The organism is Micromonospora chalcea (assembly GCF_002926165.1).
GTDB classification, from domain to species: Bacteria; Actinomycetota; Actinomycetes; order Mycobacteriales; family Micromonosporaceae; genus Micromonospora; species Micromonospora chalcea.
This window is the reverse complement of the sequence record NZ_MAGP01000176.1, coordinates 57,672-113,777: the sequence shown is the minus strand read 5'-3', so window position 1 is coordinate 113,777 and position 56,106 is coordinate 57,672. Positions and strand designations below refer to the sequence as shown.

Sequence of the window (56,106 nt, the reverse complement as noted above, 5' to 3'; positions counted from 1 at the left end):
GTTCGGCGCGGCGATGGCGGCGGTCCCGCCGGAGGCGTCGGAGTGGGACTTCGACGACCGGGACGCGTTCGACCAGTTCATGCGCAAGCTCGGCGCGGAGATCAACTCGCTGGCCGAGGCGTTCGCCGCCAACCGGGACACGCTCACCGCGGCCCGGGACGCGTACAACGACGCGGTGTCCGGCCTGGCGCAGGCGCTCATGCCGATCCTGGTCGCGGTGATCGCCTCGATCGCGCTCCAGTTCTTCCCCGCGACCACCGCGCTGGCCCAGGCCATCGGCATCGCCGGCCTGGCCGCCACCGCCGCGATCCTGGTCCTGGTCTTCGGCGAGATCAGCGCGTTGCTGCACGCACTGATGGCCGCGTTCCACACGGACAGCCGGTTCACGTTCACCGCGGACTCCCGGCCCGGCTGGGCGCCCGCCGGCTCCGACCCGGACATCAAGGACATCAAGATCGACTGGGTTCGGGACTCCGCGTTCTACAGGTGACGGGAGCGGGGCATGGACACTCTGATCTTCGTACTGTTCCTGTACGTCCTGCTGACCATTCCGGTCTTCGTGCTCCTGATGCTGTTCGCCGTGCTGACCCGCTCGGCGCGGCTGCGGCGGGCCGCCGAGGTGGTCTCGCTGAGCGCCTGCGCGGCGCTGCTGGTGCTGACGTTCGAGCGCGCGTTCGAGAAGCCGCTGCTGTGGATCGTGGTGGTGCTGCTGGTCGCGGTGCTGGCCTTCGGTGTGTCGACGATCGTCAAAGCCGCACGTGAGCGGCCCTGACCTCGGGACGGACCGTCCAACTCGTACGGACAGCGCCGGATCGCCTTGCCGATTCCGGGCTGTCGGAGTACGTCGATGGGCCGGCAGGGCTGCGCGGGTTGGACATCGTCCGCTACGGTTCGGATGAAGTGTCCGTCGGTGGGGTGTGTTCGCCTTGCCGCGGGGGAGGGCGCGGCGGAACCGCCGCCACAAAAGACGGAAGGGTGTGAAGCATGGCGTTCGAGGTCAGTGCAGCGACTCTGCACACCGCCGCGAGTGACGTGCGGTCCACGCGCAGCGAGGTTGACGGTGAGCTCAAGAAGCTGTGGAACGTGGTCGACGACCTCGCGATGGCCTGGAAGGGCCAGGCGTCCACGGGCTTCCAGAGCCTGATGACTCGCTGGACCGAGGACACGAACAAGCTGCTGACCGCGATGGACAACATCGCGGACCTGCTCGACAAGTCGGGCACCACGCACCAGGTCAACGACGAAGAGCAGCAGCAGATGCTGGACAAGTTCCACGCTGCTCTCAACCCGTGATCCGCGAAGACAGGCAGAGGAGGAATCGATGAGCATCAAGGTTGACTACGCTGTTCTGGAGAGCAGCAACCAGCAGATGCAGGCCATCTCGCGGATCATCGACGAGAAGCTGGACACGCTGCGGGCGATGCTGACCAAGCTCGAGTGGGAGGGCCAGGACCGGGCCGCCTACCAGCAGCACCAGGCCCAGTGGGACGCCGCCGTGCGGGACATCAACAAGGTCCTGAACGAGATCGGCGGCGCGGTGGGCATCGCGCGCGAGAACTACATGACCACGGAGATGAGCAACTCCAAGGTCTGGGGCAGCTGACCCCCGACCGGTCCACGACGGCTCCGCTCCGGCTCGTGCCGGGCGGAGCCGTCGTGTATTCCGGCCCTGTCTCGTGTATTTCCGGCCCGGCCGTGCGGCGCGAGGCGGTCGGTCAGGCGTCCTGCGGGACGTCCCGCCGGCCGGGGCGCCATCCGCGTCGCCGGCCGCGGGTCAGGATCGGCCGCAGCGTCAGCAGGACCCCGGCGAGCAGGCCGCCGACGACGGCGACCCAGATCGCGACGGTGCGCTGCCAGGCCAGCGGATCGGTGGGCGGCGCCGGCGGCGGCATGGCGCCCAGCGGCGGGTCCGTGCGGGTGCCGAGCAGGCTGGTCACCGCCCGGTAGGGGTTGACCATCCCGTAGCCGACGTCGGCGTTGTGCCCGTCGGGCGGGTTGTCGGCGGTGCGGGTCAGCCGGTAGGCGACCTCGTCGGCGCTGATGTCGGGGTGCGCGGCCCGCACCAGCGCGGCGACACCGGAGACGTACGCGGTGGCGAAGCTCGTGCCGCCCTGCGGCTCGGCCCGGTAGCCGGACCCCTGTGGCGCGGGCCCGAGGATGTTCAGCCCGGGGCCGGCGATGTCCACATAGTCCCCGCTGACCGAGCTGCCGACGTGGCCGCCCTGCTCGTCCACACCGGCGACGGCGATGACCCCCGGGTACGCGGCCGGATAGGCCGGCCGGTCCTCCCGGTTCTCCTGCCGGTTGCCGGCGGAGGCGACGACCACCACGTCCTTGCCGAGCGCGTACTGCACCGCCGATTTCAGCTGCGGGTCGTCGAGCGTGACCAGGGACAGGTTGATCACGTCGGCGTCGTTGTCGACCGCCCAGCGGATCGCCTTGCCGATCTCGCCCGGCACGTCCGGGTCGAAGTTCTCCTTGTTCTCGGCCAGCACGCGCAGCGGCAGGATGCGGGCCTCCGGCGCGATGCCGGTGTACGGCGAGCCGGTGCCCTCCCGCCCGGCGATGATGCCGGCCACCATGGTGCCGTGCCCGACCAGGTCACACTGGCCCTGAAGCCGGACGAGCTGGTTGAAGTCCTCGCCGGGGAGCACCCGCCCGCGCAGCAGGGGATGCGACGGTGAGACCCCGGAGTCGATCACGGCGACGGTGATCCCCGCGCCCTTGCCGACCCGCCACGCGGAGGCCGGGTCGAGGCGGCTCAGCGCCCACGGCGTCTCGGTGGGCGCGGGGCCGCCGGTCGGCCCGCACTTCGGGGCGGCCACGGCGGGCGCGGGCACCGCCAGCGCGCCGCCGAGCAGAGCGGCTGCCGCCGCTGCCGAGAGGACGGTCCGGATCGGGTGTCCGGCCCGGGCGCGCCCTTTTGTCGCGCCCGGCCGCAAGCTGTCGCGCACGCGGTGAGATTACCGTCGCGCCGGCCCGCGCGGGCGCACGTGGTCGCGGGAACCGGTCACCGGTCGGCGGTGACGTCCCCGGCCGGCTCGGCGGCGAAGAGGGCCAGCAGGGCGCCGACCTGCTGGTCGGCCTCCGCCGGGTGCCGGAAGCGTCCCTTCGGGTTGATCGTGTACTCGTTGCGCCGCCCCACGCGGGTGCGCCGCAGGTATCCCCCGGCTTCCAGGTCGGCGACGATGGCCTGGGCCGCGTGCTCGGTGACGCCCACCTCGTCGGCCACGTCCCGCAGCCGCGCCGTGGGGTTGCGCGCGATCGCCAGCAGCACATGTCCGTGATTGGTGAGGAAGGTCCAGTTGCGGCGGCTCCCGTCCTCACCTGGTGTCGTCGCCATGGTGGCCATGCTATGGCCATCGACGCTGCCGACCCGAATCGGACGCGGGCAGGCACGGGAAAGTATGAAATGCGTATCACGAATCTTGACGTGCCCCTGACGCCGTGTGACCGTGAAGTCGCGAGGCCGTCCGGCCTGGTCGTTCCGCAGGTAGACGAGGTGAGGCAGATGACGCCGAGAAGCCCGGAGCAGGCGCTCGCGTAGCTGCGTGCCGGCAACCACCGGTTCGTCACCGGTGTGCCGCAGCATCCGAATCAGGACGCCGGGCACCGGGCGGCGGTGGCCGACGGCCAGCACCCCTTCGCGGTGATCGTCGGCTGCTCCGACTCGCGGCTCGCCGCGGAGATCATCTTCGATCGGGGTCTCGGTGACCTCTTCGTGGTGCGTACCGCCGGGCACACCGCCGGGCCCGAGGTGCTCGGCAGCGTCGAGTACGCGGTCACCGTGCTGGGCACGCCGCTCGTGGTGGTGCTCGGGCACGACTCCTGCGGCGCGGTCCAGGCCGCCCGGGAGGGGGTCCGGACCGGCGCCGCTCCGGCCGGGCACCTGGGAGCGGTGGTGGACGCGGTCTCGCCCAGCCTGCTGCGCGCCGCCCGGCAGGGCATCGACGACCTCGACGGCATCATCGACGTCCACATCGCGCAGACCGTGGAGACGCTGCTGGCCCGGTCCTCCGTGCTGGCCGAGCGGGTCGCGGCGGGCCGGTGCACGGTGGCGGGGATGTCGTACCGGCTCTCCGGCGGCGAGGTGCGGACCGTGGCGCAGGTCCCGGCGTCACTGCCCGCTCCCTCGTCGCCGGCGGACGCGGACGCGGCGCTGGCCGGCTGACCGGAGCGCCGGACGACGAAGGGGCCGCCCACGGGGGCGGCCCCTTCTTGCTGCGTCCAGGTCAGAGCATCGACATGTGGACGTGGTCGGTGTGGTTCGACGGCCCGCTGTACGACCTCCAGCCGGTGGCCGGGAACCAGATCTGCCGGTTCCAGATCACGTAGTAGATGCCCAGCCGGTCGGCGTTGCGGATGAGGAAGGCGGCCACGTCGTTGCCGTACTTGCGGGTGTCGTTGTTGTGCCAGGGTGAGAAGCCGCTGTTCTGCAGCGACCAGTCGCACGCCTTGCCCTTGGGGTGCTCCCACGGCCCGCCCGGCCGGTAACAGCCCACGAAGCGCGTGTAGCCGGCGCGCCGGACCTCCTTGTAGGCGTGCAGTGTCCGCGGCGTGATGCAGCCCGAGGTGGTCGGGTCGTTCTCGCTGCACGACTCGGCCTTCCAGCCGCCGTCGGCGGTGCGGCCGGGGCCGATCTTGGCGACCGGTGAGGTGGCGTCGACCAGGCCGCCGGTGAAGCCGAGGCCGCCGACGAGCTTGAGGGCGCGTTCGGCCTGCACCTTCTCGCGCTCCATCGCGTTCTTCTGCTTCTCCTGCTCGCGCACCTCGGCGTCGAGCGCGATCTTGGCCGTCTCGGCGCGGTTCTTGACCGCGTTGATGGCGGCCAGGCGCTGCGCGTTGAGGAGGTTCAGCTCGTCCAGGGCGTTGACGCGGCGGACGAACGAGTCGGGCGAGTTGCTCTCCAGCAGCATCGCCATCGCGCCCATCCGGCCGGTCCGGTAGGACTGGGCGGCGAGCTGGTTGACCTGCGGGCTGAGCGCCTCGAGTTCGGCCTGTGCCGCCTGTACCTCGGCGGCCAGCCGCCGCTGGCGGTCCTGCGACTTGGCCAGCTTCGCCTTCGCCTGGAGGAAGTTCCGGTTGGCGCTGTCGATCGCCTCGGTGATGAGCGGTGGTTCGCCGTCCTCCTCGTGCCCGGACGGCTTCGGGGCCGCCGCGGCGGGGGCCGCCGTCGCCGAGTTCGGCCCGGCCAGCACTGCCAGCGAGGCCAGCACGGCCACCAGGGGTGTCAGCCAGCGGCGCAGGGGTGGCGTCACAGTGTTCCCTTCCGTCGGCCGCCGACCGGGTTAGCTGACGGGTTCGGGACGGAAGTGGCCCCTACCGCTCGCGCGGATTCACCCCATGTACCTGGTTCCCCGGCTCGCCCGCAGGCGATTGGGCGGCGGCACCGCTGGCGCCGGTGCGCGCCTTCGGCGGTGACCGGCAGCGAGGTTACCCGACAGCACTCCTGCGGATCTACGTCCGGAAGCCGACCAATAGCGAGATTTCGCCGTGGCGCACCGTGACCAGCGTCGCGTTTGAAATCGATGGTCACCGTGCGGAGTGTCACCATGTCGCCTCCGTACTCTTTCCGCCGCCGAGCGCCTCCAGCGCGTCGTCGCGTCCGGCTGGCGGACGGGGCGGCGGGGGTACGGGCGACGCCGGCTCCGGACCGGGCGCGCGCCGTCCGGCGGTGGTCACGATCGCGGCCAGTGCGGTCGTCAGCGGTACGGCGGCGATCAGGCCGAGCGTGGCCACCGCGCTGCGGACGATCTCCTGGGCGAGGAACTCGCTGGTGAGGATCTGGCTCACCGGGCGGGAGTCGGCGACCAGCAGGAGCAGCAGTGGCAGCGACGCGCCCGCGTACGCCAGCACGATGGTGTTGACGGTGGACGCGATGTGGGCCCGGCCGACGCGGGTCGCCGCCCGGTAGAGCTGCCGCCGGGACAGCCCCGGGTTGGCGTGCGCGAGTTCGGTGACGGTGGCCGCCTGGGTGACGGTGACGTCGTCCAGCACGCCCAGCGAGCCGATGATGATGCCCGCCAGCAGCAGTCCGTGCAGGTCCACGTCGCCCTGGAACATGGACAGCGTGGTGGCGTCCTCGCTGCCGAAGCCGGTCAGGTGGGTGGCGGACGTGGCGAGCAGGCCGAGCCCGCCGGTGATCACCAGGCTGCCGAGCGTGCCGAGCACCGCCACCGACGTCTGCGCGGTGATCCCGTGCGTCAGGTAGAGCACCACGAACATGATCAACGCGGCGCCCACGATCGCCACCAGCAGCGGCGGCTGGCCGCCACCGATGCCGGGCAGCACGAAGCCGAGCAGGATGGCGAAGCTGGCCGCCAGGCCGCCGAGCGCGGCGAGCCCGCGCCAGCGGCCGAACGCCACGATCGCGGCGGCGAAGAGCACCAGCAGCCAGATCAGCGGTGTGCCGCGCTGGTGCTCGGCGATGTTGTAGGACTTCACCGAAGGGTCGGCCGGGTCGATCAGCTCGACCAGGACGATCTTGTCGCCGACCTCGACCCGGGGCGCGCCCGGTCCGGCCGGGAGCGGCGTCTCGACCTGCCGTCCCGCGTCCGGGCCCTGCTCGGCGGCGACGGTCGCGGTGCCGCAGGGGCCGCCCGCGCCCTCCGGGGCCTCCGGCGTCGGCGGGCAGGGTTCGGTGACCACCCGGGTCACGGTGCCGTGGTAGCGGGGGACGTCCGCGCCGCCGACCGGCTCCCGGTCCTGCCGGGGCCAGAGCACCAGCGCGGCGATCACGGTGAGCGCGAACAGCGGCACCACCACGGCGACGAGCAGCCGCCGTACGCCCGGTGGCGTGGGCGGTGCGGGGCGGGTGTGGTCGGCACCCAAGGCGTCTCTCCCAACGGTCGCGGCGACGCCTGGTCCGCCGGACCGGTCTGGTCACCGGGCCGGCGCGGACGTGTCGACCACGTCCGGGTCGTCGCCCCGACATGGTAGGCAGCCCGGCTGGGTGCTCCCGGACACCGTGACCGGTGACGCGCGCCCCGCGCGGGTCAGGCCAGTCCGGCCCGGCGTCGCCGGTACTCGTCCTCGTCGATCTCGCCGCGGGCGTACCGCTCGTCGAGGATGCGCCGGGCCGCCGTCGGCCCGGACCGCTGCGGGCCGGTCCACTGCACGGCCAGCCAGAGGAGCCCTGCCAGCACCGCCAGCACCGCCAGGGACCAGATCCACATCCAGCCCATCATCGGGCTCTGCCACATCATCGGGCCGCCCTCCGTCCGTCACCGCGGGTCCGCCGGGGCCGGCCTGCCCGCCACTTCGACGGTACGGCCGCACGGGCGCGTCGGCGCGGGTCGATGTGCCCTGCTCGGAGGGGCGGAGGTCCCGTTCAGCCGCGCTTCATCAGGCGGCCGACGGCGGCCATCATCTCGGTCGCCATCTCGTCGGCCCGGCCCTCGGCGGCGCCCTCGTGCATGCAGTGCCGCGCGTGCCCGTCGAGCAGGCCGAGGCCGACCTTGTCCAGCGCCGCCTGGATGGCCGAGATCTGGGTCAGCACGTCGATGCAGTAACGGTCGTCCTCGACCATCTTCTCGATGCCACGGACCTGACCCTCGATCCGGCGGAGCCGGGCGAGGAGCTGGTCCTTGCTGGCGGTGTAGCCCCGGGTCGGGCTGGACGGAGCGGTCATGAGAACGAGGATAGCGTACCCCTCGGGGGTATGCTAACGTTCCGGCTGTACCCCCAGGGGGTATGAGATCGGAGGGCGACATGGAGAGCACCTACCAGGTGAGCGGCATGACCTGCGGCCACTGCGTCAACTCGGTGAGCACCGAGCTGAGCGCGCTTCCGGGCGTCACCGGCGTCCAGGTCGACCTGGCCACCGGCCGGGTCACCGTCACCAGTCAGAACCCGCTGGACACGGACGCCGTCCGCGCGGCGGTCGACGAGGCCGGCTACGACCTCGTCGGTGCGTGACGGGTCCACGGGACCCGCAGAACCGAGGAGAAACCATGAACACGGCGACGAAGCTCAGCGGCTTCGCGCTCGGCCTCGTGGCGGTCTTCGGCGCGGCGTACGGGATCGGCAACCTGGCCGATCCCGTCGCCCCGGCCGCCGAGACCCGCCACGACGACAGCGGCAGCGACCACGGGACCGGCGACACCGGTCACGGTGACCAGAACGGCGCCGACGCGATCCTGCCCGGCGGGCTGCTCGTCTCCGAAGGCGGCTACACGCTCCAGCCCGCCACCGCGCCGGCCGGGCAGTTCGCCTTCCGGATCACCGGCCCGGACGGCACGCCGGTCACCCGCTTCGAGGTGGCCCACGACAAGCGCATGCACCTGATCGTCGCGCGCCGGGACCTGTCCGGCTTCCGGCACGTCCACCCGGAGATGGCCGGCGACGGCACCTGGCGGGTCGCCTCCCCGCTCGACGGCCCCGGGGTGTGGCGGGCGTTCGCCGACTTCACGCCCGAAGGCGGCGAGCCGCTGACCCTCGGCCTGGACGTCACGGTCCCCGGCGAACTGGCCGCCCGGCCGCTGCCGGCGCCGGTGACCAGCACCACCGTCGACGGCTACACAGTCATGCTGACCGGCACGCCGGAGCCGGGCCGGACCAGCCGGCTCACGCTCTCCGTCAGCCGCGACGGGCGACCGGTCACCGACCTTCAGCCCTACCTCGGCGCGTACGGGCACCTGGTGGCGCTGCGGCAGGGCGACCTGGCGTACCTGCACGTGCACCCGGAGGGCACACCCGGCGACGGGCGCACCCCCGCCGGTCCGGCGATCACGTTCGCCGCCGAGGTGCCCTCGGCCGGGGCGTACCGTCTCTACCTGGACTTCCGGCACGGCGACGCGGTGCACACCGCCGAATTCACCGTCCTGGCCGGCGACCCGACCGCGCCGGTATCCACCACCGCACCGACCCCGGACGCCGGACACGGCACGCCGGGGCACGGGCACAGTTGAGCGCCGGAGGTGCCGCGATGACTGCCACGGGAAAGACGCTGCCCACCGCGCCGAACCTGATCGAACTGGCGATCGGCGGGATGACCTGCGCGTCCTGTGCCGCCCGGATCGAGAAGAAGCTCAACCGGATGGACGGCGTCGAGGCGACAGTGAACTACGCCACCGAGAAGGCCAGCGTCCGGTACGCCGACGACATCGCGCCGGCCGACCTGATCGCCACCGTCGAGAAGACCGGTTACACCGCCGTGGTGCCGCCCCCGCCCGAGCAGGCGGCCGCAGCGGCCGGGGAGCCGGGCCAGGAGCTGCGCGTCGCGCGTACCCGGCTCTGGGTCTCCGCCGTGCTCACGCTGCCGGTGATCGTGCTCGCCATGGTCCCGGCCTGGCAGTTCGACTACTGGCAGTGGGCCTCGCTCACGCTGGCCGCCCCCGTGGTGGTCTGGGGCGGGCTGCCGTTCCACCGCGCCGCGCTGGTCAACCTGCGGCACGGCGCGGCGACCATGGACACGCTCGTCTCGCTGGGCACGCTCGCCGCGTTCGGCTGGTCGCTCTGGGCGCTGTTCCTCGGCGACGCCGGCATGCCCGGGATGAAGCACCCGTTCAGCCTCGACATCACCCGGGGCGACGGCGCCGGCAACATCTACCTGGAGGCCGCCGCCGGGGTGACGGTGTTCATCCTGGCCGGGCGGTACTTCGAGGCCCGCTCCAAGCGCACCGCCGGGGCGGCGCTGCGCGCCCTGCTCGAACTCGGGGCCAAGGACGTCGCGGTGCTGCGCGGCGGCCAGGAGGTCCGGGTCCCGGTCGACCGGCTCGCGGTCGGCGACCGGTTCGTGGTCCGGCCCGGCGAGAAGATCGCCACCGACGGCGTGGTCGAGGAGGGCACCTCGGCCGTCGACGCCAGCATGCTCACCGGCGAGTCGGTGCCGGTCGAGGTGGGGACGGGCGACACCGTGACCGGCGCGACCGTGAACGCCGGTGGCCGGCTGGTCGTCCGGGCCACCCGGGTCGGCGGCGACACCCAGCTCGCCCAGATGGCACGGCTCGTGGAGCAGGCGCAGACCGGCAAGGCGGCCGTGCAGCGGCTCGCCGACCGGATCTCCGGCGTCTTCGTGCCGATCGTGATCGCGCTGGCCGCCGGCACGCTCGGCTGGTGGCTCGGCACCGGCTCCGGTACGACCGCCGCGTTCACCGCCGCGGTGGCCGTGCTGATCATCGCCTGCCCGTGCGCGCTCGGCCTGGCCACGCCGACCGCGCTGCTCGTCGGCACCGGACGCGGCGCGCAGCTCGGGGTGCTGATCAAGGGGCCGGAGATGCTGGAGTCCACCCGCCGGGTCGACACCGTGGTGCTGGACAAGACCGGCACCGTCACCACCGGCCGGATGGCGCTGGCCGAGGTGCTGCCCGCCGACGGCGAGGACGCCGACGAACTGCTCCGGGTGGCCGGCGCGCTGGAGGCCGCCTCCGAGCACCCGATCGCGCGGGCCGTCGCCGAGGCCGCGGCCGAAGCCGGACCGCTGCCGCCGGTCGGCGGGTTCGCCAACGCCGAAGGGCTGGGCGTGACCGGCACCGTGGACGGCCGGACCGTGGTGGTCGGCCGGGCACGGCTGCTGCGCGAGCGGGGTCTCGACGTACCCGAGGAGATCGCGCGGGCCGCGACCGGCGCGGAGGCCGCCGGCCGGACGGCGATCCTGGCCGGCTGGGACGGGCGGGCCCGGGGCGTGCTCGCGGTGGCCGACGCGGTGAAGCCGACCAGCCGGACGGCCGTCGCGCGGCTGCGCGAACTGGGGCTCACCCCGGTGCTGCTCACCGGCGACAACGCCACGGTGGCGAAGGCGGTGGCCGCCGAGGTCGGCATCGACGAGGTGATCGCGGAGGTGCTGCCCGCCGAGAAGGTCGCGGTGATCGAGCGGCTGCAGGGCGAGGGCCGGGTGGTCGCGATGGTCGGCGACGGGGTCAACGACGCCGCCGCGCTGGCCCGGGCCGACCTCGGGCTGGCCATGGGCACCGGCACCGACGCGGCCATCGAGGCCGCCGACCTGACGCTGGTCCGGGGTGACCTGACCGCCGCCGCGGACGCCATCCGGCTCTCCCGGCGCACGCTGGCGATCATCAAGGGAAACCTGTTCTGGGCGTTCGCCTACAACGTCGCGGCGTTGCCGCTGGCGGCCGCCGGGCTGCTCAACCCGATGCTCGCCGGGGCGGCGATGGCCTTCTCGTCGGTCTTCGTGGTGGGCAACAGCCTGCGGCTGCGGCGCTTCCGCCCGATCGGGTGAGGGGATTGGGCGGGCGGTCGACGGGGTAACCAGTTGTCGTCAGGCAATCGCATCAGTGGAGGTCATCATGGGTCTCGACGACAAGATCGACAACACGTCGCAGGACGTCTCCGGCAAGGTCAAGGAGGGCGTCGGCCGCGCCACGGACAACGAGCGCCTGGAGGCCGAGGGCCGCAACGACCAGGCCGGCGCCAAGCTCAAGCAGGCCGCCGAGAAGATCAAGGACGCCTTCAAGAGCTGACGTACGCGACGCACACCCACCGGGTCGGCCCACGGGCCGGCCCGGCGTGCTGTCCGGGCGCGGATCAGCGCGGCCCGTCACCGGCCAGGCGGGCGGCGCGGGCCTGCAGGTACCGCCGTTCCGGCAGGCTCGTGGTGGCCCGGGCGGCGGCCAGGTACGCGGCCCGCGCGTCCGCCCGGTCCCCGGCCAGGTCGAGCAGATGCGCGCGGACAGCGGTGAGCCGGTGGTGGCCGGCGGTCCGGCCGTCGGCGTCGAGCGGCTCCAGCAGCGCGAGCCCGGCGCGCGGTCCGTCCACCATGGCCACCGCGACCGCCTGGTTCAGCGTGACCATCGGGTTCGGCGCGAGGTGGGCCAGCACCCGGTAGAGCGAGACGATCTGCGGCCAGTCGGTGGTCCCGGCGGTGGGCGCCTCCGCGTGCACCGCCGCGATGGCCGCCTGCACCTGGTACGGGCCCGGCGACGACCAGGTCAGCGCCTCGGTCACCAGCGCCACCCCCTCCTCGATCGCAGCCCGGTCCCATCGGCTGCGGTCCTGCTCGGCCAGCGGCACCAGCTCGCCGTCCGGCCCGGTACGCGCCGCCCGGTGCGCGTCGGTGAGCAGCATCAGCGCCAGCAGCCCGGCCACCTCGCCGTCGTCCGGGAGCAGCCGGCGCAGCTCGCGGGCCAGCCGGATCGCCTCGGCGGTCAGCTCCGCCCGGTGCAGCGCCTCGCCGCTCGACGCCGCGTACCCCTCGTTGAAGACCAGGTAGAGCACGCGCAGCACCGCGCCCAGCCGCTCGTCCCGGTCGGCCGGCGAGGGCAGCGTGAAACGCGCGCCGGCCGCCTCGATCCGCTGCTTCGCGCGCCGGATCCGCTGGCTCATGGTCGCCTCCGGCACCAGGTACGCGCGGGCGATCTCAGCGGTGCTCAACCCGCCCACCGCACGCAGCGTGAGCGCCACCTGCGCGCTGACCGGCAGCGCCGGATGACAGCAGAGGAACAGCAGCCTCAGCGTGTCGTCCCCGCCGGGCGGCTCCTCGTCGGCGGGCGGCGCGACAGTCGCGTACGCGGGCTGCCGGACCGCCACCGCGACCTCGCGTGCCCGGCGGGCGTGCTCACCGCGCCACTCGTCGGTGAGCCGGCGGGTGGCGACGGTGACCAGCCACGCTCGGGGATGGTCCGGCAGGCCCTGCTCCGGCCACTGGACGGCGGCAGCCAGCAGCGCCTCCTGGACCGCGTCCTCGCAGGCGTAGAACTGGCCGTGCCGGCGCACGAGCACGCCGAGGACCTGCGGCGCGAGCGTGCGCAGCAGGTCCTCGACCGCAGGTGAGGTCACATCTCCGTCCCGGCCTGCTCCATCACCGCGCGCACCTCCAGCACGCCGAAACCGTGCCGCACGTCCGGCCAGCGCGCGGCGATCTCGGCAGCCCGCTCCGGGGTCTCGCAGTCGACGGTCAGGTAACCCGCGAACTGCTCCTTGCTCTCCACGAACGGCCCGTCGGTGATCTCGGTGCCGCCACCGGCGGCCGGACGGGCCGTACGGGCCTGCGACGGGTGCGCCAGCGCCTCACCGCCGACCAGCTCACCGGACTCGGACAGCTCCTTCATGATCTCGTCGACCTCGCCGAAGATCGCGTTGCGTTCCGCCTCGGACAGCTCCTCCACGAAGCCGGGCCGGTTCCAGATCAGCAGCATGTACTTCACCGTGCACTCCTCGGGTTCGGGCCACCGTCGGTGGCGCCTCGCAGACGGGTCGGAGCCGGTCCGCCCGAACCGACATCATCGGCCAGGAAGTCAGCGAGAACCGCGCACCGGGCGGCGTGCCGGGCGGCCCGGATCGAGCGAGGCGCGGTCGGCCGCGCTGGTGCCGGAGACCCAGCCCTGTTCGTCGCGCACCTGGAGCCGGTGCCGCGTGGTGCCGGGAAAGAGCTGGTCGACCCGCTCCCGGACGGCGTCCGAGCGGGCCGCGAGCACCGGCAGCAGGCGGTCGTCGTCGCTCTGTCCGGCCGCCGCCGCGCTGGCCTCCCGCAGCCGGTCGCCGATCCGCAGCGCGAACGCGTTGAGGAACGACTCGTCGTAGCCCTTGGTGCGCCGCCCGCCTGCCTTTCCGCGCTCGCGCCGGCCGCGCAGCATCGCGGCGGTGGCCTGCACCAGCAGCGAGGTGTGCAGCAACTCCACCGCCGCCAGGTCGGCCGGGAAGCCGAGCACGGTGGCGAAGCCCAGGTCGTCGGACCAGACCGACTCGCACCGGTTCGCCGCCGCCACCTCCTGGACCAGCAGCGCCTTCGCCGCCGCGTACGGGGCGTCGACCCCGATCCGGACGCCGCCCGGACCGCCGGAGCGCTCGGCGGCGGCGTCGAGCAGCGCCGCGTCGATGCTGTGCCGGGCCATCAACTCCTGCGCCTTGGCGGTGAACGCCTCCGCCTCGGCCGGGTAGGCGGTCGACTCGGCCTTGGCGAGCAGCGCGCGTACCCGGTCGAGCATCCGGGAGCCGCTCGGCGTCGCGGCGGCGGGTGCGGTGCCCGCCGAGCCGGGCGGCGGCCGCAGCGCCGCGATCGGCGGCAGCCCCGCCACCAGGACGAGCGCGTCGACCGCGTCGCGCAACGTGGTGATCCGGTCGCCGTCGGCGCGCCGGTCCAGCCAGCCCGCGTCGCCGTCCCAGGTCGCGCCCAGGTCGGTGAGCTGTGCGTCGAACCACTCCGGGACCGGCGCGGGCAGCGTGCGCCGCTGCGCGGCCATGGCGTCGCGCAGCAGCCGGGCACCGCGCGGGGTCAGCCGCCGGATGGCGAGCCGGTCCAGGTCGGCGGGCTGCCAGCCGCGTGGCCAGAGCCGGCCCACGTCCCGCGTGAGCCGGGCGAGCAGCGCCGCGTCCACCGCCGCGCCGTCGGCCACCACCAGCCCGTCGAGGGCCCGCTCGGCGGCGCGTACGTCGGTGCCGCGCGCCGTCGCGACGGCGTCGTCGAGCAGTCGGTCGGCTGGTGACACGGGTGGCTCTCCCTGAACTCCGGCAGGCGGCCTCTCGCTCACCCCGGCACCGACGGTACCCGGCCGGTCCGTTCAACCGTCCGGGGCTGCCGTCCGTACTCCTGCCCGAGCGCGTGGGGGCGACGGACGGAGATCGACGTGGGCGGGTACGACCGAGGGCTGCACCGGCGACGGCGGAGGCCGCGATCACTGCGCATCCTGGCGGTGGTACTGGTCGGGGCCGCGCTCGCCGCCGGCGGGTACGCCGCCCGGCACCCGGACCTGCTGGACCGCGTGGACGTGCGGCGGACCGTGCAGGCGGCGGCACCGACCCCGCCGGACGCGCGTCCCGCGCCGACGACGGTGCCGACGCCGGTTCCGGCGGCCGGGCGGGTGGTACCCGGCATCGTCTACCCGACCCGGGGCGGCGGCACCTTCCGCACCGCCGACACGGTCGGCGCGGTGGCCGGGCGCTCCGGCGAACTGCTGCGCTACCGGGTCGCCGTCGAGGACGGCATCCGCAACGTGGACGTGGAACGCTTCGCCAGTGAGGTGGCGGCGACGCTCGCCGACCGGCGGGGCTGGACCGGCGACGGCCGGTGGCGGCTGCAACGGGTGGGCCGCGACGACCGGGCCGACTTCACCGTGCTGCTCACCACGCCGGTGACCCGGGGACGGCTCTGCGGCGACCCGAGCGACACCTACACGTCCTGCCGCAACGGCGACCGGGTGGTGATCAACGTGGCCCGCTGGGTGTACGGGGTGCCGCACGTGGCCGACCTCTCCCGCTACCGGGAGTACCTGCTCAACCACGAGGTCGGCCACCGGCTGGGCCGGGGACACGAGCTGTGCCCCCGGGCCGGCGGTCCGGCGCCGGTGATGGTGCAGCAGACGCTCGGGCTGCACGGGTGCACGCCGAACCCGTGGCCGATCGTGGGCGCCGAACCGCTCACCGGACCGCCCGGCCAGTACGACGACCCCGTCCCGGCCGGCGCCCGCTGAACCGGCGGCGGGCCGTCAGCGGGAGAACGCGGCCCAGATGTTCTTGGTGGCGTCGGTGGCGTACCAGCCGACGTCGAGCGAGACCGACTGGGCCAGGAACAGTCCGCGCCCGCCCGAGTCGGTCGGGCTGATGTCGGTCAGCTCCGGCACCGAGCTGACGTCGTGGTCGGCGACGTCCAGCAGGAACCGGTCGTCGGTGGCGAGCAGCGTGACGATGGTCGGCGGCCGTCCGTGCCGCAGCGCGTTGCTGGCCAGCTCGGTGGCGACCAGCACGACCAGGTGCGGGACCTCGTCCAGGTCCTCGCCCTGCACCAGCCCGTGCCGGTTCAGCGCGTCCCGCAGCGAGGCGCGCAGACCGCGCAGATCCTCGGGACTGTCCAGCACCCATTGCTCCAGCTCAGTGGCCTCCGGCGGCGGAGGCGAGGTGCGCAACTGTCCCATGATCTGTCTTTACCCTGCGTAGCCGTTCGTTAAGCAGCTCACCGGCGCAGCAGCGCGAACACTCCCCACCCCAGGTACTCGCGCTGGAAACGGACGTATCGCAGCGGGTCCTCGGTCAGCTCCCGGCGCAGCTCCGGGGCCAGCTCGTCGTCCGGATTGGCGTCCAGCCAGCGACGCAGGTTCAGCCAGTGCGCCGCGGCGTACCGGTCCCAGCTGTCCTGGTCGGCGAGGACCATCTCGACCAGGTCCCAGCCGCACTCGCCGAAGACCCGGACCAGACCGGGCAGATCCTGAAACTCGTCCCGGGACCGGGCGTGCGACCCGGTGACGGCCTCCTCGTCCGGCGGGTCACGCCGCCAGTAGGGCTCCCCGACGAGCGCCATGCCGCCCGGCCGCAGCGCCCGGCCGAGCAGCTCCAGCGTGCCCGGCACCCCGTCGCCGATCCAGGTGGCGCCGACGCAGGCGGCCACGTCGACCGGCCGCTCCGGCGAGTACGCAGCCGCGTCGCCGTGCACGAAACGTACCCGGTCGGTGACGCCGAGTCCGGCGGCGCGTTCCCGGGCGGCGGCGGTGAAGGCGCTGCTGATGTCGACGCCGGTGCCGGTGATCCCGTGGTCGCGGGCCCAGGTGCAGAGCAGCTCGCCCTTGCCGCTGCACAGATCGAGCAGCTCGTCACCGGGACGCAGCCGGATCGCGCGGCCCAGCGTGGCCAGCTTGACGTCGTCGAACGGGTTGAGGATCCGCAGGTCGCCCTCGCGGATGGTGAACTGGCGCGGCAGGTCCGGTGCTGTCATCCGGGGAGCGTCCCGCCGTACGGCCGGCGGTGGCAACCAATTTGCGTCTGTGCTGCTCCGGGTCTCCTGCGGTACGGTCACGGCATGGTGGTCGAGGAACACTGGTGGAACGGCGTCAGCAACCCTCGCGGACGGCGCGACGTCTACATCCGCACCGACGGAAGCCAGTGGCAGGTCCAGGCGCAGATCGGTGGGGCCAGCGGCCGGTCCCGCATCCAGCAGTGCCCGAGCCGCGGCTCGGCGAGCATCCTCGCCGGGGCGTGGCGGGCGAGCGGCTCCGGCTGGCGGGCGATGCCCCGCTGACCGCGCGCTCAGTCACGAGGCCCGTGCACCGCGCGATCGACGGGTGGCCCGGCGGCGTGAAACCGTCGTGAAACCGCGCTGATCCCGCCGGCCGCGACGGTTGCGGGCATGACGACGACGAATTTTCCCGGCGCGATGGTCGAGGTGTCCGGGCTGCGCAAGGCGTACCGGAGACAGGTCGTGCTCGACGGTGTCGACCTGCGCGTACCCGAGGCCACCGTGTTCGCCCTGCTCGGCCCGAACGGCGCCGGCAAGACCACCACCGTGCAGATCCTCTCCACACTGATCCGCGCCGACGCCGGCACCGTCCGGGTCGCCGGCCACGACGTGACCGCCGAACCGGATCGGGTACGCGCCGCGATCGGCGTGACCGGCCAGTTCTCCGCCGTCGACGCGCTGCTCACCGGCGCGGAGAACCTGCGGCTGATGACCGACCTGCGGCACCTCGGCCGGGTCGAGGGACGGCGGGTGGTGGACGACCTGCTGGCCCGCTTCGACCTGACCGAGGCGGCGGGCAAGCCGGTGGCGGCGTACTCGGGCGGGATGAAGCGCCGGCTGGACCTGGCGATGACGCTCGTCGGCCGCCCCCGGCTGATCTTCCTGGACGAGCCGACGGCCGGCCTGGACCCGCGTAGCCGCCGGGCCATGTGGCAGATCGTCCGGGAACTGGTGGCCGAGGGCGCCACCGTCTTCCTCACCACCCAGTACCTGGAGGAGGCCGACCACCTGGCCGACCGGGTCGCGCTGCTCGACGGCGGTCGCCTGGTCGCCGAGGGCAGCCCGGCCGAGCTGAAGCGGCTGGTGCCCGGCGGCCACGTACGCCTGCACTTCACCGACGCGGCGCACCTGGCCGCGGCGGCCGGGCTGTTCCCGGCGGCCGCCCGGCACGACGACGACCTCACCCTGCGGGTGCCGGGCGACGGGAGCGTCAGCGGGGTACGGGCGCTGCTCGACCGGCTCGACGCCGCCGGTGTCGCTGTCGATTCGCTGAGCCTGCACACCCCCGATCTGGACGACGTCTTCCTGGCCCTCACCGGTCACCCCACCGAGGAGAAGGTGACCGCATGAGCACGCTCGCCCACACTGTTGGGGACTCGGCGACCATGCTGCGCCGCAACCTCAAGCACGCGGTGCGCTACCCATCCTTGACCGTCATGGTGATCGCCCTTCCGGTGATCTTTCTGCTGCTGTTCGTCTACGTCTTCGGCGGCACGCTCGGCAACGGACTCGGTGGTGTGGCCGGGGGCCGGTCCGCGTACGCCGACTACGTGACCCCCGGCATCCTGCTGCTCGCCATGGCCGGTGCGGCACAGGGCACCGCGATCGCCGTGGCCATGGACATGACCGAGGGCATCGTGGCCCGGTTCCGCACCATGTCCATCGCCCGCGCGGCGGTCCTCACCGGCCACGTCGTCGGCGCGGTGGCGCAGACGCTGCTCGGGCTGGCGGTGGTGGTCGGTGTGGCGCTGCTGGTCGGCTTCCGGCCGGACGCCGGTCCGGCGCAGTGGCTCGCCGCAGTCGGGCTGCTCACCCTCACCGCGTTCGCGATCACCTGGCTGTCGGTGGCGCTGGGCATGGTGCCCAAGAGCGTGGAAAGCGCCAGCAACCTGCCCATGCCGTTGCTGCTGCTGCCGTTCCTGGGCAGTGGGTTCGTACCGACCGACTCGATGCCCGCGTGGCTCGGCTGGTTCGCCGAGCACCAGCCGTTCACCCCGATCATGGAGACGTTGCGCGGCCTGCTCCTGGCCGGCCAGGTCGACGGCGGCGACGCGGTCGCGGCGGTGGCCTGGTGCGCCGGGATCAGCCTGCTCGGCTACCTGTGGGCGCGCCGGCTGTACGACCGGGATCCGTCCCGCTGAGTTCCGCCACGGCGGCGAGCCGCAGCTCGTCGTGGTCGAGGGCGGCGTACGACGTGCGGGCCGCGTCGTACGCCGCCGCGTCCGCGTCGCGCGCCGCCCGGCGGGCCGCCGCCGAGGACATGGTGGGCTGGAGGTTGCGCAGGTAGCCGAAGCGTTCGGCGAGCGCGACCAGCCGGCCGCCGGCCGCCCGGTCGCCGCCCGACCGGCCCAGTTCCACCAGGCCGAGGGCCAGCAGCAGTGACCCGTGAATCGGCAGCTGCACGAGAAAGCCGGGCGGTTCGGCGATCGGGTCGGCCAGCAGCGCCACGCTCCGGCGGCGCAGCGAGTCGGCGAGCCCCGGCACCAGGTCCAGCCGGCCGTGCCGGGCGTGTGCGGCCAGGGCCGCCGCCCGGATCTCCAGGTGCCACGGCGCGTCGCCGGGCGGGCCGGACCAGATGAGCGGGTTCGACGGCCGCCGCAACCCGTCCAGCGCCTCCCGCCAACCGGCCAGCCCGGCCTCGACATCGCCCCGGGCCAGCGCGAACTCGGCCCTGATGCCGCGCTCGTACGCCCGCATGCCGTACTGGTCGTCCGGCACCGGCGGTGCGTCGTACCGGCTGTCGCAGGCGTCGGTGGTGGCCAGCCGCAGCCAGCGTTCCGCCTCGTCGACCTCGCCCAGCGCCAGGTTGACCAGCACCAGGCTCCAGCGGATCTGGAGGCGGTCCCACCACGGGCCGGAGTCGGCCAGCAGGTCCAGCGCGGCGGTGAGGTGATCCCGGGCCTCCGCCGAGCGTTCGGCCTGCATGCAGAGTTCACCGACCCGGGAGTGGGCGAGCACCAGCAGCCACCGCAGCGGCCGGTGCGCCAGCGTGTCGAGCATCCGCCGAGCGGCGTCGAGCGCGTCGTCAGGCCGCCCGGCCTGCTCCAGCAGATAGCTGGCCAGGGCGTTCGCCATCGCGGCGACAAGCGGTTCGCGGTGCGCACGCAGCGCGGTGAGCACGGCCGGGTCGGCGTCGATCTCGGGGAGCGCGCCCAGCACCACCGCCATCGCATCGGCGACCGTGTCCGGTGGGGGCGGCGGAAGGCGGCGCAGCACGACCAGCGAGCGGGTCGAGCGGCGCCCGGCGATCATCAGGGTGTGCGCCACGGCGAGCACGGCAACGGTGCGGACCGGTGCCACGAACTCCGGCGGCGGACGGTAGTGGGACAGCAGGAAGTCGGTGTCGGCTACCAGCGCGAGCATCCGGGTGTAGCTGGTGTCGAGCGTCCACACGGCGGCCAGCGCGGCGGCGACACCCGCTACTGTCGGTGCGTCGGACCGGGCCACTGCCAGGCGCAGCGCGGCGACCAGGTTGTCCTGCTCGGCGCGGACCGTCACGACGGCGGTGAACGGTTCGGCGCCGAGCAGCGCCTCGTGGTGCCCGAGGCCGAACTCGCGGGCCCAGGCGAGGTACGCCGCCAGCACCCGCTCGTCCTCGCCGGCCTCGGCGCGGCGGGCGGCGCCGAACTCCCGCACCGTCTCCAGCATCCGGAACCGGATCGCGTCCGCCGTCTCCTCCACCCGCAGCAGTGACTGGTCGACCAGGTGTTCCAGCACCGGCAGCGCGTCCCCGCCGAGTACCCGGTCCGCCGCAGCGGCGCTGAACCCGGCCGGGAACACCGACAGCGCCCGCAACGCCGCCCGGCCCTCCGGCCGCAGCAGGTTCCAGCTCCAGTCGACCACCGCGTGCAGCGTGTGGTGGCGCGCCGGCGCGTCCCGTGGGCCGCCGCGCAGCAGCCCGAACCGGTCGTCGAGCCGGCGGGCCAGCTCCGGCACGCTCATCGCCCGCACCCGGGCGGCGGCCAGCTCGATCGCCAGCGGCATCCCGTCCAGGTGCCGGCACACCTCGGCCACCTGGTCGGCGGGCAGCACCACGCCCGGCCGGGCGGCGCGGGCCCGCTGCGTGAACAGCTGCACCGCCGTGTCCAGCGGCAGTTCGGGCAGCGCGTGCACCGCCTCCGAGGTCAACCCCAGCGGGGTGCGGCTGGTCGTCAGCACCCGCAGCTCCCGGGTCGCCGCCAGCAGCGCCGCCACCAGCTCGGCGACGCCCCGGACCACCTGCTCGCAGTTGTCCAGCACCAGCAGCACCGACCCCGGTCCGAGCGCCGCCACGATCGCGGCGACCGGGTCGGCGGGCACCGGCAGTGCGCCGACCGGCCCGGCGACCGGCTCGCCGACCCCCAGCGCCGCCGCGAGGGCCTCGGGCACGTCGCCGTCGGTGGTGACCGCGCCGAGCGCCACCAGGCGTACGCTGCGCTGCGGCGCGCGCCGGGCCACCGCGTACGCGAGCCGGGTCTTGCCCAGCCCGCCCGGTCCGACGACGGAGACCACACGGGAGCCGGCGAGCAGGGACTCCACCGAGGCCAGGTCGCCGTCGCGGCCCAGCAGTGGGTTCGGCTCGTACGGGATGCCGGGCCGGGCCACCCGGCTCTCGCCGTCGAGCAGTTCCCGGTGCAGCTCGCGCAGCGCGGCTCCCGGCTCGGCGCCCAGCTCGTCGCGGAGCGAGCGGCGGTAGTCCTCGTACCGCGTCAGCGCCGCCGACCGGCTCGTCACCGCTGCCTCGCACCGGAGCAGTTCGGCCAGCACCTCCTCGTCCTGCGGACCTCCGGCGGCCAGCGCGTCGAGACCGGCCAGTGCCTCCGCGGGCCGTCCGAGCCGGGACAACGCGAGCGCCCGCGCCCGGGACAGTTCCCGGTACGTGGCGGCCCGGTCCGCGCGCAACGCGGTGAGCGGATCGTGCTCGCCCGGGTCATCGCCGGGCGGACCGGCCCAGTACGCGAGTCCCGCCTCCGCCTCGGCGAGTGCGGGGGCGTGCGCACCCGCGCGGGCGTGCCGGGCCGCCGCCGCCGCGTGCCGCAGCACCGCCGCCGCGTCCACCTGCGCGTCGGTGAGCGCCAGCCGGTAACCGGTGGCGGTCCGGACGATCAGGTCGGCGCCCAGCTCGGCGCGGGCCCGGGAGACCAGGATCTGCAACGCCTTCACCGGATGCCGGGGCGGATCGTCCGGCCAGAGCGCGTCGACGAGCGCGCCGGTGCCGCAGCCGGACCCGAGCCGGCCGGCCAGCAGGGCCAGCAGCGCGCGCAGCCGGGCGCCGCCCACCGGCACACCTCGGCAGACCACGTCCGACAGCATGGTCAGTTCGGTGGTCACCGGGCCAGCGTAGGCGGCGGACCGGCCCGTCACGGTCCCCGCGCCGGGCGGTCCGTGAAGGCGGCGTGAAAAGTCCCGGCCCGCCCGTACCGGATCCGTCAAAGCCGTCGACCGTGCCCACCCGGCCCGGCTGGTATGGCCCGCGAGGGACGTACCGACGCGGGAGGCGGACATGGGACGAGAACGGGCGGACGGGTGCACCGGATTCCGGGTGGCCGCCGGCGCCGTCGTGGTGGTCGGCGCGGCGCTGGTGGCGGCCGGGGTGTTCACACCCGACGAGCGGCCCGGGCGGGTCCTGGTGATGGCGGGCGTCGTCGGGGCGTACGCCGCTGTGGTGGCCGATCTGCGCGCGGTCGCGGCGGTGGCCGCGCTGGGTGCGGCGGTCTTCGTCGGGTTCCTCGCCCACCGCTACGGCGAGCTGACCGGCCCGGGTGACGCCTGGTCCCAGGCCGTGCCGATCGGGTTCGCCGCGGTGCTCGGCACCGGCTACCGGCACCTCCGGTCGATCGGGGCCGAGGCCCGTCCGGTGACCCGGATCACCGCCCACGGAGGCGGCGTGAAAAGCGCGTCAAGAAACCGCCGTCGCACGTGATGGTCGCGTCAAGACCCCTGTCGGTCCGGCGGATACGGCGTTGTGATTGCCCGGCGCGGCCGGGAGGCGGTCGCGAGGACATCTTCCGCTAGGAGAGATCAGCCGTGTCTGACGTGCTGTTCGTGTTGCTGACGGTGGGGCTGTTCGCGGCTCTCGCCCTCGTGGTGAGGGGCGTGGAGAAGCTGTGAGCGCCGTCAACGCCGTCGGCCTGGTGCTGGCGATCGGGTTGGGCGTGTTCCTGGTCGTCGCCCTGCTGTTCCCGGAGCGCTTCTGATGAGCATGACCACAGCCGGCGTGCTCTTCGTCCTGTCGCTGGTGGTGGCGCTGGTCGCCGTGCACCGGCCGTTCGGCGACCACATGTACCGCGTGGTGGCCGGAACCCGGTCGTCCCGCGTCGAGCGGGGGATCTACCGCCTGGTCGGGGTCGACCCGGCCGCCGAGCAGACCTGGGGCGTGTACGCCCGCTCGGTGCTGGCCTTCTCGGCCGTCTCCCTGCTGTTCCTGTACGCGTTCCAGCGGCTGCAGAACCACCTGTGGCTCTCGCTGGGCTTCGACCCGGTGGTGCCGCACGGCGCCTGGAACACCGCTGTGTCGTTCGTGACCAACACGAACTGGCAGTGGTACTCGGGTGAGTCGACGATGGGCCACCTGGTCCAGATGGCCGGGCTGGCGGTGCAGAACTTCGTCTCGGCCGCCGTCGGCATCGCCGTGGCGGTGGCGCTGGTCCGGGGCTTCGCCCGTAGCCGCACCGGCGAGCTGGGCAACTTCTGGGTCGACCTGACCCGGGTCACGCTGCGGATCCTGCTGCCGATCGCGGTGCTCGGCGCGCTCGCGCTGATGCTCGGCGGCGTGGTGCAGAACCTCTCCGGCGGCACCGACGTGACCACGCTGACCGGCGGCGCCCAGACGATCACCGGCGGACCGGTGGCGAGCCAGGAGGTCATCAAGGAGCTGGGCACCAACGGCGGCGGCTTCTACAACGTCAACAGCGCCCACCCGTTCGAGAACCCGACCGCGTGGACGAACTGGCTGGAGATCTTCCTGATCCTGGTGATCCCGTTCAGCCTGCCCCGGGTCTTCGGCCGGATGGTGGGGCAGAAGCGGCAGGGCTACGCGATCGTCGCCGTCATGGCGATCCTGGCGCTCGCCAGCATCACCCTCACCAACGTCTTCGAGCTGACCGGCGACGGCACGGTGCCGCAGGCGGTCGGTGCGGCGCTGGAGGGCAAGGAGGTGCGCTTCGACGTGTCGAACTCGGCCACGTTCGCGGCGGCCACCACGCTCACGTCGACCGGCGCCGTCAACTCGTTCCACGACTCGTACACCGCCCTGGGCGGCATGATGACGCTGGGCAACATGATGCTCGGCGAGGTCGCCCCCGGCGGCGTCGGCGCCGGCCTGTACGGGCTGCTGATCCTCGCGGTGATCACGGTTTTCGTGGCCGGCCTGATGGTCGGGCGCACCCCGGAGTACGTGGGCAAGAAGATCGGCTCGCGCGAGATCAAGTTCGCCTCGATGTACTTCCTGATCACCCCGGCGCTGGTGCTCACCGGCACCGCCGCAGCGTTCGCCACCGGCAACGCCTCGACAGCGCTGAACGTCGGGCCGCACGGGCTGTCCGAAGTGCTCTACGCGTTCACGTCGGCCAGCAACAACAACGGCTCCGCGTTCGCCGGCATCACCGTGAACACGCCGTGGTGGAACACCGCGCTCGGGCTCTGCATGCTGCTCGGCCGGTTCCTGCCGATCATCTTCGTGCTCGCGCTGGCCGGCTCACTGGCCCGCCAGCAACCCACACCCGCCTCCGAGGGCACCCTGCCGACCCACCGGCCGCTGTTCGTCGGCATGGTCGTCGGCGTCACGGTGGTCCTCGTCGCGCTCACCTTCCTTCCCGCGCTCGCGCTCGGCCCGCTGGCCGAAGGGCTGTGACCACCATGAGAGACAAGGACATGACAGCACCTGTGCAGACCGCCGAAGCGCCGGTGGCCGGTACGCCGGGGCGCCGCGACGACCGGGTCGGCGGCGGGCTGCTCGACCCTCGCCAGCTGATCGCGTCGCTGCCGGACGCGCTGCGCAAGCTCGACCCACGCACGCTTTGGCGCAACCCGGTGATGCTGATCGTGGAGATCGGCGCGCTGTTCACCACTGTGCTCGCGGTGACCGACCCGTCGGTGTTCGCCGTGGCGATCACGGTCTGGCTCTGGCTCACGGTGATCTTCGCGAACCTGGCCGAGGCGGTCGCCGAGGGGCGTGGCAAGGCGCAGGCCGACACGCTGCGCCGGGCCAAGCAGGACACCGTCGCCACCCGCCTGGTCGGCTGGACACCGGGCGCCGCCGCGAACGCGTACCGGGACGAGGCGGTGCCCGCGCCGCAACTGCGCCAGGGTGACGTCGTCCTGGTCGAGGCCGGGCAGGTCATTCCCGGTGACGGCGACGTGGTGGAGGGCATCGCCAGCGTCGACGAGTCGGCGATCACCGGCGAGTCCGCCCCGGTGATCCGGGAGTCCGGCGGCGACCGCAGCGCGGTCACCGGCGGCACCCGGGTGCTCTCCGACCGGATCGTCGTGCGGATCACCCAGAAGCCGGGCGAGAGCTTCATCGACCGGATGATCGCGCTGGTCGAGGGCGCCAACCGGCAGAAGACGCCGAACGAGATCGCGCTGAACATCCTGCTGGCCGCGCTGACGATCGTCTTCCTGCTCGCCGTCGTCACGCTCCAGCCCATGGCGATCTTCGCGAAGGGCTACCAGGCCGCCGCGCCGGACACCGCGGCGATCACCGACTCCGGCGTCACCGGCGTCGTACTCGTGTCGCTGCTGGTCTGTCTCATTCCGACCACCATCGGCGCGCTGCTGTCCGCTATCGGCATCGCCGGCATGGACCGGCTCGTGCAGCGCAACGTGCTGGCGATGAGCGGCCGGGCGGTCGAGGCGGCGGGCGACGTCAACACGCTGCTGCTGGACAAGACCGGCACGATCACGCTCGGCAACCGGCAGGCCGCCGAGTTCCTGCCGGTGACCGGGGTCGACGCGGCCACGCTCGCCGACGCGGCGCAGCTGTCCAGCCTGGCCGACGAGACCCCCGAGGGCCGCTCGGTGGTGGTGCTCGCGAAGAACGAGTACGGGCTGCGCGAGCGCGAGCCCGGCCTCATCCCGCACGCCACGTTCGTGCCGTTCACCGCGCAGACCCGGATGAGCGGCGTCGACCTCGACGCCGGCGGCGGCGTCCGGCACGTCCGCAAGGGCGCCGCCGCCGCGGTGATGAAGTGGGTACGCGACAACGGCGGCCACCCGACCGAACAGGTCGGTGAACTGGTCGACGCGATCAGCGGCACCGGCGGTACGCCGCTGGTGGTGGCCGAGCACGTGACGGGCGAACCGGCCCGGGCGCTCGGCGTCATCCACCTCAAGGACGTGGTGAAGGCCGGCATGCGGGAGCGCTTCGACGAGATGCGCCGGATGGGCATCCGCACCGTGATGATCACCGGCGACAACCCGCGTACCGCGAAGGCGATCGCCGACGAGGCGGGCGTGGACGACTTCCTCGCCGAGGCCACGCCGGAGGACAAGCTCGCCCTGATCAAGAAGGAGCAGGAGGGCGGCCGGCTCGTCGCCATGACCGGCGACGGCACGAACGACGCGCCCGCGCTGGCCCAGGCGGACGTCGGCGTCGCCATGAACACCGGCACGTCGGCCGCGAAGGAGGCCGGCAACATGGTCGACCTCGACTCCGACCCGACCAAGCTGATCGAGATCGTGGAGATCGGCAAGCAGTTGCTGATCACCCGGGGCGCGCTGACGACGTTCAGCATCGCCAACGACATCGCGAAGTACTTCGCGATCATCCCGGCCATGTTCGCCGGCATCTACCCGTCGCTGGACCGGCTGAACATCATGCGCCTGGCCGGCCCCGAGTCGGCGATCCTCTCCGCCGTCATCTTCAACGCGATAGTCATCGTGGCGCTGATCCCGCTGGCCCTGCGCGGTGTGCGGTACCGCCCGGCCAGCGCGTCCGCGCTGCTGCGCCGCAACCTGTGGCTCTACGGCCTCGGCGGCATCGTGGTGCCGTTCGTCGGCATCAAGCTCATCGACCTGCTCGTCCAGTTCGTCCCGAGGATCTCGTGATGCGCCTTCCCAGTTGGCTCTCCCAGCACCTGGCCGCCCTGCGCGCGGTGCTCGTCTTCACCGTGCTGCTCGGCCTGCTCTACCCGCTCGCCCTGGTCGCCGCCGGCCGGCTCCCAGGCCTCGACGGCAGGGCCGACGGGTCACTGCTCACCGTCGACGGCCGTACCGTCGGCAGCTCGCTGATCGGCCAGTCGTTCACCGACGCGGACGGCAACCCGGTCCCGCGCTACTTCCAGTCCCGCCCGTCGGCCGCCGGGGACGGCTACGACCCGACCGCCACCGCGGCCGGCAACCTCGGCCCGGAGAGCGTGGTGGACACGCTCTCCGCCGACCCCGCCGACTCCACGTCGAGCCTGCTCACCCAGGTCTGCGCCCGCAGCAAGGCGGTCGGCGAACTGGACGGCGTGGACGGGCGGCGCCCGTACTGCACGCCGGACGGGGTGGGCGCGGTGCTCGCCGTGTTCCGCGCCGACGGGCTCACCGGCCGGATCACCCGCGTGGTGAGCGTCAACCAGGCTGCGCCCGCGACGCCGTTCGTCACCACCTGGCAGGGCGTACCGGTGGAGGCGGCGCGGCCCGGCGACGACTACGTGGCCGAGGGCGGCATCGTCACCCCGGTCCGCGGGGACGCCCCGGCCCGGCCCGCCGTACCGGCCGACGCGGTCACCGCCAGCGGCAGCGGCCTCGACCCGCACATCTCCCCGGCGTACGCCCGGATCCAGGTGGCCCGGGTGGCGCGGGAGCGCGGTGCGGACCCGGCGGCGGTACGGCGGCTGGTCGCCGAGCACACCACCGGCCGGGCGCTGGGCTTCATGGGCGAGCCGGGGGTGAACGTGCTGGAACTCAACCTCGCGCTGGACGAGGCGTTCCCGGCGCGCTGACGGAAGTGTTAAGAAGGGCCCCCTTCACCTCGCGAGGCGTTAACAGGGGGCCCTTCCTTGCACTCAGGGAGGATGGACGCTGTGGGCAGGGGTGAACTGCGGATCTATCTCGGGGCCGCCCCGGGCGTCGGCAAGACGTACGCGATGCTGGAGGAGGCCCAGCGCCGGGCCGAGCGCGGCACCGACGTGGTGATCGGCCTGGTCGAGACGCACGGGCGCCGGCACACCGCCGAGATGATCGGCGACCTGGAGGTGGTGCCGCGCCGCCCGATGACGTACCGGGGCGTCGAGTTCACCGAGATGGACCTGGACGCCGTGCTGGCCCGGCGGCCCGAGGTCGTCGTGGTGGACGAGTTGGCCCACACCAACGTGCCCGGCTCCCGGCACGAGAAGCGCTGGCAGGACGTGCAGGAGCTGCTCGACGCCGGCATCAGCGTGCTGTCCACGGTCAACGTGCAGCACCTGGAGTCGCTCAACGACGTGGTCGCGCAGATCACCGGCACCACCCAGCGGGAGACCGTGCCGGACCAGGTGGTCCGCGCCGCCGAGCAGGTCGAGCTGGTGGACATGACGCCGGAGGCGCTGCGCCGCCGGATGGCGCACGGCAACATCTACCGGCCCGACAAGATCGACGCCGCGCTCGGCAACTACTTCCGGGTCGGCAACCTCACCGCGCTGCGCGAACTGGCGCTGCTCTGGCTGGCCGGCAAGGTCGACGAGCAGCTCGACGCGTACCGGGCCCAGCAGGGCATCTCCGACACCTGGGAGGCGCGGGAACGGGTGGTCGTCGCGCTGACCGGCGGCCCGGAGGGTGAGACGCTGATCCGCCGGGCCGCCCGGATCGCCGCCCGCAGCAAGGGCGCCGACCTGCTCGCCGTGCACGTCGCCCGCAGCGACGGGCTGGCCGGCGCCGACCCGGCCCAGCTGGCCCGGCAGCGGGTGCTGGTGGAGAGCCTCGGCGGCACGTACCACCAGGTGCTCGGCACCGACATCCCGGCGTCACTGCTGGACTTCGCCCGGGGCGTCAACGCCACCCAGCTCGTGCTCGGCGCGAGCCGCCGGGGCCGGTTCGCGCAGGTGTTCGCCCGGGGCGTCGGGGTGACCACCACCGCGCTGTCCGGCCCGATCGACGTGCACCTGGTCACCCACCCCGAGGCGGGCCGCGGGCGCCGGGGCACGTCGGTGCCCGCCGCGCTGTCGCGACGCCGGCGACTGATCGGGTACGCGCTCGCCGTGCTCGGCATGCCCCTGCTCACGCTGCTGCTGCGGACGCTGCCCGACCTCACCCTCACAAACGACATCCTGCTGTTCCTCGCCGGTGTGGTGGGCGTGGCGCTGGTCGGCGGGCTCTGGCCGGCGCTGGTCGCCGCGCTCGGCGGCTCGCTGTTGCTCAACTGGTTCTTCACCCCGCCGTACCGGACGCTGACCATCGCCGAGGCGGACAACCTGCTCGCCCTCGGCGTGTTCGTCGGTGTCGCCATCGCGGTGAGCTGGGTGGTCGACGTGGCGGCCCGGCGTACCCGGGAGGCGGCCCGGGCCTCCGCCGACGCGCAGACCCTGGCCACCGTCGCGGGCAGCGTGCTGCGCGGCGAGCGGCCGCTGCCCGCCCTGCTGGACCGGCTGCGGGAGACGTTCGGGTTGCGCGCGGTGAGCGTGCTGGAGCTGACCGACGAGGCCGGCGGACGCCCGGCGCGCGCCCGGGACGCGGACGCCTGGCGGGTGGTGGCGAGCGTCGGCGAGCGGCCGCCCGGTAGCCCGGGCGCGGGCGAGACGGTGGTGCCGGTCGACGACCGGCTCAGCGTGGTGCTCGCCGGCCGGCGGCTGGAGGCGGCCGACCGCCGGGTGGTGGAGGCGTTCGCCGCGCAGGCCGCCGTCGCGCTGCGCCAGGAACGGCTGGCCGAGGAGGCCGCCACCGCCCGCCCGCTGGCCGCCGCCGACCGGATGCGCACCGCGCTGCTCGCGGCGGTCAGCCACGACCTGCGTACGCCGCTGGCGTCGGCCAAGGCCGCGGTGAGCAGCCTGCGCAGCCACGACGTCGAGTTCGACCCGGACGACCGGGAGGAACTGCTGGCCACCGCCGACGAGTCGCTGGACCGGCTGGGCCGGCTGGTGGCGAACCTGCTCGACATGAGCCGCCTGCAGGCCGGCGCGCTGGGCGTCACCACCACCGCGATCGGGCTGGAGGATGCCGTACCCCGGGCCCTCGACGAACTGGGCCCGGCGGCGGCCGAGGTGACCACGGACATCCCGGCCGACCTGCCGGCGGCGCTGGCCGACCCGGGCCTGCTGGAGCGCGTGCTGGTAAACGTGGTGTCGAACGCGCTGCGGCACAGCCCGCCCGGCCGCCCGCCGACGATCACCGGCAGCGCGCACGCCGGGCAGGTCGAGCTGCGGGTGATCGACACCGGGCCGGGCATCCCGGAGGACCAGTGGGAGCACGTCTTCCTGCCGTTCCAGCGCCTCGGCGACCGGGACAACCAGACCGGCGTCGGCCTCGGGCTGGCGCTGTCCCGGGGCCTCGCCGAGGCGATGGGTGGCAGCATCACCCCGGAGACCACGCCCGGCGGCGGACTCACCATGGTGTTGCGGCTGCCGGCCGCCCCGCACGCGGAAGGGCCGCAGGAATGACCCGGATCCTGGTCGTCGACGACGAGCCGCAGATCCTGCGCGCCCTGCGGATCAACCTGCGCGCCCGGGGCTACGACGTGGAGGTAGCAGGCAGCGGCGCCGCCGCGCTCAAGGCCGCCGCCGGGCACCCGCCGGACCTGGTGGTGCTCGACCTGGGCCTGCCGGATCTGGACGGCACCGAGGTGATCCGGGGCCTGCGCGGCTGGACCGCCGTGCCGATCATCGTGCTCTCCGGCCGGGCCGGCAGCGAGGACAAGGTGGCCGCGCTCGACGCGGGCGCCGACGACTACGTCACCAAGCCGTTCGGGGTGGACGAGCTGCTCGCCCGCATCCGGGCGGTGACCCGGCGGCTCGCCCCGGCCACGCCCGCCGTGCCAGCGCTGCGGATCGGCCGCAACACGGTCGACCTGGCCGACCGGACCGTCACCCGGGACGACGGCGTCGAGGTCAAGCTGACCCCCACCCAGTGGGCGATGCTGGAGAAGCTGCTGCGCAACCCGGGCAAGCTGGTCAGCCAGCGCCAGCTGCTGCACGACGTGTGGGGGCCGGAGTACCACCAGGAGACGAACTACCTGCGGCAGTACATGGCCCAGTTGCGGCGCAAGTTGGAGGACGACCCGGCCCGGCCCCGGCACCTGATCACCGAGCCGGGGATGGGCTACCGCTACCGCCCCTGACGTTTGCGACCGCCTCGGCGGGGGACTCGGCGAGCCGGTCGGGCTGCGGGGGAGGGGCATGGCGGGCAACCGGTCCTCGGAGGGGTTCGGCCGGCAACTGGACGAACACGCCATCGACGCCGGCGCGGCGCTGCCGGAGCGCCCCGACGGGCTGGTCGACAGCGGCGTCTACGTCGGCGGGGTACGGCGGGCGTCGCCGGTCAGCCTCGCCGACACGTACCGCTGCCTGCAGCAGCTCGACGACGCGATGGCCTGGATCGGGCTGCTCCGGCCGGGCCGCGAGCAGATCGCCTCGCTCGCCGCCGAGTTCCAGCTCCCCGACCTGGCCGTCGAGGACGCGATCAACGCCCATCAGCGCCCCAAGCTGGAACGCTACGGCGACACCCTGTTCGTGGTGCTGCGCGCCGCCCGCTACCTGGACGAGCGGGACGCGGTCGAGTTCGCCGAGCTGCACCTGTTCCTCGGGCCCGGATTCGTGATCACCGTGCGGCACGGTGGCACGCCCGACCTGGCCGGCGTACGACGGCGGCTGGAGGCCGAGCCGAACGTGCTCGCGCTCGGCCCGGAAGCGGTGCTCTACGCCGTGCTCGACCGGGTGGTGGACGGCTACGCGCCGGTGGTGGCCGGGCTGGAGAACGACATCGACGAGGTCGAGACCGAGGTGTTCGGCGGCGACCCGAACGCCAGCCGCCGCATCTACGAGCTGAGCCGCGAGGTGATCCAGTTCCAGCGGGCCGCCCGCCCGCTGCTGAAGGTGGTGGACGAGCTGGCACACGGGTTCGACAAGTACGGCACGGACGAGGAGCTGCGCCGTCGGCTGCGCGACGTGGCCGACCACCTCACCCAGGTGGTGGAGCGGGTGGACGGGTTCCGGCACCTGCTCCAGAACATCCTCACCGTCAACGCCACGCTGGTCTCGCAGGCGCAGAACGAGGAGATGCGCAGCCTGACCGCCGCCAGCTTCGAGCAGAACGAGGAGATCAAGCGGGTCTCCGCCTGGGCCGCCATCCTGTTCGCGCCGACCCTGATCGGCACCGTGTACGGGATGAACTTCGGGCACATGCCGGAGCTGGGCTGGCGGTACGGCTATCTGTTCGCGCTCGCCCTGATGCTCGCCGTCTGCGGCGCGCTCTATCTGCTGTTCAAGCGCCGCGGCTGGCTGTGAGCCGGGCCGGCCGGGCCTCGGCCGTGACCGCGCGCCGTCGGTGATCCACTAAAGTGTCCGGGTGACTACCCCCCGTCGTCCGTACGTTGCCCGGACCTCGTGTCGTGGAGGTAGGCGCTGATCGGGGACACGGTGCCGACCCCGCGCGGCGGTCGCCGGACGAGCACGGGGAGGCGAGGGCTGGCGGGCCACTGTGCCCGGCTCGTCGCGTCCCGGCCGTTCGAGGTGGCCATCGTGGTGCTCATCATGGCCAACGGAGTGGTGCTGGGTATCGAGACGTACCCGAACCTGGGCGCCGCCGGGCCGGTGCTGCGGTGGACGGAGCTGATGTTCCGGGCCGCCTTCGTCGTGGAGATCACCATCCGGATCCTCGCGTACGGCCGCCGTCCGCAGGACTTCTTCCGGCACGGCTGGAACGTCTTCGACCTGCTGGTCACCGCGGCCATCTTCATCCCGGGACTGCACGGCGACTCGGGCGTGCTGCGGTTCATCCGGGTCGCCCGGGTGCTGCGGCTGGTCCGCTTCTCGCCCGGCCTGCGGACCATCGTCACGGCGCTGTGGCGCAGCCTGCCCGGCGTCGCCGGGTTCCTCGCGCTCGCCGCCGTCACGCTCTACGTGTACGGCATGGCCGGCTGGCTGATCTTCGGCGACCGTTACCCCGAGCAGTACGGCGACATCGGCCGTTCCCTCGTCACGCTGTTCGTGCTGCTGTCCCTGGAGACGCTGCCGGACCTGCTGGAACAGGGCCTTGAGGTGTCACCGTGGACGCTTCTCTACTACGTCAGCTTCGTGATGATCGCGGTCAACCTGCTGCTGAACATCCTCATCGCGGTCATCGTCAACTCGATGGAGGAGGCGCGCCGGCTGGAGATGACCGAGGGGCTGGCGCCGGACTACGACGAAGACGGCGACGGGATACCGGACGAGGTGGACCGGATCGCGATCAGTCAGCGCCTGGACGACCTGCGCATGGTCATCGCCGAGTTGGAGCGGGAACTGCGCATCGACCGGGACGAGCCGCCCGGCGCGCCGCGCCGCCGCCAGCACTCGGAGCACTGACCGGCCCGGTCATGACAGTTCTGTGACGAAATCGGACCGTACGTTTGGCCGGACGGTTGATCGGGGCAACCAGCGAGGCGCCAACACATCCGAGGGAAGGGACGCCTCTCGTGGAGATCACGGGCTTCTTCACCGCGCTCATCATCGGCCTGGTCATCGGTGCGCTCGGGCGCCTGGTGGTGCCGGGCAAGCAGAACATCCCGATCTGGCTGACCCTGCTCATCGGTGTGGTCGCCGCGCTCGTCGGCACCCTGGTGGCCGGCGCGTTCGGCGTCGCCGACACTCCCGGCATCGACTGGATCGAGCTGGCGCTCCAGGTCGGCTTCGCGGCCATCGGCGTCGCGATCTTCGCCGGCCTGTACGGTCGTCGCCGCGTCTGACCGGAGCGAAGGAAGGGCCCCTTCTTAACGCATTCTGCATAAGAAGGGGCCCTTCCTAACGCCTGCGGCTACTCCCGCCAGCCGGTCAGCTCGACGCCCTTGGCCAGCTCCACCCGGAAGCCCAGCGCGATCTCGCCGCTCTCGCCCGGCGCGAGCGACAGCCGCCAGGTCAGCTCGCCCAGCTCCGTACGCTCGGCGGGCGGCGGCGTCAGCGTCGTCTCGCGTACCACCACGGACTCGTCCCGGGAAACCGGCAACTGGTCGCGCACCTCGACAGTGGCCGGGCGGGGCGTGTGGTTCGCGACAGTGATCCGGTACTCCATCTCCCGCCGCCGCGTCGACCCGAGCGTCGCCCTGCTCTCGGTACGCCGGTGCAGCTTCCGCTCCACCCGTACCCGGTCGTCGACCCCCAGCGCCAGCTCGGTCTCCTCGCCCGGCGCCCACATGGTCAACCGCGTCGCCGCGACGAAGTCCGCGCCGTGGAACACCGACGCCGGGCCGGGCAGCAGCGTGTGGTCGGACGTGTTGCGTACCGTAGCCCGCAGGTGCGCCTCGGCGGCACGTACCGGCACGCTGACGTGGTCCAGCCGGGCCGGCAGCTCCAGCGCCGCGACCGTCACCCGGTGCGCGCTGCCGTCGGCCGGCACCACCACCGGCCGGGCGGGCCGGTAGGTCGCCGCCGTGACGCCCTGCTCGACCTCGGCCACGTTCTCCCGCACGGCCGGCCGGACCGCCGCCGACCGGGCCGCGCCGGCCCGGCCCGGCGGCGGCGCCGCGCCGGGCGCCGGGGGTGGCAACGTCCCGTCGAACGACGCGGCCGACACGTCGAGCGGCGGCTGCGGGCGGAGCCGGTCGAGATACCAGGGCGACAGTTCGGGTACGCCGCTCGCCGCCGCCGGGCGGGCGGTGGAGAGCAGGAGTTCGCACTCCGGCCAGTCCTCCCCGGTGTCCTGGCTGACCAGCCCGAACCAGGTGACGGTCATGGTGTCGCCGACCAGCCGCAGGTCGTAGGAGGGGGTCCAGCGGGCGCCGTCCACCAGGTAGGTCAGCTCCAGCTCCACCTCGGCGTCGTCGGCGTCCACCGAGACCGACACCTCGGCGGCCAGCCGGTCCGGCGTCCGCTTGCCGCGCGCCGCCGCCAGCTCGCGGTCGACGGCGGCCAGCTCCTCCGCCAGGTCGGTGCGCCGCCGGGCCAGCCCGCGCCGCCCGGCCCGGGACTCGGCGAGCTGTCCGGACACCGACTCGGTGAAGGCCGCGACGTCGGCCGGGGCCGCGTCGCCGGCGGCCAGGGCCCGGGCGTACGTGCCACCGGCGCGCTCGGCCAGCCGGGTGAGGAACTCGCCGCGCTGGGCCTCGATCGCGTCCGTGTCCTCGACCTCGGCCACCTCGTCGGCGAGTTCCCGCCGCCGCCGTTCCAGCTCGACGACCTGCGCGTCGGTGCTGCGGGCCTGCCGGTGGGCGGTCACGTCGACACCGAGCACGGTGGCCGGGCCGTGACCGCCCACCCGGATCGAGTCCCGCTGCAGGCCCAGCGGGAGCGGCGCGACGCGTACCCGATGTTCCCCTGCGGCGAGCCGGAGGCCACCCCGGCGGGTGACCCGCGCGCGGTCCGGGTAGACGGTCACACCGACGACTGGCGCATCGATCTCCACAGTGTTCACGGGCGCGAGGGTAGTTCAGGCACGCCCGCCCACGCGCGCATCCGGTCAGCGGGACGCGGCCTCCTGCCGCGCGGACAGGATGGCGTGGATCGTGATCTGGCTCGACCGGCACTGAGGTGTCGTCCACCACTTCGCGGTGGGACCGCTGAGCGAACGTGAACCCACGGGAGGCGATCAGGGCGCATTTCTGGCACGGTGGGTAGAAGTGTGGTGCCGTCGGCGGCGCGGTTGAGGGGGCGTGGTGGAGTTCTCGGTGACGACCCGGCAGGGGCGCGTCGGCCCGGTGATCGAGGTCGTCGGCGATCTGGACATGGCCAGCGCGCCTCAGCTGCGTGACCGGCTGCTCGAGGTGGTGGAGACCGGTGCGCGGACGGTGGTCGTCGACCTGACCCAGGTCGGATTCGTGGATTCCAGCGGCTTGGGCGCGCTGGTGCTCGTCTACAAGAACCTGCGGGAGCGCGACGGCTGGCTCGGTCTGGCCGTCGTACGCCAGTCGATCCGCAACGTCTTCTCGATCACCTCGGTGGACCGCGTCATCCCGCGCTTCGGCACGGTCCGCGAGGCCGAGGACGGCTCACCGACGGCGGTGCGCTGAGCGCTCCTCGTCCGGGCTGACGCGGGCGCTGTCCGCGCCGGCGGTGCTGCGGCGTGGCCCGTGGCCGCCGTACCAGTCGACGACGAGCAGTGTGGCGTCGTCGGCCAGAGCCGGCCCGGCGATCTCCAGCACCGCGTCGGACAGTGCCCGGACCGCCTCGCGGGGATGCAGGTGGGCGAGGCGGAGCAGGGCGGCGGCCAGGTCGAGGTCCGCGGCGTTGCGTTCGCGCATGCCGTCGGTGACCACCACCAGCCGGTCGCCGGGCAGCAGCGGTAGCTCCGCGCTGCGGTAGCTCTCGCCGGGGAACATCCCGAACGGGAAGTTGCCCGGCAGTTCCACGGGTACGACCCGGCCGTCCCGGACCAGCAGCGGCGGGACGTGCCCCGCGTTCAGCAGCTCGCAGCGCCCGGTGGTCAGGTCGATACGGCCCAGCACGGCGGTGACGTACGCGCCGCGTACGTTGGCGTGCTCCGCGACCGCCCGGTTGGCCTCCTCGGCCTGCGCGACGAGACCGAGGCCGCGCCGGCGGGTGTTGCGCAGGCTGCCCACGCCGAGGGTGGCGGTGAGCGCGCTCGCCCCGCCGTGGCCCATCGCGTCGGTGACGCTGAGGTGCAGCAGGTCCCGGGCCAGGCTGTAGTCGAAGGTGTCGCCGCCGACGCTCGCGGCGGGTTCCAGCCAGCCGGAGAGAGCGAAGGCGCCGGCCTCGCAGGTGAACGAGGCGGGCAGCAGGCGGCGCTGGATCTCGGCGGAGAGGGTGAAGGGGGTGGTGCGCTGTCCCCACTCGAACAGGTCGGTGTGCCTGCGGTTGGCGATGACCACGAACGCCAGCGCGTGCGCGGTACGGGCGACCCAGTTCACCACGTCGCCGTCCGGCTCGTCGGGCAGGTCGATCTCCAGCAGGCCGATCGCCTCACCGCGGTCGGTGACCGGCGCCAGCACGGTCCACGTGCCGTCGCCGGGGACGACCTCGGGGGCCTGCTGACGGAGGGCGCGTTCGTAGGGCCCGCCGTCGAACGGGAGGACCTCGGCCTCCTCCTCGCCGTGGCGTCGCCCGGCGCCGCCGCCGTCCGGCTGGTGGGTCAGCCGCACCAGCGCGCGACCGCTGAGGTCGGCGATCAGCAGCGAGACGCCGCGCGCGTTCAGCGCCGTGGCGATGACGCCGGTGACGGCCTCGACCGCCTGCACCGGGGCGGCGTCCTCCGCCGACTGCAACATCCCGGTCAGCACCGCCTGCTCGCTGTCCTCCACCCCTTGAGCATATTCAGCGGGCAGCGCGGCCGCCTTGTGAGCGAGACCGGGGGCCGGCGGGTCACCGCCATCGACCGGCCGGTATTGCATATAGTTGGCAACTACAGAAGAGTGGCGGTAGCGGGCGCTCGGGCACGCGATGATCGATCCTCGCCGGAGCGCCCGCCCGGCTGCCATCCGCAGACGAGTGTTCGAGGGGTTGCCGGTGGCGATCAGACCCAAGCCCGTACGCGTGGCAGCGGTGCTCGCCGCCGCCCTGCTCGTCGTCGCCGGCTGCTCGTCACCCACGGCGTCGACCGGTGGCCCGGGCAACTCCGGCACGCTCGTGGTCGCCACCGCGGGCGAGCCGGACACGCTCAACCCGGTGCTCAACTACGGCGTCGACGGCGCGTCGCTGATCTTCGACGGGCTGGTCGCCCGGGACGCCCGCAACGACCTGGTGCCCGCCCTGGCCCGCGAGCTGCCCACCGTCTCAGCGGACGGGAAGACAGTCACCGCGAAGCTGCGCGAAGGCGTGCTGTTCCACGACGGCAGCCCGCTGACCGCACAGGACGTGGTGTTCACCTACCAGGCGGTGCTCGACCCGGCCGTCGACTCCACGCTGCGGTCCGATCTGGACATGCTCGCCTCCGTCGCCGCGCCCGACCCGGCGACGGTCGTGTTCACGCTGAAGTACGCGTACGCGCCGTTCCTGCAGCGGCTGGCGCTGGGGATCGTCCCGGCGAAGGCGTTCGCCGGGCAGGACATCAACAAGGCGACCTTCAACCGCAAGCCGGTCGGCACCGGCCCGTACCGGTTCACCTCCTGGACCCCGGGTGACCGGCTCGTGCTCGCGGCGAACGAGACGTACTGGGACGGCAAACCGGCGAACTCGGGCGTGGTGGTGGCGTTCGTCGCCGACGACAACGTCCGCGCCCAGCGGATGCGGGCCGGCGAGTTCGACGCGGCGGAGCTGGCGCCGAAGCTCGCCTCCGGCTTCGAGAGCCGCGACGGCTACCGGGTGCACAAGGTGCCGACCGCCGACTACCGGGGCGTCATGCTGCCGATGGGCAACCCGGTCACCGGCGACCCCGCGATCCGGAAGGCGCTGAACGTCGCGGTGGACCGGCAGGCCATGGTGACCGGCGTGCTCGGCGGCGCGGGGGAGCCCGCGTTCGGGCCGGTGCCGCCCACGTCGGAGTACGCCGAGCCGACGATCGCCGGCAAGCCCGGCGCCGACGTCGCCGCCGCCACGGCGGAGCTGGACGCCGCCGGGTGGAAGCCCGGCCCGGACGGCATCCGGGTCAAGGACGGGCGGCAGGCCGCGTTCACGATCCTGTACCCGGCCACCGACAGCCTGCGCAAGGAACTCGCACTGGCCGTCACCGCCGACGCGAAGAAGGTCGGGATCACTGTCACCCCGGAGGGCCTGACCTGGGACGCGATCACGCCGCGGATGAAGCGCGACGCGCTGATCATGGGCTACGGCACGCCGTACGATCCGGACTTCGTCTCCTACAAGCTGTTCAGCTCGGCCTTCGCCGGGCAGGGCTTCTTCAACCCCGGCTCGTACCGCTCGGCGGTCACCGACGCCGCGTTGCAGGCCGGCCGGGACAACGCCGACCCGGCCGCCCGTAAGGCCGCGTACGCCACGTTCCAGAAGCAGCTCGCCGCCGACGTGCCGTGGGTGTTCCTCACCTACCTCCAGCACACCTACGTGCTGAAGGACGCCGTGACCGGGGTGACGCCGCGGGTCGAGCCGCACGAGCACGACGTCGCCAACAGCATCTGGTGGAACGTGCACACCTGGACGAAGGAATCGTGACCGGACGGCGGCGGCTGGCCGGGGCGGGCACTGTGGTCCGGCGGCGGCTGCTGGTCGCCGTGCCGGTGCTGGCCGCCACCAGCATGGGCATGTTCGCCCTCGGCGCCGCCTCCCCGATCGACCCGGCCCAGCAGTACGCGGGCGCGGCGGCGTTCACCACCAGCGAGGAGAACCTGGCGCAGATCCGCGCCAACTGGGGTGTCGACGACCCGCTGCCGGTGCAGTACGCCCGCTGGGTCGGCAACCTGCTGCGCGGCGACCTGGGCTGGTCCACGAGCCGGCACGAGCCGGTCACCTCGGTGCTGGCCTCCCGGGCCGGATGGACGCTGCTGCTCGTCGGCACCGCGCTGGCCCTGGTGCTGGTGGCGAGCGTGCTGCTGGGCACGCTGGCCGCGTACCGGCGTGGCGGCTGGTTCGACCGGGCGCTGCGCGCCGTCGCGTACGCCGTGCAGTCCATGCCGGTGTTCTGGATCGGCCTCGCGGCGATCGCCGTGTTCGCCCTCAGCCTCGGCTGGCTGCCCGCCGGCGGGCTCACCGACATCACCGCCACGAGCACCGACCCGGCCGACGTGGCCCGGCACCTGGTGCTGCCGGTGACGGTGCTGGCGATCTCCCAGGCCCCGTGGTTCGTCCTGTTCGTCCGTGACGCGGTCGCCGAGAGCCTGCGCGACGACCACGTCCTGGCCGCCCGCGCCCGGGGACTGCCCGGCCGGGTCGTCCTGTTCGGACACGCGCTGCGGACCGCGTTGCTGCCGTTCCTCACCCTGGTCGGCACGCACCTGCCCGAACTCGTCGGCGGCGCGGTCCTGGTGGAGACCGTGTTCTCCCTGCCCGGCCTCGGCGCGGTCACCGTCGAGGCGGCGCTGGGCGCCGACTTCCCGCTGCTCGCGGCCACCACCCTGGCCACCGCCGTCGTGGTGCTGACCGCGAACCTGCTCACCGACCTCGCCTACGCCGCCGCCGACCCCCGGGTACGCCTCGATGACTGACCTCGCCCTCCCCGCGCGCGTCCGGCGCCTGCGCCGCCCCGGCAGCGCGGGCACGACAGTCGCCGTCGTGGTGCTCGCCGGTGTGGTGGCCGCCGCGCTGCTCGCCCCGGTCCTGTGGCCGCTGGACCAGAGCGCCGTCGACCTCTCCCGTACCCGGCTCGCGCCGTCGGCCGACAACCTGGCCGGCACCGACGACCTCGGCCGCGACGTGGCGTTGCGCAGCCTCTACGGCCTGCGCGTCTCGCTGCTTGTCGGCGCGGTCGCGGCGCTCGTCGCGGCGGTCATCGGCGGGCTGGTCGGCGCGCTCGCCGGCAGCGTCGGCGGCTGGGTCGACCGGGCGCTCATGCGCGTCGTGGACACCGTCGCCGCGCTGCCGCACCTGCTGCTGGGCATCTTCATCGTGGCGATGCTGCGCCCCAGCCTGGGCGCGGTGATCGCGTCCATCGCGCTGACGCACTGGCTGTCCACCGCCCGGATCGTCCGCTCCGAGCTGCTCAGCCTGCGCAACCGGCCGTTCGTGGACGCCGCCATCTCCGGCGGCGCGAGCCGGGCCCGGGTGCTCACCCGGCACCTGCTGCCGCACGTGCTGCCGCGCCTGGCGCTGGCGACCACGCTGATGGTGCCGCACGCGGTCTGGCACGAGACCGCGCTGTCCTTCCTCGGCCTCGGCCTGCCGCCGCACCTCGCCTCGATCGGCAACATGATCAACGACGGGCAGCGGTCGCTGCTCACCGGCGCCTGGTGGGCCAGCATCGTCCCCGGCCTGCTGCTCGTGGCGGCCACGCTGGCGCTCGCCGTGCTCACCGGCCGGTGGCGCGACCGCCTCGACCCGCGCGTACGGGCGGAGCTGCAGCTGTGACCGCCCCGGCGCTGCTGACCGTCGACGGGCTGACCGTCCGCTTCCGGCTGCGTGACGCGCTCGTGCACGCCGTCACCGACCTCAGCCTCACGCTACGGCCCGGCGAGCTGCTGGCGGTGGTCGGCGAGTCCGGGTGCGGCAAGTCCGTCCTCGCGCACGCCCTGCTCGGCCTGCTGCCGCGCAACGCCGCAGTCACCGGGCACGCCCGCCTGCGCGCGCCGGGACGCGACGACGTCGACCTGATCGGCGCGGGGGAGCGGCACCTCGCCCGGCACGTACGCGGCCGGGGCGTCGGGCTGGTCCCGCAGAGTCCCGCCACCGCGCTCACCCCGGTGCGTACCGGGCGGAAGCTGCTGGAGGAGACGCTGCGCGCGCACGGGCACACCCGCCGTGACGCGCCGGCCGCCGCCGACCGGATCGCCGCCGACGTCGGCCTCGACCCGGCCGACCTGGACCGGTACCCGCACGAACTGTCCGGCGGCATGGCCCAGCGGCTCGCCACCGCGCTGGCGCTCGCGCCCGACCCGCCGGTGCTGCTCGCCGACGAACCCACCACCGGCCTCGACCGGCCGCTCGTCGACCACACGCTGGACCTGCTGCGCCGCCGCTGCGACACCGGCGCGGCCGTCCTGCTCATCACGCACGACCTGGCCGCCGCACGCCGCGTCGCGGACACCGTCGCCGTGATGTACGCCAGCCGCATCGTCGAACACCGCCCCACCGAGGCGCTGTTCGACGACCCGGCCCACCCGTACACCGCCGGGCTGCTCGACGCGCTGCCCGACCGCGCGTTCGTGCCGGTGCCGGGCCACCCGCCGGCGCTCACCGACCTGCCCGGCGGCTGCGCCTTCGCCCCGCGCTGCGCCCGCGCCACCGACACCTGCGCGACAGTGCCCCGCCTCGACGCCGAGGGCGCGGGCCGGGTCGCCTGCCACCATCCGCTGCGCGAGGAGGTACCGGCATGACGGTCACGGCTCCGGACGCCACCGACGCCGTCGCCCCAGGCGCCGCGCCGGCCGCCGGGCTCGCCGCGCACCAGGTCTCCGTCGCGTACGGCCGGCAGCGCGTCCTCGACCGGGTCGACCTGCGCATCGCCCCCGGCGAGACGGTCGGGCTGCGCGGACCGTCTGGTAGCGGCAAGTCCACACTCGCCCGCGTCCTCGCCCTGCTGCACGCACCGGACAGCGGGCACCTCACGCTCGACGGGAGTCCCGTCCGGGGCGCCCGGCACCGGCTGCCCGCCTCGGTCCGCACGCGTGTCGCGATTCTGTTCCAGAGCCCGCGCGCCGCCACCGACCCGCGGCTCAGCCTCGCCGACATCGTCGCCGAGCCGCTACGTGCCACCGGCACGCCGCGCGAGCAGGCGGCCGCCCGTACGGCGGAACTGGCCGACCTGGTCGGGCTGACAACCGACCTGCTGACCCGCCGCCCGCACGCGGTCAGCGACGGGCAGCTGCAACGCGCCTGCCTCGCCCGCGCCCTGGTCCACCGGCCGGACTACCTGCTCTGCGACGAGGCCACCGCGATGCTCGACGCCTCCACGCAGGCGCACGTCGCCGCCGTCATCGGCGACTACCAGCGCCGGCAGGGCGCCGGGGTCCTGGTCATCACCCACGACCCGGCGCTGATGGCCCGCTGGGCCACCCGGGTGGTGGACCTGCCGGCGGCGTGACGTCGCGTCACTCCCGCACCGGGCGGCGTACGGTGCCCAGCGCCCCGGCGACGACGGTCCCGAACCCGACCGCCATGAGCGGCATCCCCATCTCGAACGGCAGCTCACCGACCCAGTTGATGCTGTCGCGCTCCGGCAGCGCGCCCAGGCTCACCGCGACCACCGCGCCGGCGAGGAACATCCCGGCCACCGCCGCGCCGACCGAGAGCTTGGCGCACGCCACGCTCCGCCCGGCCCAGAGGCCGGCCAGGACGGCAATCGCCAGGGCCACCACGACCAGCCAGGTCCAGCCGCCCTCGGTCTCCAGATAGGCCCAGCCCGAGTACGACCACTGGTGCATGCGGCTGGCGCGGAACCACGGGATCAGGTAGCCGAGCAGCGCGGTGGCGCTGCCGACCAGGAGCAGCAGGTCAGGGACCGGGCGGTACCAGCGAGGGGAGTCGTCCATGCGTCCGGAAGGTAGCAGTGCCATGATCCACGCGCACGGTCAGCACCAGCCGTTTACCGGCCCGTTTACACCGGTGGAGAGGTAGGCGTCGGACACCCAGCTGCCGTCGCTGAGCCGGTCCCACAGCGCCGTGGTGCCGTAGCGGCCGGTGTGCGAGGTGCCGTTGGCGGAGCAGGAGACGGTGACGGTGGCGCCGTCGGCGACCGACCCGAGGACGCCGTACCCGGTGCCCGGTCCGGAGCGCCGGGTCAGCGTGCCGCCGCCGTTGGCGTCGACGACGCCCTGGTTGAAGCCGAGCGCGCCGTAGTTGTAGACGCCGCCGCCCGCGCCGACGTAGGCGGACCCGTGCCGGGCGCCGCCCTGGTACGCCGCCGCGCCGCTGACGAAGTCCCACTTGCCGATGCCGTGCCCGGCGATCGGGACGTACGCCGAGTTCTGTCGCAGTCCGAAGTGCACGTGCCGGCCGGTGGCGGAGCCGCCGCAGGTGACATCCGTGCCGGTGTTGCCCAGGAACGCGCCCTGGGCGACGCCCGCGCCGTTGACGGAGATGCTGTTCCACAGGTGGTAGTAGTCCGTCGAGTAGCCCCGGTCGTGGATGACCCGGATCCAGCCGGTGCACATCGTGTACGCGGTTCCGGCCCGGGCGGCGCGGACGACCTGGTCGCCGCCGGCGAGGTCGACCGAACTCCACGGCGCGGCGGCGCCGCCCCAGCCGTGCGGCCCGGAGGTGAGCGTCCACGTCTGCCCGACCGCGAACGGCAGCGCCATGCCGGTACGGAAGTCGCCGCCCGCGTACGTCGGTGTGACGGGCGTGGTGAAGACGGCCTTCTCGGTTTCGCTCACCAGCGGCGACGCGGCGGCCAGGTCGCCGAACGCGGCCTCCCCGTCGAACGCGACGGTCCAGCCCCTGGCGTCGGCCCGGGCGAGGAAGACCGAGCCGGTGGGGTGCGCGTCGGCGGACCGGTCCGCCGGCAGCACCGCGGTGCCGAAGGCCCACCGCCCGTTCGAGCGGGTGACGCTGATCCGGGCCTGCTGCGCGTCCGCCGTACGGGCGGCGGCGTCGGCCGAGCCGAGAAGCTTCGCGGTCACGGCGTCGGCGACGGGGCCGGGTGCCGGGCGGGGAGCGGCGGTCGCGGGTGCCGGGGCTGTTGCCCAGGTGCCGATGGCCGCCAGGGCGCAGGAGAGCATGAGCCGTCGCATGGAGCCTCCTTATCGACATGTGTCACTGAATGGAGGCTATCGACGGTGGCGAAAGTTGTCTACGACTATCGATGCGACGGTGAAGGATCTATGCATCGGGGGTACCCGGAAGTGGATCTTCCGGGTGGCGGGGTTCCGAGGCCGGCGCTGTCGCGCGCGGCTCGACGGCGCGGCATCCGTTTCCGGTCGCCATTTTTGATCCGCCTTCAAAGATTGGCGGAAGTGACAATGCCGGCCGACGGTGGAGTAGAGATTTGACCGCTTCGGGTGGTTCGCGCGGCCGCACGTAATCGTAGTGATGTCGGTATCGTTCCGTCATTGTGGTGACCAGTCCCTTTCTGTGGGTTGTGGTGCGATGTCGGAAAGAATCGGCGTTCCGACATCCGGTGAAACAAAGGCCTGCCGTATTCGAGATCTTCGACATCTTCCGATGCTCCCGACGGTATAGTGCGACCATCCCCTATGGAGTGCCGGAAAGCGTCTGATCTGCGTGATGACACCTGGGCTGGAAAATGCGCCAACGGGCCCGTGCTTCGTCGGGCGGGGAGCACAGTTGGCGCGTATCGGAAAAGCCCAGGCCGCCGCGCTCGGCCACGGCCGGCAGATGGTCTGCGAAGTGGTCGGAGAGCCGGGCATCGGCAAGACCCGCTTCGTCCGCGAGGCTCTGGAACGATGCGCCCCCACGGTCCCGTGGGCCGTCGGGACGTGCGCGCCGGACGAGCGAGGAGTTCCCTTCCATGTGTTCCGGCACGCCCTCACGAAGGGCCAGCCACCCCGCCGCGGACTGCGTGCCGGGCGACCCGCACCGACCTGGGCGGAGCCCGCGGGCGCGGTGCCACCGGCGTCGGACGCCCGGCGGTTCCGGACCTACCAGGCGGCCCGCCGGCTGATCGGCCTGGCCGCCCGGGACGGACTGGTGCTGGTCCTCGACGACCTGCACTGGGCGGACGCCTCCTCCACCGGCCTGATCGCCCACCTCCTGAGGTATCCGGTGCCCGCGCCGCTGCTGCTCGTGCTCGTCTACCGCCCGCGCCAGATGGCGACCCCGATGCCGTTCGGCCCACCGGAATCCGACGAGAACGCCGATCCGGAACCGACGTCCCGCGACCGGATCGAACTCCGCCCGCTCGGCCTCGCCGAGGTCGCGCTCCTGCACCCCCACGTCGACCAGGCGGAGCTGCGAGCCCGGTACGACCTGACCGGCGGCAACCCCGGTTACCTGGCGGCGCTCCCGGCCGGCCCCGCTCCGGCCGCCGCCGACCCGCTCCGGGAGGCGCCTGGTGTTCGGCTGCCCGACGCGGCGGTGGCCGTGCTGCGCCGCGAGTGGGCCGACCTGCCGTCCGTCGAACTGGCCTGCCTGCGAGCCGGAGCGATAGTGGATGCGCCCTTCGCCCCGGACCTGCTGGCCGAGGTCGCGCAGGTGCCGGCGGCACTGGCGGTCGCGGCCGGCTGGCGGTTGGCCCGGCTCGACCTGATCCGCCGCGTCCCCGGCACCGGACGCTTCGCCTTCCGGCACCCGGTGCTGCGGATGGCGGTCGCCCAGGACACCGACCCGGCGTGGCGGGTGGACGCCTGCGCGCGAGCGCTCACCGCGCTCGTCGACCTGGGCGCGCCAGCCGCGGACCGGGCCCGCTACGCCGAGCGCCTGCTCGCCCTGCCGAACGGCCGCTGGGCCGGACGCTGCGTCGACGTGCTCTCCCGGGCCGCCCAGGAGATCCGGCGCGAGACACCGGACCTGGCCATCCGCTGGCTGCGGCTGGCGTTGCGGGCGCTGCGGCCGACGGCCGGTGAAGCCCAACGTCGCCGCGACGTGTCACTCGCGCTGGCCCAGGTCACCGGCGAGGCGGGCGACCTGGCCGAGAGCCGGGCCCTGCTCCAGGAGATCGTGCCGCTGTTCCCCGCCGACCCGGAGGGACGACGGGCCCAGGCGGTAGCCCTGTGGGCGCGCGTGGAACGCCTGCTCGGCAACTACGCGGAGGCGGTGGCGATCAGCCGGCGCGAGCTGGCCGCGCTGCCGGCCGGCACCGGGCCCGCCGGCGGCTACCGGCTCGCCACCGAGATCGGCGTCGCCGGCATCCTGGCCGGCCGCCCCGTGGCCGGGCTGCCCGACGCGCTCACCGCGGATCCCGGCGGCCCGGGCGTGGACCGAGCCGGCCTCCTGGCCGTACGCGGCCTGGCCGCCGTGCACACCGGCGCGCTCGACGACGCCCGTGGGCTGCTCGACGCCGGCGCCCGGATCGTCGACTCGCTGCCGGACCGGGACCTGCGGGACCACCCCGACTGCCTCACCGCGCTCGGCCTGACCGAGCTGTACCTCGAACGGCAGGCCGACGCGGTGCGGCACCTCGACCGCGGGCTGACGCTCGTCCGCGCCTCGCACCGCGACGACGGGTTGTGTCAGCTTCTGCTCGCGCGCACCGAGGTGGCGTACCACGCCGGCCGGCTGAGCACGGCCATCGGACTGGCCACCGAGGCCGGCATCGTCGCCCGGCGCATCGGCAGCCGCCACCTGCTGAGCTTCGCCCTGGCGTTCGAGGCGGAGGCGACCGCCTGGCGTGGCGGTCCTCGGGACGACGACCGGGCGGTGGCGCTGGCCCGCAGCGCCGTCGGAATCGCCACCGACCCCGCCACCTGGTGCGGTCGTACCGCCGCGACCGCGCTGGCGACGGCGGCGCTGCTGGCCGGTGATCCGGCGACCTGTGCCGAACTGGTGCGCTCGGCCGGCGGCGACAGCCGGCTCAGCCGCCTCCAGACCACCCTCCGTCCGATGTGGCACGAGCTGCTCTGCGCCGCCGCGCTCGCCGCGGGCGAGGTGGACGACGCCGAGCGGCAGGCCCGGCAGGCGATGGCCGAGGCGGAGCAGGTGGGCCTGCCGGGGCAGCGGGGCTTCGCCGAGTCGGCGTACGGCGAGGTGCTGCTCGCCCGCGGCGAGGTCCCGGCGGCGCAGCTCCACCTGGAGACCGCTGCCGACCTGTTCCGCTCCGGCGGCATGGCGCTGCGGCGCAGCCTCGCGCTGGCCTCCCTGGCCCGGGCGGCCGAAGCCGCGGACCAGCCCGGCCCGGCGGCGCGGGCCCGCCGCCGGGCGCTGGAACTGGCCGGGTGGTGCGGTACGGAACGGGTCGCCCTGCGACTGGCGCGTCCGGTCGGCCCGCGCGAGGCCGCCGCGCTGACCGACCGGGAATGGCACATCGCGCGGCTGGCGACGACCGGAGTCACCAGCCGGCTGATCGGGCGGCAGCTCAACATCAGCCCGCGCACGGTGGAAGCGCACCTGACCCGGATCTACCGCAAAGCGGGCGTCGCGTCCCGGTCGGGCCTGGTCGCCTGGGTCGCCCGGCTCGACGACACCGATCGGTGACCGCTGTCCGGGCCGGATGACATCGTTCCGTGCAACGCCCGCGGACCGGGTAGCACGAGGCCGCGCCGCCACCGGCCCGGGCCGACGGTCGCTCACATACTCGACTGCATCGGGCGCGATTCCCGCGCACCGGCTGTGGATGGAGGACGAGATGCTGGGCAGAAGATCCGTCAGGAGCCCGCGTACCCTCGCCGCGCCGGTGCCGGCGATGCCGTTCGCCGCCGCCGCTGCGGCGCTGCTGATGCTGACCGGCTGTGGCGGCGAACCGGTGGACGCGGCCACCCCCGCGCCCGAGGGCTCGGCCGGCTTCGGCCGGGACCGGGCCGCGCTGGTGCTCACCGCCTTCGACCAGGCCGACTCGGCCGCCTCGGTGGCCGGCGACATCGAGACGCTGCGGACCCAGGAGGTTCCGCCCTCGCTGGACCTCAGCGTCGCCGCGGTCCGCCGGGCCGCCTACAACCAGCAGGCGCAACCGTCGTTCCAGCACATCAACCCGGCGTTCGCGGTGCCGCCCGGCGACCCGGCGTGCTTCCTCGTCACGGCCACCCTCAAGCTGGCCGGCTCAGAGCTGGCCCCCACCGACGTCAGCCAGTTCGTGCTCGGCACGGACGGCCAGTGGAAGCTCAGCCACAACGTCCAGGTCACCCAGCCTGCGCTGGTGGCCGCCCGGAGCATCGACGGCCGGCCGGCCACCGAGGGCGGCACCGCCCTGGACGAGACCAGCCGCCGGGCGCTCGCCGCCGAGGTGTTCGCCCGCAGCATCGGGTCGACCACCGGCAACCGGTCCCTGATCGCGTCCAGCCCGCTGCTCGACGGCCAGTTCGCCGGCGGCTGGGAGGTCTACGGGCAGCAACTCGCCGGCGTCGGCGCGGAGGTCCGGCGAACCCTGGACCGGGCGGAGTGGTCGGACTGCGCGGTCACGACGCCGACCGGCACGCTGACCTTCCTGACCGTCCACGCCACCGACACGCTGCGCCCGGCGCCCGGCGGTCCGGCCACCGTCCGGATGGTGCCGCAGAGCCCGGACCTGATCGCCACCGGTCATCGCACGGCGGTGAGCGGAAAATCCATCCGGGTCAACCGGGTGGAGACCTTCCTGCTGCTCGTACCGGAGCAGACCACCGGCACGTCGGTGCTGGGACTCAACGACACCGCGTTGACGGTCACCGCCGGCTGACCGCGCACCGACCCCGCCGACGGCAGAAACCGGTGGCATCACTCGGGATCGGAGGCCGCGGACCGCGACGATGACAGCAGCCGTGATCGCCGGCGGGGCCGGTGGTACCCGCGGCCCGGCCACCAGGCTCGGGAGGAACCATGTGGCGTCCGCGCTTCCGATCGGACTACGTGCCGGTGCGGCTGCCCGACGGCCCGCTCGTGGTGCTGGGGGAGACCCGCAGCCTGCTCGTCGACGATCCGGTCGCCGCGGACCTGGCCGACCAGCTCGACGGCGCCGCGCCGCTGGCCGACGTGGTGGCCCGGCTGGCCACCCGGCACCCGGTCGCCGCCGTCGCCACCGCCCTCGCCCGGCTGCGTGACCACGGCCTGCTCACGTCCGGCCCGGCGCACACCTCGCCGGCCGAGGCCGCCGGCTGGGACGCCCGGGGCGTCCCGCCCGAGGCGGGGCGGCGGTGGATGGCCGGTGGCCCGGTCACCGTCGTGGACCTCGGGGCGCCCCGGGTGGCCGAGACCGCCGACGCGCTGCGCGCCCTCGGACTCGCCGTGACAGTGGTCGGGCCGGACGGACCGGACCCCGGCCCGGACGACGCCCAGGTGCTGGTGCTGCCGTCGTCGATGCTCGACCCCCGGCTGGCGTCGATGAACGACCGCCACCTGGCCGCCGGTCGCGCCTGGACCCTGGCCCGGCCGCACGGCAACGTCGTCTTCCTCGGCCCGCACCTGGTGCCGGGCCGTACCGGCTGCTGGGCCTGCCTGCGGCAACGCTGGCAGGAGAACGAGCAGGTGAACGCGTTCCTCGGCGGGCAGGACCTGGCCGGTCCGCTGCCGCAGCCCGGACGGGCGGTCCTGCCCGGACTGGCCACCACCGCCGCCGGCCTGCTCGCCGCCGAACTCGCCGTGCTCGCCGTGCGGGGTACGTCGCCCCGCCTCACCGGCCGGATGGTGGCCCTGGACACCCGGGACCTGAGCACGGAGAGCCACCAGCTCGTACGCCAACCGCAGTGCCCCGCGTGCGGCGACCCGGACCTCGTCCGCAAGGCCGAGCCCCGGATCGACCTGCCACCGAGCGGCGCCCAGCCCAGCCGGGCCGGGGACTCCCGTACCCGGGAACCCGCCGAGACGTACGCGGCACTCGCCCACCACGTCAGCCGGTACCTGGGCGTGGTGAGCCGGCTGACCCCGCTGGAGGCGACCGACAACGGCGTCACCCACACCTACTCCGCCGGGCACAACTTCGCCCAGCCCCGCGAGCTCGCCGGGCTGCGCCGCAACCTGCGCGGGCAGAGCGGCGGCAAGGGCCGGACCGACCTCCAGGCCCGGATGAGCGCGATCGGGGAGGCGGTGGAGCGCTACTGCGGGGTGTGGCGTGGCGACCGACCGGTGCACCGGGCGACCTACCGGCAGCTCGGTCCGGACCGCGCGGTGCACCTGCGCGAGCTGCTGCTGTTTTCGGACCGCCAGTACGCCGACCGGGACCGGCTCAACCGCGACCTCGGCCATCTGCACCGCGTTCCCCGCCCGTTGCCGGACGACGTGGAGCTGGACTGGACGACGGGCTGGTCGCTGACCCGGCAGACGCCGCGCGAGCTGCCCGCCGCGTACTGCTGGTACGGCCACCCGGAGCTGACCGGGCTGGGGGTGTGCTCGGCCGACTCGAACGGCTGCGCGGCCGGCGGCAACCTGTCCGAGGCGATCCTGCAGGGCTTCTGCGAACTCGTGGAGCGGGACAGCGTCGCCCTGTGGTGGTACCACCGCTCCCGGATGCCCGGCGTGGACCTCGCCTCGTTCGCCGACCCGTGGACCACCGCCTGCGTCGACCACCACGCCACCGCCCTGAGCCGCGAGCTGTGGGCCCTCGATCTGACCGCCGACCTCGGCGTACCCACGTTCGCCGCGGTGTCCCGGCGGGCCGACGGCGGGACGGAGGACGTCCTGGTCGGCTTCGGCGCGCACCTGGACGCGCGGGTCGCGCTGACCCGCGCGCTCACCGAGGTGAACCAGTTCCTGCCCGCCGTGCCCGGACCCACCTCCGAGCGCAACCGGTACGGCGGCGACGACCCGGACACCGCGCGCTGGTTCGGCACGGTGCGGGTCGCCGACCAGCAGTGGCTGTCCCCGGATCCGACCCGGCCGCCGCGCACCGCCGCCGACCACCCGACGCTGACCACCGGCGACGTGGGCGACGACGTGCGCCGGTGCGTACGCCGGGCGGAGCGGGCCGGCCTGGAGGTGATCGTCGTCGACCAGTCCCGCCCGGACGTCGACCTGGCCGTGGTGAAGGTCGTCGTGCCGGGCCTGCGGCACTTCTGGCGCCGGCTCGGCCCCGGTCGGCTGTGGGACGTGCCGGGCCGCCTCGGCCGGGACCCCGTGGCCGCCGACGAGACGTCGGCCAACCCGCTGAACGTGTTCTTCTAGCCGGCGCTCCCGGCGCGCCGGTGAACGTGGAAGGGATGGTGGGGGATGACCACAGTGGCGGACCCGACCGGTCGGCGGCGGTCGTCGTGAACGGCGCCGGCGGCGGTCCTCCGGTCCAGGAGTCGTACCGGCTGCGCCGTGACGCGGAGCTGCGACTCGGTGAGGACGGCTCGCTGCTGCTGCGGCAGACCCGTTTCCGGCTCACCCTGGAGCGACCCGGCATGGGCCGGCGGGCGCTGCTGCTGCGCCTCGCCGCCGACTGGGTCGGCGACGTCGAGGTCGGCCGGCTGATCAGCGGTCTGGAGGGGGAGAGCCGGGTGCTGCCGGCGCAGTTGCTGCTGCGCCGGCTGCTCGCCCACTCCTGGCTGGAGCGCCGCGTCCAGGTCGACGACCGGGCGCTGCTCGACCTCGTGCCCACCGGGCTGGGCCGGGGCAGCCTGCCGGAGAGCCGCCCGCACACCCCGGGGGTCCGCTACCGGCTCTCCCGCTTCGCCACCCTCCAGCACGATCGGGGGATGCTGGTGGCCGCGTCGTCGCTGAGCACCCTCACCGTCGGTTGCGCCGACGCCGCCGTCGGCGCGGTGCTGGCCGCCGCCGTGCCGGGCCTCGGACCCGACACGGTGGCCCGCATGCTCGGCGTGCCGCCGGAGGCCGCCGGGCGGGTGCTCGACGAGCTGGCCACCGCCCGGATCCTGGTCACCGACGCCGAGTACGAGGCGGAGCACGACGACGCGCCGCTCGCCTACTGGTCGCCGGAGGAGCTTCGGCTGCACCACCGCTCCCGGGCCGGCCGGCACGCGCTGCCGGCGGGCGGCACCTACCGGATGCGGGAACGCTTCGCGCCGCAGCCGCTGCGCCGCCCGTACGGCGGGGGCCGGGCGGTCGAGTTGCCGCTGCCCGACCTGGCGACGATCGCCAAGGCGGATCCCGCGTTCAGCCAGGTCGTCGCGGACCGGCGCAGCGTGCGCGAACACGACGACACGGCGCCGCTGCCCCTGGAGCGGCTGGCCGAGTTCCTGTACCGGTCGCAGCACACCACGGTCGTCGGCGAGGCCGGTGGACAGGAGGTGGGCCACCGGCCCTACCCGGGCGGCGGCGGTGTCTACGAGCTGGAGATCTATCCGCTTGTCGCGCGCTGCGCCGGGCTCGACCCCGGGCTCTACCACTACGACGGCGTCGGGCACCGGCTGGAGCCGGTCGCCGGCTGGGGCGCGGCCGCCGACCGGCTGCTGGCGTACGCCCGGGCGGCCGGCGCCATGCCCCGGCCGCCGCAGACGGTCCTGGTGGTCACCGCCCGGGTCCAGCGGCTGATGTGGAAGTACGAAGGGATGAGCTACGCCATGATTCTCAAGGACGCGGGTGTGCTGACCCAGCAGATGTACCTCGTCGCCACCGCCATGGGGCTGGCGCCGTGCGCCCTCGGCGCCGGGGACTCCCAGGCCTTCGCCGAGTTGTCCGGGCTCGATCCGCTCGTCGAACCGAGCGTGGCCGACTTCCTGCTCGGCTCGCGTCGTCCCGCCGACACGGGGGCCCGGCCGTGAAGTTCCGGCGGCAGGCGCTGCGTCAGCTGGAGGCGCCCGAGCAGCTCGACCGCGCGGTCCGGCTGACCACGGTGCCGAACTGGCTGGCCACCGTGGCGCTGGTCATCGTCGTGGTGGCCGCCGGGGTCTGGTCGGTGCGTACCGTGGTGCCCCGGACCGTCGAGGCCGCCGGGGTGCTGATCCACTCCAACGGGATCTCCGCCCTCGACGCGCTCGACAGCGGCCAGGTCACCAAGGTGTGGGCGTCGCCGCACCAGCGGGTCACGAAGGGCACGCCCCTCTACAGCCTGCGCACCATGGACGGCAAGGTGCGGGTGGAGAACGCGCCGGGTGACGCGTACGTCGTGGCCTGGCTGGTCTCGGAGGGCGAGATCGTCACCCCCGGCACGCACCTGGCCGACCTGGAACGGCTCGACGCCGCCGGGGACGCGTTGCAGGCCGTCGTCTACGCTCCCGCCGTCGCCGCGCCCCTGCTGCAACCGGGCGTACCCGTCGAGGTGGCCGCCGCGGCGGCGCCCCGCAACGTGTTCGGCACCCTGGCCGGCCGGGTGACCACCATCGGCGCCTTCCCGGAGACCGAGGCCTCGCTGCGCGCCTTCCTGGGCACCGGGCCGGACGTCCGGCGGCTGCTCGCCCGGGGCAGCGTGGTCCGGGTGACAGTCACCCTGGAGCCCGACCCGGCGGCCCCGGGTGGCCTGCGCTGGACCAAGTCCCCGCCGCCGTTCCAGCTCAACTCGGCCAGCGAGGTCACCGCCTGGTTCACAGTGGACCAGGAACACCCGATCGACTGGTTGCTGGGACGATGAGCGCGCCCCCGACCGCCGCCACCGGAACGCCGGAGCCTCCCCGCATCCGGCGTCGACGGGTCCGTACGCCCACCCTGATCCAGATGGAGGCGGTGGAGTGCGGCGCCGCCGCGCTCGGCATCCTGCTCGCCCACCACGGCCGGCACGTACCCCTGGAGGAGCTGCGCCGGGTGTGCGGGGTGAGCCGGGACGGCTCCACAGCGGCCACTGTGCTCCGGGGCGCCCGCCGGTACGGGATGGTGGCGAAGGGCTTCCAGATGGACCTGGCCGGCCTGGCCACGGTGGCGCTGCCGGCGGTGCTGTTCTGGCGGTTCGAGCACTTCGTGGTGCTGGAGGGGCTCGGCCGCAAGGTCTTCATAAACGATCCGGCCACCGGCCCCCGCGCGGTGAGCTGGGAGGAGTTCGACGGCGCCTTCACCGGCATCGCGCTCACCATGGAGCCCGGCCCGGAGTTCCGGCCGGGCGGCACCCGCTACCGGCTGGTGCGGGCGCTGGCCGAACGGTGGCGCGGCCCGGGCTCGGCGATCGCGCAGATGCTGCTGCTCGGCCTGCTGATCGCCGTGGTCGGCTTGACCATCCCGGTGATGGCGAAGGTCTTCGTCGACCGGGTGCTGCTCCAGGAGGACCGGGCCGCGTTCGCCGGCCTGGTGGCGGCGGTGGCGGTGGCCACCGTGCTGACCTTCCTGGCCGGCCTGCTCCAGCAACGCCTGACCGTACGCGCGGAGACGGCGCTCGCCCTGAGCAGCGCGGCCCGGTTCTTCCGACATCTGCTGCGGCTGCCGCCGGCCTTCTTCGACCAGCGGCAGGCCGCCGACCTCAGCCAGCGGGTCCGGGGCAACGAGGTGGTCGCCGAGGTGCTCACCCGCCGCGCGGCCACCACGGTGGTGGACACCGGCCTGGTGCTGGCGTACGGGGCGCTGCTCTGCCAGTACGACCTGCTGCTCGGACTCTGCGCGGCGGTCCTCGCCGGGCTGAACGTGAGCGTGCTGCGTTACGTCGCCTCGACCCGGTCGACAGCCGTCGCCGGGCTCCAGGCGGACCGCAGCAAGCTGGTGACCACCGTCTACACCACGGTCCAGATGATCGAGACGGTGAAGGCCGGTGGCGAGGAGGAACGCGCCGTGGCCCGGTTCGCGGCGCGCCACGCCACAGTCGCCACCCGCCAGCAGCGGCTGGGGGTGCCCACCGCTGTGCTCTCCGTCCTGCCCGCGTTCCTCGCCTCCGGGACCACCGCCGTGCTGCTGGGGCTGGGCAGCCGGCAGGTGGTGGCGGAGGCGATGAGCGTCGGCGTGCTGGTCGGCATGCAGAGCCTGGCCGCCGCGATGAATCGGCCGTTGGGCAACCTGACCGCGCTGGGCTCGCGGCTGCAGGACATGAGCGCCGACCTCAACCGGCTGCGGGACGTGGAGCGGTACCCGCTGCCGTCGGCCAGGGACCGGCCCGCCGGGCCGTTGGCGCCGATGGAGGGGCACCTGCGCATCGAGGACGTGACCTTCGGCTACAACCCGCTGGGCCGGCCGCTGCTGGAGAACTTCAGCCTGGACCTGCCGCCGGGTGCCCGGGTGGCGCTCGTCGGGCGGTCGGGCAGCGGCAAGTCGACAGTGGGCCGGCTGGTGGCCGGGCTCTACCGCCCGTGGACCGGGCGGGTCACCGTGGACGGCCTCGAACGGCCGGGGACCGACGACGGCCTCTGGGCGGCCACAGTGGCCATGGTGGACCAGGACCAGCGGCTGTTCGAAGGCACGGTGCGGGACAACGTCACCATGTGGGACCTCACCGTCGCGGACGAGGACGTCGTCACCGCGCTGACCGACGCCTGCCTCTACGACGAGGTGGCGGCCCGGCCGGGCGGCCTGGCCAGCCCGGTACGGGAGAACGCCCGCAACTTCTCCGGCGGGCAGCGGCAGCGGCTCGAGATCGCCCGCGCGCTCGTCCGCAATCCCCGGGTTCTCGTGCTCGACGAGGCGACCAGCGCGCTGGACGCCGAGACCGAACGCCAGATCGACAGGCACCTGCGGCGGCGGGGGGCGACCTGCCTGATCGTGGCCCACCGCCTGTCCACGGTCCGCGACTGCGACCTGATCGTCGTGCTGGACGGCGGCCGGGAGGTGGAGCGCGGCACCCACGAGCAACTGGTCGCCCGCGACGGCGCGTACGCACGCCTGGTCCGGGACCACTGACCACGACGACCCGAGGAGACGCTGATGAGCGGCGCGGTGGAGAATCCCTCGCCCGGCAATCTGATCGGCTTCTGCGCCGACGGCGTACGCCAGGTCTGCCGGCTCGACGACACGGTGGCGGGCTGGCTGGTGACCGGCGGCGAGGCCGACCTGTTCGCGGTGCGCCGGGCCGGGACGAACCCGTCGCGCCGGCACCACGTGGCCCGGCTGCCGGCGGGTGGCCTGGTGCCGACGTCCACCGCGATCGGTGTGTGGCAGCTGATCCTGGTGCCGCTGCCCGGCACGGACCTGCGCGGGCTGTCCCGGCCCCACCTGTCGCTGCTGGAGCGGCAGGTACGGCCCGGCCTCCCGGCGGACGAGGAGGTGTCGCCGCGGGCGCGGCGCGCCGCGGCGGAGCTGGTCGCGGCGGTGGACCTGGTGCTGGTGGCCGTCGCCGACGCGCTGCGCCGCGGGCAGGCGCCCCGGGAGGCGTCCACCCTGAGCGGGCGCGAGATCGTGTCGCTGGCACAGGGGAGCGCCCTCGTCTCCACCGGTGGTGCCTGGTGGCTGCGCAGCGCCGGCGGGCAGTTGCGCCGCAACGACGGCGGTCCGGCGGAGATGTCGGGGGAGCGGGAGCTGTTGCTGGTCGCCGAGCGGGACTGGGTGGTGGCCGAATCGCCGTGCGCGGTGGAGAGCCACGGCAGCTGGGACCTGCTGGTCAGCGGTCAGCTCCGG

52 protein-coding genes and 1 riboswitch (2 of these 53 running past the window's edge) are annotated in these 56,106 nt (G+C 73.9%); of the genes, 36 read left to right on the top strand and 16 right to left on the bottom strand.

The features are described from left to right. The 4 genes from BAW75_RS30935 to BAW75_RS30920 all read left to right on the top strand — a co-directional run. Window positions 1-490: the 3' portion of a hypothetical protein gene (locus tag BAW75_RS30935; protein ID WP_043327081.1), read on the top strand. The gene continues 239 nt to the left of window position 1, outside the view; only the last 490 of its 729 coding nucleotides appear in the window; its start codon lies off the left edge, out of view; the stop codon is at window positions 488-490. 12 nt (window positions 491-502) lie between these two features. Beyond that, the gene (locus BAW75_RS30930; RefSeq protein WP_043327079.1) at window positions 503-772 is read left to right on the top strand and encodes a hypothetical protein; all 270 of its coding nucleotides are present in this window, start codon (window positions 503-505) and stop codon (window positions 770-772) included. A gap of 212 nt (window positions 773-984) precedes the next feature. Continuing rightward, window positions 985-1,293 (top strand): WXG100 family type VII secretion target, encoded by a 309-nt coding sequence (locus BAW75_RS30925; protein WP_043327078.1) that lies wholly within the window; start codon window positions 985-987, stop codon window positions 1,291-1,293. A gap of 28 nt (window positions 1,294-1,321) precedes the next feature. Continuing rightward, on the top strand, window positions 1,322-1,603 hold the full coding sequence (locus BAW75_RS30920; protein ID WP_043327076.1) for a WXG100 family type VII secretion target: 282 nt from the start codon (window positions 1,322-1,324) through the stop codon (window positions 1,601-1,603). A 112-nt stretch (window positions 1,604-1,715) separates the two neighbouring features. Here BAW75_RS30920 and mycP read toward each other — a convergent pair whose 3' ends face one another. Then, on the bottom strand, window positions 1,716-2,954 hold the full coding sequence (mycP, locus tag BAW75_RS30915; protein WP_233607771.1) for a type VII secretion-associated serine protease mycosin: 1,239 nt from the start codon (window positions 2,952-2,954) through the stop codon (window positions 1,716-1,718). Between the two features lie 56 nt (window positions 2,955-3,010). Beyond that, a complete protein-coding gene (locus BAW75_RS30910; RefSeq protein ID WP_104115874.1) occupies window positions 3,011-3,352 on the bottom strand; it encodes a helix-turn-helix transcriptional regulator in 342 nt (113 codons plus the stop codon). Between the two features lie 195 nt (window positions 3,353-3,547). Between BAW75_RS30910 and BAW75_RS30905 the strand changes: the two genes are divergently transcribed. Beyond that, window positions 3,548-4,171, top strand: coding sequence for a carbonic anhydrase (locus tag BAW75_RS30905; protein WP_244206328.1), 624 nt, complete (start codon window positions 3,548-3,550; stop codon window positions 4,169-4,171). A gap of 61 nt (window positions 4,172-4,232) precedes the next feature. Here BAW75_RS30905 and BAW75_RS30900 read toward each other — a convergent pair whose 3' ends face one another. The 4 genes from BAW75_RS30900 to BAW75_RS30885 all read right to left on the bottom strand — a co-directional run bounded on the left by BAW75_RS30900 (window position 4,233) and on the right by BAW75_RS30885 (window position 7,630). Further along, entirely contained in the window at window positions 4,233-5,258 is a 1,026-nt protein-coding gene (locus BAW75_RS30900; RefSeq protein WP_043327069.1) for a coiled-coil domain-containing protein, read from the bottom strand. 4 nt (window positions 5,259-5,262) lie between these two features. Beyond that, window positions 5,263-5,393, bottom strand: a riboswitch (cyclic di-AMP (ydaO/yuaA leader). A gap of 154 nt (window positions 5,394-5,547) precedes the next feature. Further along, window positions 5,548-6,831, bottom strand: a complete 1,284-nt coding sequence (locus BAW75_RS30895; RefSeq protein ID WP_104115873.1) for a YibE/F family protein — start codon at window positions 6,829-6,831, stop codon at window positions 5,548-5,550. Between the two features lie 164 nt (window positions 6,832-6,995). Continuing rightward, entirely contained in the window at window positions 6,996-7,205 is a 210-nt protein-coding gene (locus tag BAW75_RS30890; protein ID WP_104115872.1) for an SHOCT domain-containing protein, read from the bottom strand. Window positions 7,206-7,330: 125 nt separating this feature from the next. Beyond that, the gene (locus tag BAW75_RS30885; RefSeq protein WP_013283780.1) at window positions 7,331-7,630 is read right to left on the bottom strand and encodes a metal-sensitive transcriptional regulator; all 300 of its coding nucleotides are present in this window, start codon (window positions 7,628-7,630) and stop codon (window positions 7,331-7,333) included. Between the two features lie 80 nt (window positions 7,631-7,710). On the opposite strand from BAW75_RS30885, the gene BAW75_RS30880 reads away from it, so the two are divergent. The 4 genes from BAW75_RS30880 (at window position 7,711) to BAW75_RS30865 (ending at window position 11,420) form a co-directional block, all read left to right on the top strand. After that, window positions 7,711-7,917: a heavy-metal-associated domain-containing protein gene (locus BAW75_RS30880; RefSeq protein WP_064448625.1), complete on the top strand. Its 207-nt coding sequence runs from the start codon at window positions 7,711-7,713 to the stop codon at window positions 7,915-7,917. 35 nt (window positions 7,918-7,952) lie between these two features. Next, window positions 7,953-8,909, top strand: coding sequence for a hypothetical protein (locus BAW75_RS30875; RefSeq protein WP_104115871.1), 957 nt, complete (start codon window positions 7,953-7,955; stop codon window positions 8,907-8,909). 17 nt (window positions 8,910-8,926) lie between these two features. After that, a complete protein-coding gene (locus BAW75_RS30870; RefSeq protein ID WP_104115870.1) occupies window positions 8,927-11,179 on the top strand; it encodes a heavy metal translocating P-type ATPase in 2,253 nt (750 codons plus the stop codon). A gap of 67 nt (window positions 11,180-11,246) precedes the next feature. After that, complete coding sequence (locus BAW75_RS30865; RefSeq protein WP_043330702.1) at window positions 11,247-11,420, top strand: CsbD family protein; 174 nt, start codon at window positions 11,247-11,249, stop codon at window positions 11,418-11,420. Between the two features lie 64 nt (window positions 11,421-11,484). Here BAW75_RS30865 and BAW75_RS30860 read toward each other — a convergent pair whose 3' ends face one another. The 3 genes from BAW75_RS30860 to BAW75_RS30850 all read right to left on the bottom strand — a co-directional run bounded on the left by BAW75_RS30860 (window position 11,485) and on the right by BAW75_RS30850 (window position 14,384). Continuing rightward, entirely contained in the window at window positions 11,485-12,735 is a 1,251-nt protein-coding gene (locus BAW75_RS30860) for an RNA polymerase sigma factor (protein ID WP_104115869.1), read from the bottom strand. Beyond that, window positions 12,732-13,094: a YciI family protein gene (locus tag BAW75_RS30855; protein WP_205796229.1), complete on the bottom strand. Its 363-nt coding sequence runs from the start codon at window positions 13,092-13,094 to the stop codon at window positions 12,732-12,734. Before BAW75_RS30855 ends, BAW75_RS30860 begins: the two co-directional genes overlap by 4 nt. A gap of 99 nt (window positions 13,095-13,193) precedes the next feature. Continuing rightward, complete coding sequence (locus BAW75_RS30850) at window positions 13,194-14,384, bottom strand: DUF2786 domain-containing protein (protein ID WP_104115868.1); 1,191 nt, start codon at window positions 14,382-14,384, stop codon at window positions 13,194-13,196. A 138-nt stretch (window positions 14,385-14,522) separates the two neighbouring features. On the opposite strand from BAW75_RS30850, the gene BAW75_RS30845 reads away from it, so the two are divergent. After that, on the top strand, window positions 14,523-15,365 hold the full coding sequence (locus tag BAW75_RS30845; protein WP_104115867.1) for a DUF3152 domain-containing protein: 843 nt from the start codon (window positions 14,523-14,525) through the stop codon (window positions 15,363-15,365). Between the two features lie 15 nt (window positions 15,366-15,380). Here BAW75_RS30845 and BAW75_RS30840 read toward each other — a convergent pair whose 3' ends face one another. Both BAW75_RS30840 and BAW75_RS30835 read right to left on the bottom strand, forming a co-directional pair. Then, window positions 15,381-15,806, bottom strand: a complete 426-nt coding sequence (locus tag BAW75_RS30840) for an ATP-binding protein (RefSeq protein WP_043327055.1) — start codon at window positions 15,804-15,806, stop codon at window positions 15,381-15,383. 38 nt (window positions 15,807-15,844) lie between these two features. Continuing rightward, the gene (locus BAW75_RS30835; protein ID WP_104115866.1) at window positions 15,845-16,600 is read right to left on the bottom strand and encodes an SAM-dependent methyltransferase; all 756 of its coding nucleotides are present in this window, start codon (window positions 16,598-16,600) and stop codon (window positions 15,845-15,847) included. An 84-nt stretch (window positions 16,601-16,684) separates the two neighbouring features. Between BAW75_RS30835 and BAW75_RS30830 the strand changes: the two genes are divergently transcribed. The 3 genes from BAW75_RS30830 (at window position 16,685) to BAW75_RS30820 (ending at window position 18,762) form a co-directional block, all read left to right on the top strand. Then, window positions 16,685-16,903, top strand: coding sequence for a hypothetical protein (locus tag BAW75_RS30830; protein WP_030503492.1), 219 nt, complete (start codon window positions 16,685-16,687; stop codon window positions 16,901-16,903). A 108-nt stretch (window positions 16,904-17,011) separates the two neighbouring features. Further along, window positions 17,012-17,971 (top strand): ATP-binding cassette domain-containing protein, encoded by a 960-nt coding sequence (locus tag BAW75_RS30825; protein WP_104115865.1) that lies wholly within the window; start codon window positions 17,012-17,014, stop codon window positions 17,969-17,971. Further along, a complete protein-coding gene (locus BAW75_RS30820) occupies window positions 17,968-18,762 on the top strand; it encodes an ABC transporter permease (RefSeq protein ID WP_104115864.1) in 795 nt (264 codons plus the stop codon). The genes BAW75_RS30825 and BAW75_RS30820 overlap by 4 nt, the downstream gene beginning before the upstream one ends. On the opposite strand, the gene BAW75_RS30815 is transcribed toward BAW75_RS30820, so the two are convergent. After that, window positions 18,704-21,931 (bottom strand): ATP-binding protein, encoded by a 3,228-nt coding sequence (locus BAW75_RS30815; RefSeq protein WP_104115863.1) that lies wholly within the window; start codon window positions 21,929-21,931, stop codon window positions 18,704-18,706. The two genes, BAW75_RS30820 and BAW75_RS30815, sit on opposite strands and share 59 nt — an antisense overlap. Window positions 21,932-22,103: 172 nt before the next feature. Between BAW75_RS30815 and BAW75_RS33155 the strand changes: the two genes are divergently transcribed. The 10 genes from BAW75_RS33155 to BAW75_RS30765 all read left to right on the top strand — a co-directional run bounded on the left by BAW75_RS33155 (window position 22,104) and on the right by BAW75_RS30765 (window position 33,437). After that, on the top strand, window positions 22,104-22,523 hold the full coding sequence (locus tag BAW75_RS33155) for a hypothetical protein (protein ID WP_244206327.1): 420 nt from the start codon (window positions 22,104-22,106) through the stop codon (window positions 22,521-22,523). A 184-nt stretch (window positions 22,524-22,707) separates the two neighbouring features. Then, window positions 22,708-22,797, top strand: coding sequence for a K(+)-transporting ATPase subunit F (gene kdpF, locus BAW75_RS30805; RefSeq protein WP_036343797.1), 90 nt, complete (start codon window positions 22,708-22,710; stop codon window positions 22,795-22,797). Next, the gene (gene kdpA / locus BAW75_RS30800; RefSeq protein ID WP_104115862.1) at window positions 22,797-24,452 is read left to right on the top strand and encodes a potassium-transporting ATPase subunit KdpA; all 1,656 of its coding nucleotides are present in this window, start codon (window positions 22,797-22,799) and stop codon (window positions 24,450-24,452) included. The genes kdpF and kdpA overlap by 1 nt, the downstream gene beginning before the upstream one ends. 20 nt (window positions 24,453-24,472) lie before the next feature. Beyond that, window positions 24,473-26,647, top strand: a complete 2,175-nt coding sequence (kdpB, locus tag BAW75_RS30795; protein ID WP_104115861.1) for a potassium-transporting ATPase subunit KdpB — start codon at window positions 24,473-24,475, stop codon at window positions 26,645-26,647. Continuing rightward, window positions 26,647-27,528: a potassium-transporting ATPase subunit C gene (locus BAW75_RS30790; RefSeq protein WP_104115860.1), complete on the top strand. Its 882-nt coding sequence runs from the start codon at window positions 26,647-26,649 to the stop codon at window positions 27,526-27,528. The genes kdpB and BAW75_RS30790 overlap by 1 nt, the downstream gene beginning before the upstream one ends. A gap of 81 nt (window positions 27,529-27,609) precedes the next feature. Then, a complete protein-coding gene (locus tag BAW75_RS30785) occupies window positions 27,610-30,156 on the top strand; it encodes a sensor histidine kinase (RefSeq protein WP_043327045.1) in 2,547 nt (848 codons plus the stop codon). After that, the gene (locus BAW75_RS30780; protein ID WP_043327043.1) at window positions 30,153-30,833 is read left to right on the top strand and encodes a response regulator; all 681 of its coding nucleotides are present in this window, start codon (window positions 30,153-30,155) and stop codon (window positions 30,831-30,833) included. The genes BAW75_RS30785 and BAW75_RS30780 overlap by 4 nt, the downstream gene beginning before the upstream one ends. 58 nt (window positions 30,834-30,891) lie before the next feature. Beyond that, window positions 30,892-31,998 (top strand): magnesium and cobalt transport protein CorA, encoded by a 1,107-nt coding sequence (locus BAW75_RS30775; RefSeq protein WP_104115859.1) that lies wholly within the window; start codon window positions 30,892-30,894, stop codon window positions 31,996-31,998. Between the two features lie 132 nt (window positions 31,999-32,130). Next, entirely contained in the window at window positions 32,131-33,057 is a 927-nt protein-coding gene (locus tag BAW75_RS30770; protein ID WP_043327039.1) for an ion transporter, read from the top strand. A gap of 110 nt (window positions 33,058-33,167) precedes the next feature. Beyond that, window positions 33,168-33,437, top strand: a complete 270-nt coding sequence (locus tag BAW75_RS30765; protein WP_043327037.1) for a GlsB/YeaQ/YmgE family stress response membrane protein — start codon at window positions 33,168-33,170, stop codon at window positions 33,435-33,437. A 68-nt stretch (window positions 33,438-33,505) separates the two neighbouring features. Here the strand turns inward: BAW75_RS30765 and BAW75_RS30760 are convergent, their stop codons facing one another. Then, window positions 33,506-35,098, bottom strand: a complete 1,593-nt coding sequence (locus BAW75_RS30760; protein WP_104115858.1) for a DUF4139 domain-containing protein — start codon at window positions 35,096-35,098, stop codon at window positions 33,506-33,508. Window positions 35,099-35,351: 253 nt separating this feature from the next. Here BAW75_RS30760 and BAW75_RS30755 point away from each other — a divergent pair, with 253 nt between their 5' ends. After that, window positions 35,352-35,693 (top strand): STAS domain-containing protein, encoded by a 342-nt coding sequence (locus BAW75_RS30755; RefSeq protein ID WP_244206326.1) that lies wholly within the window; start codon window positions 35,352-35,354, stop codon window positions 35,691-35,693. Here the strand turns inward: BAW75_RS30755 and BAW75_RS30750 are convergent. Beyond that, on the bottom strand, window positions 35,673-36,941 hold the full coding sequence (locus BAW75_RS30750; RefSeq protein ID WP_208635356.1) for a PP2C family protein-serine/threonine phosphatase: 1,269 nt from the start codon (window positions 36,939-36,941) through the stop codon (window positions 35,673-35,675). The genes BAW75_RS30755 and BAW75_RS30750 overlap by 21 nt on opposite strands. Before the next feature lie 205 nt (window positions 36,942-37,146). Here BAW75_RS30750 and BAW75_RS30745 point away from each other — a divergent pair, with 205 nt between their 5' ends. The 5 genes from BAW75_RS30745 to BAW75_RS30725 are packed head-to-tail and all read left to right on the top strand — an operon-like array spanning window position 37,147 to window position 42,265. Then, window positions 37,147-38,745, top strand: a complete 1,599-nt coding sequence (locus tag BAW75_RS30745) for an ABC transporter substrate-binding protein (protein WP_104115892.1) — start codon at window positions 37,147-37,149, stop codon at window positions 38,743-38,745. After that, window positions 38,742-39,734: an ABC transporter permease gene (locus tag BAW75_RS30740; protein WP_043327026.1), complete on the top strand. Its 993-nt coding sequence runs from the start codon at window positions 38,742-38,744 to the stop codon at window positions 39,732-39,734. Before BAW75_RS30745 ends, BAW75_RS30740 begins: the two co-directional genes overlap by 4 nt. After that, a complete protein-coding gene (locus tag BAW75_RS30735; RefSeq protein ID WP_043327024.1) occupies window positions 39,727-40,593 on the top strand; it encodes an ABC transporter permease in 867 nt (288 codons plus the stop codon). Before BAW75_RS30740 ends, BAW75_RS30735 begins: the two co-directional genes overlap by 8 nt. Beyond that, window positions 40,590-41,558, top strand: a complete 969-nt coding sequence (locus BAW75_RS30730) for an ABC transporter ATP-binding protein (RefSeq protein WP_104115856.1) — start codon at window positions 40,590-40,592, stop codon at window positions 41,556-41,558. The genes BAW75_RS30735 and BAW75_RS30730 overlap by 4 nt, the downstream gene beginning before the upstream one ends. Continuing rightward, on the top strand, window positions 41,555-42,265 hold the full coding sequence (locus BAW75_RS30725; RefSeq protein WP_069087848.1) for an ABC transporter ATP-binding protein: 711 nt from the start codon (window positions 41,555-41,557) through the stop codon (window positions 42,263-42,265). Before BAW75_RS30730 ends, BAW75_RS30725 begins: the two co-directional genes overlap by 4 nt. A gap of 7 nt (window positions 42,266-42,272) precedes the next feature. Here BAW75_RS30725 and BAW75_RS30720 read toward each other — a convergent pair whose 3' ends face one another. After that, window positions 42,273-42,713: a hypothetical protein gene (locus BAW75_RS30720; RefSeq protein ID WP_043327021.1), complete on the bottom strand. Its 441-nt coding sequence runs from the start codon at window positions 42,711-42,713 to the stop codon at window positions 42,273-42,275. 39 nt (window positions 42,714-42,752) lie between these two features. Further along, entirely contained in the window at window positions 42,753-43,913 is a 1,161-nt protein-coding gene (locus BAW75_RS30715; RefSeq protein ID WP_104115855.1) for a peptidoglycan DD-metalloendopeptidase family protein, read from the bottom strand. Window positions 43,914-44,406: 493 nt separating this feature from the next. On the opposite strand from BAW75_RS30715, the gene BAW75_RS30710 reads away from it, so the two are divergent. From BAW75_RS30710 to BAW75_RS32700, 7 genes are all read left to right on the top strand, one after another. Then, window positions 44,407-47,271, top strand: coding sequence for an ATP-binding protein (locus tag BAW75_RS30710; protein WP_104115854.1), 2,865 nt, complete (start codon window positions 44,407-44,409; stop codon window positions 47,269-47,271). A 151-nt stretch (window positions 47,272-47,422) separates the two neighbouring features. Beyond that, window positions 47,423-48,448 carry a hypothetical protein gene (locus BAW75_RS30705; RefSeq protein ID WP_124778776.1) on the top strand — a complete coding sequence of 342 codons (1,026 nt, stop codon included), beginning with the start codon at window positions 47,423-47,425 and terminating at the stop codon, window positions 48,446-48,448. Window positions 48,449-48,588: 140 nt separating this feature from the next. Next, window positions 48,589-50,865 carry a TOMM precursor leader peptide-binding protein gene (locus BAW75_RS30700; protein WP_104115853.1) on the top strand — a complete coding sequence of 759 codons (2,277 nt, stop codon included), beginning with the start codon at window positions 48,589-48,591 and terminating at the stop codon, window positions 50,863-50,865. A 35-nt stretch (window positions 50,866-50,900) separates the two neighbouring features. Then, a complete protein-coding gene (locus BAW75_RS30695) occupies window positions 50,901-52,406 on the top strand; it encodes a SagB/ThcOx family dehydrogenase (protein ID WP_104115852.1) in 1,506 nt (501 codons plus the stop codon). Next, window positions 52,403-53,212, top strand: coding sequence for an HlyD family efflux transporter periplasmic adaptor subunit (locus BAW75_RS30690; RefSeq protein WP_104115851.1), 810 nt, complete (start codon window positions 52,403-52,405; stop codon window positions 53,210-53,212). Before BAW75_RS30695 ends, BAW75_RS30690 begins: the two co-directional genes overlap by 4 nt. Next, window positions 53,209-55,392 (top strand): NHLP family bacteriocin export ABC transporter peptidase/permease/ATPase subunit, encoded by a 2,184-nt coding sequence (locus tag BAW75_RS30685; RefSeq protein WP_104115850.1) that lies wholly within the window; start codon window positions 53,209-53,211, stop codon window positions 55,390-55,392. Before BAW75_RS30690 ends, BAW75_RS30685 begins: the two co-directional genes overlap by 4 nt. A gap of 24 nt (window positions 55,393-55,416) precedes the next feature. Then, window positions 55,417-56,106, top strand: the 5' portion of a protein-coding gene (locus tag BAW75_RS32700; protein WP_208635355.1) for an ATP-binding cassette domain-containing protein. The gene runs 2,343 nt beyond the window's last position; 690 of the gene's 3,033 nt are visible here — the first part of the coding sequence; the start codon lies at window positions 55,417-55,419; its stop codon lies beyond the right edge, outside the window.

Excerpts from the sequence above, each read along its gene's own strand:
- BAW75_RS30930 (WP_043327079.1), top strand. The coding sequence starts at position 503 with ATGGACACTCTGATCTTCGTACTGTTCCTGTACGTCCTGCTGACCATT.
- BAW75_RS30925 (WP_043327078.1), top strand. The coding sequence starts at position 985 with ATGGCGTTCGAGGTCAGTGCAGCGACTCTGCACACCGCCGCGAGTGAC.
- BAW75_RS30920 (WP_043327076.1), top strand. The coding sequence starts at position 1,322 with ATGAGCATCAAGGTTGACTACGCTGTTCTGGAGAGCAGCAACCAGCAG.
- BAW75_RS30910 (WP_104115874.1), bottom strand. The coding sequence starts at position 3,352 with ATGGCCACCATGGCGACGACACCAGGTGAGGACGGGAGCCGCCGCAAC.
- BAW75_RS30890 (WP_104115872.1), bottom strand. The coding sequence starts at position 7,205 with ATGATGTGGCAGAGCCCGATGATGGGCTGGATGTGGATCTGGTCCCTG.
- BAW75_RS30885 (WP_013283780.1), bottom strand. The coding sequence starts at position 7,630 with ATGACCGCTCCGTCCAGCCCGACCCGGGGCTACACCGCCAGCAAGGAC.
- BAW75_RS30880 (WP_064448625.1), top strand. The coding sequence starts at position 7,711 with ATGGAGAGCACCTACCAGGTGAGCGGCATGACCTGCGGCCACTGCGTC.
- BAW75_RS30875 (WP_104115871.1), top strand. The coding sequence starts at position 7,953 with ATGAACACGGCGACGAAGCTCAGCGGCTTCGCGCTCGGCCTCGTGGCG.
- BAW75_RS30870 (WP_104115870.1), top strand. The coding sequence starts at position 8,927 with ATGACTGCCACGGGAAAGACGCTGCCCACCGCGCCGAACCTGATCGAA.
- BAW75_RS30865 (WP_043330702.1), top strand. The coding sequence starts at position 11,247 with ATGGGTCTCGACGACAAGATCGACAACACGTCGCAGGACGTCTCCGGC.
- BAW75_RS30855 (WP_205796229.1), bottom strand. The coding sequence starts at position 13,094 with ATGCTGCTGATCTGGAACCGGCCCGGCTTCGTGGAGGAGCTGTCCGAG.
- BAW75_RS30840 (WP_043327055.1), bottom strand. The coding sequence starts at position 15,806 with ATGGGACAGTTGCGCACCTCGCCTCCGCCGCCGGAGGCCACTGAGCTG.
- BAW75_RS30835 (WP_104115866.1), bottom strand. The coding sequence starts at position 16,600 with ATGACAGCACCGGACCTGCCGCGCCAGTTCACCATCCGCGAGGGCGAC.
- BAW75_RS30830 (WP_030503492.1), top strand. The coding sequence starts at position 16,685 with ATGGTGGTCGAGGAACACTGGTGGAACGGCGTCAGCAACCCTCGCGGA.
- BAW75_RS30825 (WP_104115865.1), top strand. The coding sequence starts at position 17,012 with ATGACGACGACGAATTTTCCCGGCGCGATGGTCGAGGTGTCCGGGCTG.
- BAW75_RS30820 (WP_104115864.1), top strand. The coding sequence starts at position 17,968 with ATGAGCACGCTCGCCCACACTGTTGGGGACTCGGCGACCATGCTGCGC.
- BAW75_RS33155 (WP_244206327.1), top strand. The coding sequence starts at position 22,104 with ATGGGACGAGAACGGGCGGACGGGTGCACCGGATTCCGGGTGGCCGCC.
- kdpA (WP_104115862.1), top strand. The coding sequence starts at position 22,797 with ATGAGCATGACCACAGCCGGCGTGCTCTTCGTCCTGTCGCTGGTGGTG.
- kdpB (WP_104115861.1), top strand. The coding sequence starts at position 24,473 with ATGACAGCACCTGTGCAGACCGCCGAAGCGCCGGTGGCCGGTACGCCG.
- BAW75_RS30790 (WP_104115860.1), top strand. The coding sequence starts at position 26,647 with ATGCGCCTTCCCAGTTGGCTCTCCCAGCACCTGGCCGCCCTGCGCGCG.
- BAW75_RS30780 (WP_043327043.1), top strand. The coding sequence starts at position 30,153 with ATGACCCGGATCCTGGTCGTCGACGACGAGCCGCAGATCCTGCGCGCC.
- BAW75_RS30775 (WP_104115859.1), top strand. The coding sequence starts at position 30,892 with ATGGCGGGCAACCGGTCCTCGGAGGGGTTCGGCCGGCAACTGGACGAA.
- BAW75_RS30735 (WP_043327024.1), top strand. The coding sequence starts at position 39,727 with ATGACTGACCTCGCCCTCCCCGCGCGCGTCCGGCGCCTGCGCCGCCCC.
- BAW75_RS30725 (WP_069087848.1), top strand. The coding sequence starts at position 41,555 with ATGACGGTCACGGCTCCGGACGCCACCGACGCCGTCGCCCCAGGCGCC.
- BAW75_RS30720 (WP_043327021.1), bottom strand. The coding sequence starts at position 42,713 with ATGGACGACTCCCCTCGCTGGTACCGCCCGGTCCCTGACCTGCTGCTC.
- BAW75_RS30715 (WP_104115855.1), bottom strand. The coding sequence starts at position 43,913 with ATGCGACGGCTCATGCTCTCCTGCGCCCTGGCGGCCATCGGCACCTGG.
- BAW75_RS30710 (WP_104115854.1), top strand. The coding sequence starts at position 44,407 with ATGACACCTGGGCTGGAAAATGCGCCAACGGGCCCGTGCTTCGTCGGG.
- BAW75_RS30705 (WP_124778776.1), top strand. The coding sequence starts at position 47,423 with ATGCTGGGCAGAAGATCCGTCAGGAGCCCGCGTACCCTCGCCGCGCCG.
- BAW75_RS30700 (WP_104115853.1), top strand. The coding sequence starts at position 48,589 with ATGTGGCGTCCGCGCTTCCGATCGGACTACGTGCCGGTGCGGCTGCCC.
- BAW75_RS30695 (WP_104115852.1), top strand. The coding sequence starts at position 50,901 with ATGGTGGGGGATGACCACAGTGGCGGACCCGACCGGTCGGCGGCGGTC.
- BAW75_RS30685 (WP_104115850.1), top strand. The coding sequence starts at position 53,209 with ATGAGCGCGCCCCCGACCGCCGCCACCGGAACGCCGGAGCCTCCCCGC.